This window comes from Nostoc sp. C117, from assembly GCF_043099735.1.
Taxonomy (GTDB): domain Bacteria; phylum Cyanobacteriota; class Cyanobacteriia; order Cyanobacteriales; family Nostocaceae; genus Nostoc.
Window position 1 is genome coordinate 57,672 of record NZ_CP170989.1, and the last position, 57,058, is coordinate 114,729.

At 41.3% G+C, this 57,058-nt stretch carries 59 protein-coding genes and 3 pseudogenes (2 of these 62 only partly in view); 18 read left to right on the forward strand and 44 right to left on the reverse strand.

The genetic code is table 11. The annotated features are described in order from the left end of the window. The 6 genes from ACFG4S_RS00295 to ACFG4S_RS00320 all read left to right on the forward strand — a co-directional run. Positions 1-966, forward strand: partial view of a helix-turn-helix domain-containing protein gene (locus ACFG4S_RS00295; protein WP_392530070.1) — the 3' portion only. Its footprint begins 501 nt before the window's first position; 966 of the gene's 1,467 nt are visible here — the last part of the coding sequence; its start codon lies off the left edge, out of view; the stop codon is at positions 964-966. A 39-nt stretch (positions 967-1,005) separates the two neighbouring features. After that, positions 1,006-1,683, forward strand: a complete 678-nt coding sequence (locus ACFG4S_RS00300) for a DUF4186 family protein (protein WP_392530071.1) — start codon at positions 1,006-1,008, stop codon at positions 1,681-1,683. Continuing rightward, positions 1,673-2,680, forward strand: a complete 1,008-nt coding sequence (locus tag ACFG4S_RS00305; protein WP_392530072.1) for a hypothetical protein — start codon at positions 1,673-1,675, stop codon at positions 2,678-2,680. Before ACFG4S_RS00300 ends, ACFG4S_RS00305 begins: the two co-directional genes overlap by 11 nt. Positions 2,681-2,682: 2 nt before the next feature. Continuing rightward, complete coding sequence (locus ACFG4S_RS00310) at positions 2,683-3,984, forward strand: hypothetical protein (protein ID WP_392530073.1); 1,302 nt, start codon at positions 2,683-2,685, stop codon at positions 3,982-3,984. A gap of 145 nt (positions 3,985-4,129) precedes the next feature. Then, positions 4,130-4,489, forward strand: a complete 360-nt coding sequence (locus ACFG4S_RS00315) for a hypothetical protein (protein ID WP_392530074.1) — start codon at positions 4,130-4,132, stop codon at positions 4,487-4,489. Continuing rightward, positions 4,486-5,040 (forward strand): AAA family ATPase, encoded by a 555-nt coding sequence (locus ACFG4S_RS00320; RefSeq protein ID WP_392530075.1) that lies wholly within the window; start codon positions 4,486-4,488, stop codon positions 5,038-5,040. The genes ACFG4S_RS00315 and ACFG4S_RS00320 overlap by 4 nt, the downstream gene beginning before the upstream one ends. Positions 5,041-5,318: 278 nt before the next feature. Here ACFG4S_RS00320 and ACFG4S_RS00325 read toward each other — a convergent pair whose 3' ends face one another. From ACFG4S_RS00325 to ACFG4S_RS00370, 10 genes and pseudogenes are all read right to left on the reverse strand, one after another. After that, entirely contained in the window at positions 5,319-6,749 is a 1,431-nt protein-coding gene (locus ACFG4S_RS00325) for a deoxyguanosinetriphosphate triphosphohydrolase (RefSeq protein ID WP_392530076.1), read from the reverse strand. An 813-nt stretch (positions 6,750-7,562) separates the two neighbouring features. Next, positions 7,563-7,721 carry a hypothetical protein gene (locus tag ACFG4S_RS00330; protein WP_392530077.1) on the reverse strand — a complete coding sequence of 53 codons (159 nt, stop codon included), beginning with the start codon at positions 7,719-7,721 and terminating at the stop codon, positions 7,563-7,565. A gap of 127 nt (positions 7,722-7,848) precedes the next feature. Next, positions 7,849-8,085, reverse strand: a pseudogene (locus ACFG4S_RS00335) (transposase family protein); the annotation flags it as partial. A 64-nt stretch (positions 8,086-8,149) separates the two neighbouring features. Continuing rightward, entirely contained in the window at positions 8,150-8,743 is a 594-nt protein-coding gene (locus ACFG4S_RS00340) for a transposase family protein (protein ID WP_392530078.1), read from the reverse strand. Between the two features lie 77 nt (positions 8,744-8,820). Continuing rightward, positions 8,821-9,123: pseudogene (locus tag ACFG4S_RS00345) on the reverse strand (ISAs1 family transposase); the annotation flags it as partial. A gap of 155 nt (positions 9,124-9,278) precedes the next feature. Next, a pseudogene (locus ACFG4S_RS00350) lies at positions 9,279-10,451 on the reverse strand (ATP-dependent helicase); the annotation flags it as partial. A 154-nt stretch (positions 10,452-10,605) separates the two neighbouring features. Beyond that, positions 10,606-10,896, reverse strand: a complete 291-nt coding sequence (locus ACFG4S_RS00355) for a hypothetical protein (RefSeq protein WP_392530079.1) — start codon at positions 10,894-10,896, stop codon at positions 10,606-10,608. A 2-nt stretch (positions 10,897-10,898) separates the two neighbouring features. Further along, positions 10,899-11,861, reverse strand: coding sequence for a ParM/StbA family protein (locus tag ACFG4S_RS00360; RefSeq protein WP_392530080.1), 963 nt, complete (start codon positions 11,859-11,861; stop codon positions 10,899-10,901). A 417-nt stretch (positions 11,862-12,278) separates the two neighbouring features. Further along, on the reverse strand, positions 12,279-12,794 hold the full coding sequence (locus tag ACFG4S_RS00365; RefSeq protein ID WP_392530081.1) for a hypothetical protein: 516 nt from the start codon (positions 12,792-12,794) through the stop codon (positions 12,279-12,281). A 51-nt stretch (positions 12,795-12,845) separates the two neighbouring features. Next, positions 12,846-12,980, reverse strand: a complete 135-nt coding sequence (locus tag ACFG4S_RS00370) for a hypothetical protein (RefSeq protein WP_392530082.1) — start codon at positions 12,978-12,980, stop codon at positions 12,846-12,848. A gap of 507 nt (positions 12,981-13,487) precedes the next feature. Here ACFG4S_RS00370 and ACFG4S_RS00375 point away from each other — a divergent pair. The 3 genes from ACFG4S_RS00375 (at position 13,488) to ACFG4S_RS00385 (ending at position 17,780) form a co-directional block, all read left to right on the forward strand. Next, positions 13,488-14,261: a ParA family protein gene (locus ACFG4S_RS00375; protein WP_094333603.1), complete on the forward strand. Its 774-nt coding sequence runs from the start codon at positions 13,488-13,490 to the stop codon at positions 14,259-14,261. Then, a complete protein-coding gene (locus tag ACFG4S_RS00380; protein ID WP_392530083.1) occupies positions 14,258-15,226 on the forward strand; it encodes a ParB/RepB/Spo0J family partition protein in 969 nt (322 codons plus the stop codon). The genes ACFG4S_RS00375 and ACFG4S_RS00380 overlap by 4 nt, the downstream gene beginning before the upstream one ends. 307 nt (positions 15,227-15,533) lie before the next feature. Further along, positions 15,534-17,780, forward strand: coding sequence for an ATP-dependent RecD-like DNA helicase (locus ACFG4S_RS00385; RefSeq protein WP_392530084.1), 2,247 nt, complete (start codon positions 15,534-15,536; stop codon positions 17,778-17,780). Between the two features lie 123 nt (positions 17,781-17,903). On the opposite strand, the gene ACFG4S_RS00390 is transcribed toward ACFG4S_RS00385, so the two are convergent. From ACFG4S_RS00390 to ACFG4S_RS00400, 3 genes are all read right to left on the reverse strand, one after another. Continuing rightward, on the reverse strand, positions 17,904-18,272 hold the full coding sequence (locus ACFG4S_RS00390; protein ID WP_392530085.1) for a VOC family protein: 369 nt from the start codon (positions 18,270-18,272) through the stop codon (positions 17,904-17,906). Between the two features lie 221 nt (positions 18,273-18,493). Continuing rightward, the gene (locus ACFG4S_RS00395) at positions 18,494-22,768 is read right to left on the reverse strand and encodes a strawberry notch-like NTP hydrolase domain-containing protein (RefSeq protein ID WP_392530086.1); all 4,275 of its coding nucleotides are present in this window, start codon (positions 22,766-22,768) and stop codon (positions 18,494-18,496) included. Positions 22,769-22,913: 145 nt separating this feature from the next. Beyond that, positions 22,914-23,354 carry a hypothetical protein gene (locus tag ACFG4S_RS00400; protein ID WP_392530087.1) on the reverse strand — a complete coding sequence of 147 codons (441 nt, stop codon included), beginning with the start codon at positions 23,352-23,354 and terminating at the stop codon, positions 22,914-22,916. Between the two features lie 375 nt (positions 23,355-23,729). Between ACFG4S_RS00400 and ACFG4S_RS00405 the strand changes: the two genes are divergently transcribed. The 3 genes from ACFG4S_RS00405 (at position 23,730) to ACFG4S_RS00415 (ending at position 25,425) form a co-directional block, all read left to right on the forward strand. Then, complete coding sequence (locus ACFG4S_RS00405) at positions 23,730-24,677, forward strand: RpoD/SigA family RNA polymerase sigma factor (RefSeq protein WP_392530088.1); 948 nt, start codon at positions 23,730-23,732, stop codon at positions 24,675-24,677. Between the two features lie 39 nt (positions 24,678-24,716). Next, positions 24,717-24,977, forward strand: coding sequence for an HNH endonuclease (locus ACFG4S_RS00410; RefSeq protein WP_392530089.1), 261 nt, complete (start codon positions 24,717-24,719; stop codon positions 24,975-24,977). A 178-nt stretch (positions 24,978-25,155) separates the two neighbouring features. Continuing rightward, positions 25,156-25,425 (forward strand): WGR domain-containing protein, encoded by a 270-nt coding sequence (locus tag ACFG4S_RS00415; protein ID WP_179076004.1) that lies wholly within the window; start codon positions 25,156-25,158, stop codon positions 25,423-25,425. Here ACFG4S_RS00415 and ACFG4S_RS00420 read toward each other — a convergent pair. The 4 genes from ACFG4S_RS00420 to ACFG4S_RS00435 are packed head-to-tail and all read right to left on the reverse strand — an operon-like array spanning position 25,414 to position 31,348. Further along, positions 25,414-26,352, reverse strand: coding sequence for a DUF6262 family protein (locus ACFG4S_RS00420; RefSeq protein WP_392530090.1), 939 nt, complete (start codon positions 26,350-26,352; stop codon positions 25,414-25,416). The genes ACFG4S_RS00415 and ACFG4S_RS00420 overlap by 12 nt on opposite strands. Beyond that, positions 26,336-28,780, reverse strand: coding sequence for an integrase (locus ACFG4S_RS00425; RefSeq protein WP_392530091.1), 2,445 nt, complete (start codon positions 28,778-28,780; stop codon positions 26,336-26,338). The genes ACFG4S_RS00420 and ACFG4S_RS00425 overlap by 17 nt, the downstream gene beginning before the upstream one ends. Further along, the gene (locus ACFG4S_RS00430) at positions 28,773-30,239 is read right to left on the reverse strand and encodes a tyrosine-type recombinase/integrase (RefSeq protein ID WP_392530092.1); all 1,467 of its coding nucleotides are present in this window, start codon (positions 30,237-30,239) and stop codon (positions 28,773-28,775) included. Before ACFG4S_RS00430 ends, ACFG4S_RS00425 begins: the two co-directional genes overlap by 8 nt. Beyond that, positions 30,239-31,348, reverse strand: a complete 1,110-nt coding sequence (locus ACFG4S_RS00435; RefSeq protein WP_392530093.1) for a tyrosine-type recombinase/integrase — start codon at positions 31,346-31,348, stop codon at positions 30,239-30,241. The genes ACFG4S_RS00430 and ACFG4S_RS00435 overlap by 1 nt, the downstream gene beginning before the upstream one ends. Before the next feature lie 253 nt (positions 31,349-31,601). On the opposite strand from ACFG4S_RS00435, the gene ACFG4S_RS00440 reads away from it, so the two are divergent. From ACFG4S_RS00440 to ACFG4S_RS00450, 3 genes are all read left to right on the forward strand, one after another. After that, positions 31,602-31,853, forward strand: a complete 252-nt coding sequence (locus ACFG4S_RS00440; RefSeq protein WP_265276905.1) for a hypothetical protein — start codon at positions 31,602-31,604, stop codon at positions 31,851-31,853. Positions 31,854-32,092: 239 nt separating this feature from the next. After that, the gene (locus tag ACFG4S_RS00445) at positions 32,093-33,058 is read left to right on the forward strand and encodes a cytosolic protein (protein WP_190965628.1); all 966 of its coding nucleotides are present in this window, start codon (positions 32,093-32,095) and stop codon (positions 33,056-33,058) included. 73 nt (positions 33,059-33,131) lie between these two features. Next, positions 33,132-34,391 carry an AIPR family protein gene (locus ACFG4S_RS00450; RefSeq protein WP_392530094.1) on the forward strand — a complete coding sequence of 420 codons (1,260 nt, stop codon included), beginning with the start codon at positions 33,132-33,134 and terminating at the stop codon, positions 34,389-34,391. A 133-nt stretch (positions 34,392-34,524) separates the two neighbouring features. On the opposite strand, the gene ACFG4S_RS00455 is transcribed toward ACFG4S_RS00450, so the two are convergent. The 20 genes from ACFG4S_RS00455 to ACFG4S_RS00550 form a co-directional block, all read right to left on the reverse strand. Then, positions 34,525-35,403, reverse strand: a complete 879-nt coding sequence (locus ACFG4S_RS00455) for a DUF4351 domain-containing protein (protein ID WP_392530095.1) — start codon at positions 35,401-35,403, stop codon at positions 34,525-34,527. A 268-nt stretch (positions 35,404-35,671) separates the two neighbouring features. Further along, positions 35,672-36,325 carry a hypothetical protein gene (locus ACFG4S_RS00460; protein WP_392530096.1) on the reverse strand — a complete coding sequence of 218 codons (654 nt, stop codon included), beginning with the start codon at positions 36,323-36,325 and terminating at the stop codon, positions 35,672-35,674. A gap of 17 nt (positions 36,326-36,342) precedes the next feature. Further along, positions 36,343-38,166 carry a hypothetical protein gene (locus ACFG4S_RS00465; RefSeq protein WP_392530097.1) on the reverse strand — a complete coding sequence of 608 codons (1,824 nt, stop codon included), beginning with the start codon at positions 38,164-38,166 and terminating at the stop codon, positions 36,343-36,345. A 12-nt stretch (positions 38,167-38,178) separates the two neighbouring features. Next, a complete protein-coding gene (locus tag ACFG4S_RS00470) occupies positions 38,179-38,895 on the reverse strand; it encodes a hypothetical protein (protein ID WP_392530098.1) in 717 nt (238 codons plus the stop codon). A gap of 3 nt (positions 38,896-38,898) precedes the next feature. Then, positions 38,899-39,309, reverse strand: coding sequence for a hypothetical protein (locus ACFG4S_RS00475; protein WP_392530099.1), 411 nt, complete (start codon positions 39,307-39,309; stop codon positions 38,899-38,901). 163 nt (positions 39,310-39,472) lie between these two features. Then, positions 39,473-40,195, reverse strand: coding sequence for a hypothetical protein (locus ACFG4S_RS00480; protein ID WP_392530100.1), 723 nt, complete (start codon positions 40,193-40,195; stop codon positions 39,473-39,475). Then, positions 40,185-40,604: a hypothetical protein gene (locus ACFG4S_RS00485; protein ID WP_392530101.1), complete on the reverse strand. Its 420-nt coding sequence runs from the start codon at positions 40,602-40,604 to the stop codon at positions 40,185-40,187. Before ACFG4S_RS00485 ends, ACFG4S_RS00480 begins: the two co-directional genes overlap by 11 nt. A 217-nt stretch (positions 40,605-40,821) precedes the next feature. After that, on the reverse strand, positions 40,822-41,061 hold the full coding sequence (locus ACFG4S_RS00490; protein WP_152590974.1) for a hypothetical protein: 240 nt from the start codon (positions 41,059-41,061) through the stop codon (positions 40,822-40,824). A 546-nt stretch (positions 41,062-41,607) separates the two neighbouring features. Beyond that, positions 41,608-41,886 (reverse strand): hypothetical protein, encoded by a 279-nt coding sequence (locus tag ACFG4S_RS00495; protein WP_392530102.1) that lies wholly within the window; start codon positions 41,884-41,886, stop codon positions 41,608-41,610. Positions 41,887-41,919: 33 nt separating this feature from the next. Continuing rightward, positions 41,920-42,132 (reverse strand): hypothetical protein, encoded by a 213-nt coding sequence (locus ACFG4S_RS00500; protein ID WP_392530103.1) that lies wholly within the window; start codon positions 42,130-42,132, stop codon positions 41,920-41,922. Between the two features lie 11 nt (positions 42,133-42,143). Next, a complete protein-coding gene (locus ACFG4S_RS00505; RefSeq protein ID WP_392530104.1) occupies positions 42,144-42,467 on the reverse strand; it encodes a hypothetical protein in 324 nt (107 codons plus the stop codon). A gap of 238 nt (positions 42,468-42,705) precedes the next feature. After that, positions 42,706-42,867 carry a hypothetical protein gene (locus ACFG4S_RS00510; RefSeq protein WP_392530105.1) on the reverse strand — a complete coding sequence of 54 codons (162 nt, stop codon included), beginning with the start codon at positions 42,865-42,867 and terminating at the stop codon, positions 42,706-42,708. Between the two features lie 64 nt (positions 42,868-42,931). After that, positions 42,932-44,146, reverse strand: a complete 1,215-nt coding sequence (locus tag ACFG4S_RS00515; RefSeq protein ID WP_392530106.1) for an RNA-guided endonuclease InsQ/TnpB family protein — start codon at positions 44,144-44,146, stop codon at positions 42,932-42,934. Between the two features lie 42 nt (positions 44,147-44,188). Then, the gene (locus tag ACFG4S_RS00520) at positions 44,189-44,329 is read right to left on the reverse strand and encodes a hypothetical protein (protein WP_190901864.1); all 141 of its coding nucleotides are present in this window, start codon (positions 44,327-44,329) and stop codon (positions 44,189-44,191) included. Next, the gene (locus ACFG4S_RS00525; protein WP_392530107.1) at positions 44,326-44,595 is read right to left on the reverse strand and encodes a hypothetical protein; all 270 of its coding nucleotides are present in this window, start codon (positions 44,593-44,595) and stop codon (positions 44,326-44,328) included. The genes ACFG4S_RS00520 and ACFG4S_RS00525 overlap by 4 nt, the downstream gene beginning before the upstream one ends. Before the next feature lie 112 nt (positions 44,596-44,707). Next, positions 44,708-45,466 carry a hypothetical protein gene (locus ACFG4S_RS00530; RefSeq protein WP_392530108.1) on the reverse strand — a complete coding sequence of 253 codons (759 nt, stop codon included), beginning with the start codon at positions 45,464-45,466 and terminating at the stop codon, positions 44,708-44,710. A 170-nt stretch (positions 45,467-45,636) separates the two neighbouring features. Beyond that, positions 45,637-45,882, reverse strand: a complete 246-nt coding sequence (locus tag ACFG4S_RS00535) for a hypothetical protein (RefSeq protein WP_392530109.1) — start codon at positions 45,880-45,882, stop codon at positions 45,637-45,639. Next, the gene (locus tag ACFG4S_RS00540) at positions 45,879-46,094 is read right to left on the reverse strand and encodes a hypothetical protein (protein WP_392530110.1); all 216 of its coding nucleotides are present in this window, start codon (positions 46,092-46,094) and stop codon (positions 45,879-45,881) included. Before ACFG4S_RS00540 ends, ACFG4S_RS00535 begins: the two co-directional genes overlap by 4 nt. 258 nt (positions 46,095-46,352) lie before the next feature. Beyond that, positions 46,353-46,853, reverse strand: a complete 501-nt coding sequence (locus ACFG4S_RS00545; RefSeq protein ID WP_392530111.1) for a hypothetical protein — start codon at positions 46,851-46,853, stop codon at positions 46,353-46,355. 10 nt (positions 46,854-46,863) lie between these two features. Beyond that, on the reverse strand, positions 46,864-47,463 hold the full coding sequence (locus ACFG4S_RS00550; RefSeq protein WP_392530112.1) for a hypothetical protein: 600 nt from the start codon (positions 47,461-47,463) through the stop codon (positions 46,864-46,866). A gap of 252 nt (positions 47,464-47,715) precedes the next feature. On the opposite strand from ACFG4S_RS00550, the gene ACFG4S_RS00555 reads away from it, so the two are divergent. The 3 genes from ACFG4S_RS00555 (at position 47,716) to ACFG4S_RS00565 (ending at position 51,386) form a co-directional block, all read left to right on the forward strand. Continuing rightward, on the forward strand, positions 47,716-47,967 hold the full coding sequence (locus ACFG4S_RS00555; RefSeq protein ID WP_193912988.1) for a hypothetical protein: 252 nt from the start codon (positions 47,716-47,718) through the stop codon (positions 47,965-47,967). Between the two features lie 595 nt (positions 47,968-48,562). Beyond that, positions 48,563-50,167: a hypothetical protein gene (locus ACFG4S_RS00560; protein WP_392530113.1), complete on the forward strand. Its 1,605-nt coding sequence runs from the start codon at positions 48,563-48,565 to the stop codon at positions 50,165-50,167. A gap of 91 nt (positions 50,168-50,258) precedes the next feature. Then, on the forward strand, positions 50,259-51,386 hold the full coding sequence (locus ACFG4S_RS00565) for a hypothetical protein (protein WP_392530114.1): 1,128 nt from the start codon (positions 50,259-50,261) through the stop codon (positions 51,384-51,386). 208 nt (positions 51,387-51,594) lie between these two features. Here ACFG4S_RS00565 and ACFG4S_RS00570 read toward each other — a convergent pair whose 3' ends face one another. The 7 genes from ACFG4S_RS00570 to ACFG4S_RS00600 form a co-directional block, all read right to left on the reverse strand. Continuing rightward, positions 51,595-52,023, reverse strand: coding sequence for a hypothetical protein (locus ACFG4S_RS00570; protein WP_392530115.1), 429 nt, complete (start codon positions 52,021-52,023; stop codon positions 51,595-51,597). Then, positions 52,010-52,231 (reverse strand): hypothetical protein, encoded by a 222-nt coding sequence (locus ACFG4S_RS00575; protein WP_392530116.1) that lies wholly within the window; start codon positions 52,229-52,231, stop codon positions 52,010-52,012. Before ACFG4S_RS00575 ends, ACFG4S_RS00570 begins: the two co-directional genes overlap by 14 nt. Positions 52,232-52,275: 44 nt before the next feature. Continuing rightward, the gene (locus ACFG4S_RS00580; protein WP_392530140.1) at positions 52,276-52,599 is read right to left on the reverse strand and encodes an SUMF1/EgtB/PvdO family nonheme iron enzyme; all 324 of its coding nucleotides are present in this window, start codon (positions 52,597-52,599) and stop codon (positions 52,276-52,278) included. 21 nt (positions 52,600-52,620) lie between these two features. Next, a complete protein-coding gene (locus tag ACFG4S_RS00585) occupies positions 52,621-53,679 on the reverse strand; it encodes a reverse transcriptase domain-containing protein (RefSeq protein ID WP_392530117.1) in 1,059 nt (352 codons plus the stop codon). Further along, a complete protein-coding gene (gene avd, locus ACFG4S_RS00590) occupies positions 53,676-54,023 on the reverse strand; it encodes a diversity-generating retroelement protein Avd (protein ID WP_392530118.1) in 348 nt (115 codons plus the stop codon). Before avd ends, ACFG4S_RS00585 begins: the two co-directional genes overlap by 4 nt. Positions 54,024-54,186: 163 nt before the next feature. Next, positions 54,187-56,343 carry an SUMF1/EgtB/PvdO family nonheme iron enzyme gene (locus ACFG4S_RS00595; protein ID WP_392530119.1) on the reverse strand — a complete coding sequence of 719 codons (2,157 nt, stop codon included), beginning with the start codon at positions 56,341-56,343 and terminating at the stop codon, positions 54,187-54,189. A gap of 5 nt (positions 56,344-56,348) precedes the next feature. Then, positions 56,349-57,058 carry the 3' portion of a VWA containing CoxE family protein gene (locus tag ACFG4S_RS00600; protein WP_392530120.1) on the reverse strand. 346 nt of this gene lie beyond the right edge of the window, so only the last 710 of its 1,056 coding nucleotides appear in the window; its start codon lies off the right edge, out of view; its stop codon occupies positions 56,349-56,351.

Here is a 57,058-nt window from a genome sequence, read left to right on the forward strand (position 1 = left end):
AAAAGACTTCTTCCCCAATCACTTTTGGGAAATTTGCAAGCAGATGATATATCTGAAGACCAAACAGGCAGTATAGCTTTACGAGCATCAGCAATTTTAAACCGAATATTTGGATTGGCACCAGCTGCTATCTTTAGTTCCAGTCCACTTCAATTAAATACAGCAGCCTTAGCAACAGTTCGCTTTAAAGTAAGTAAGGGAACAGATGAGCATCGTTTAAGTGTCTACACTCTTTACGCGCATTTCTTGGCACTTCTTGTACTTGATGCTACATTTAATTTACCTAAGAAACCAATTCCCACAAATCCTAATGAAGTTCGAGAAGCAATTTTGTCTACTTATGGCTCTCTAACTTTTAAACACGCGCTGCATTATTTATGGAGTTTAGGAGTGCCAGTCCTACCCCTGAATGATTCAAGTGCATTTCACGGTGCTTTCTGGCGTGTAGAAGGTCGTAACGTCATAGTTCTTAAGCAGCAAACAAAGTCAGCAGCTCGTTGGCTTTTTGATCTTTTCCACGAACAATGGCACGCAGCTCAAGAGCCAGAACTGGAGGAACGCATAGTAGTTGAAGATAGTGAAACAAATGATGAGCGATGGAAGTCCAAAGAGGAGCTAACAGCAAATCGATTTTCGGGACACATCATACTTGCTGGTCGTGCTGAAGAATTAGTCGAATTATGTCAGAAGGAAGCTAAAGGTAGTATCGAACGGTTAAAAAATATCGTTCCCTTAGTCGCAGCCAGAGAAAATGTGTCAGTTGCTTCACTTGCCAATTACATGGCATTTCGTTTGTCATTGCAGAGCGAAAACTGGTGGGGAGCCGCAACTAACCTGCAAACTGAGGATACTGACTATACAGACCCTTGGCAGACAGCACGGGACTTTCTGTTAGAAAGAGCTAATTTTGGACGTTTGAATGAAGTTGACCGAAATCTTTTGTTACAAGCTCTATCTGATGTTTAAACATTAAACAAGTTTTATTAGTCATAAAATTTGAAATTTATGTCAAAAGATTGGAATGCAGAAGAAGAACTGAAACCCCTAAAGCTTAAATGTACTAAATCAGATTGTAAGAACGAGTTACATTGCTTTTTGCAAAAATCAAGCCGAAAGGTGAAAGCGACTACCAAATTTGGTCAATGCCGTGATTGTGGGGCAGAATTGATTGATTGGGATCGAGTTCACAAACGCGATCTCAGTGAAGTTAAACATACTTTTGTATCTCTCAAATATGAATGGATTCGACATCATTTTTGGCACACCGAGATAGACCAGTATGCAGCCAATCATGCTCTTAGGAAGGGTCGAATTGAAATGCGTAAAGCATCAGAACACAGAATTAGAAAGTATGTTGGCGAAGTGCATGAGATGCCGGACGGACAAATGCGTCCGTATCGAGATGAGCAGCAAACTCCATTTTCTGGTAACAGTATTTTCTATGCTCAACATGCTACAGCTTGTTGCTGCCGTCGGTGTATGGAGTATTGGCATAACATTCCTAAAGATAGAGATTTAACTGAAGAGGAAATTGGATATTTCACAGACTTAGTAATGCTCTACATTGAGGAACGGCTACCAGATTTAACAGAAAAAGGGGAAAAAATACCACCAATAAGAAAGAAAACTCCTAAAAAGTCATCTACAGAAGATAAGGGAGCTAAGAGAAGCAATGGCAATTAACACAGAAGCTTTGTCATCTCGTTATCGGTCTGCATCGGTTGATTTAAAAGGTAAGCGTCTTCTCATCACCAATTTCTTGAACACAGAACAGGAAAAGGATTTGAGTGAACCTCCTAACTGTGGTGGTGTCGGGCGCATCCGACACTTTCGGCGCATTCTTGGCAGCACTTGTTGGCCACCAAATCCTTTACCCATTGACCCAGCCTGCAAGGTGCTTGGTTTGCCATCAATGGATATGATTCGGGCGCAGGTTTTCCAAAACGCGGCCTGCAACTGGCGTTGTTGGTATTGCTATGTTCCCTTTGACTTGCTTTCTGCTAATCCCAATTACTCAGACTGGTTAACTCCTACCGCTTTAATTGATCGCTATCTCAACCAGGCTAACCCACCGCCCATGATAGACCTCACTGGTGGTCAGCCGGATCTTGTTCCTGAATGGGTGCCTTGGATGATGACTGAACTCAGAAATCGTGGGCTGGAACACCGGGTCTATCTTTGGTCTGATGACAATCTCAGTAATGACTATTTCTGGCAATTTCTCTGTGACGCAGACATTGAACTCATCGCTACATACCCCAATTACGGTCGCGTTTGTTGCTTCAAGGGTTTCAATGCTGAATCATTCGCGTTTAACACTCGTGCGGAACCCGCGCTGTTTGACCAGCAATTTGAGTTGATGAAACGGCTTTTGACGCTAGGCATCGACTTATATGCCTACACTACATTCACAGCCCCATCAGCAATTGGCATAGCAGAAGATATGCATCGCTTTGTTGATCGTCTCCAAATGCTTGATGAAAATTTGCCACTGCGAACAGTACCGCTCCAGATTCAGGAGTTTACCTCAGTCAAACAGCGTTTTAACCAGGATACTTCTTATGCTATACAGAATCAGCAAATTGCAATTGAAGCTTGGCTGCAAGAATTAGAAAGTAGATATTCCAGTGAAGAAAGAGCTTGCAACATCACCGATATACCTCTTCGTGGAGGCAGGTAAGCATGACAGTTACTAAAACTGAAACACAGATTTTTGAAGAAGCTGTTGATGGTTGGGTGCTTGAGGCAATTGCTCGTGGAGCAAAAACATTTAACCAATTGGTAGCATTACTGCCTGGAGTATATCCATCCATTGCCCTCATATCTCTTCAACGCCTTGCCTCCACCCAAAAAATCTCCGCTCAGGTTCTAGCAGATTTCACCGAATTAGATAGACTTAGCCTGAATAGGCAAAATTACTCACCTCACCAAATTGCTTTACCTGTTCCACATCCCCTTGACTATGATTGGCGATTTAGTGATGCAACAGTTCAGTGCTTGTTAGATAAATGTGCAGAACTCACACATTCTGGTGAGACTATTGCATTACTGGGAACTCCTAGTTTGCTGCGTATGGGGATTGAAAAGTCCTACTCACGACAACTGATATTGCTTGAGGCAAGTCGCACCATAACGGATAGCTTTGCTCCAGTAGCACAAAAAAACCAGGTACTCCAATGTGATTTGATTAAAGATCCGCTACCGAATTTTTTGGCAGCAACAGCAGTCCTTGACCCACCCTGGTATCCAAAGCATATTCAATCTTTTCTTTGGGCCGCTTGTCAACTCTGCAAAATTGGCGGATATATTTTTATCAGTATGCCTCCCGTTGGCACTCGCCCCGGCATTGAGCAAGAATGGGCAAATATTTTGGACTGGGCAGAACAGATTGGTCTAACTCTCGTCAAATTAGAGCTAGCGGCTCTGTCCTACATGACCTCTCCTTTTGAGTTTAATGTTCTCAAAACGGAAGGACTGCACACAGGTTTAAGTGAATGGCGGCATGGTAATCTAGCAGTATTCTTGCGTAACCATCAAACAGAAAGCCCACGCCCAACAGTTTGGCCACAAGAAGATGAATGGATTGAACAAGTGCTGCTTGGTGTAAGAATACGTGTTCGGCAGCCAAATTTATCAAGTTTTACCAATCCATCACTGATATCAATTGTACCTGGAGATGTGCTTCAATCAGTGAGTCGGAGAGATTCGCGTCGCCAGTTAGCTGATGTTTGGACTTCTGGAAACCGGATCTTTGCTTGTCAAGGACGAGGTATGCTATTGCGTATTTTACAAGCCTTAGCATTTGAGCGATCGCCTAATGAAATTTTAGCTGCAACTCTAAAACGTCCGTTAAATTTAAATGAAGCTGAACTTGTATCTCACACTGCTAATCAGATTATAGATATTGTAACCATAGAGCAAAAGGAGAATTTATTTTTTGAAAAACAGCGGAACGATACAAAATTCTTTAAACCCGCTGGTTGATCAACTAAGGTCAGCAGTACAGGGTGATTCTTTTTGGGAAAGTTATTTAGAGGAATTGAATTCGCTTGAAGCAATACCCTTTACACTTCACTTAGCCATTTTTGTCGAGCCCTATCTCCAATTTATTTTGGATGGAAAGAAAACTGTGGAGTCAAGGTTTTCAACGCGTAAATTTGCTCCATATAACCGCGTAGATAAAGGTGACGTTGTGTTATTAAAGCAATCTAGCGGTCCAATTGTCGGATTATGTCAAGTTAATTATGTTTGGTTTTATCAGTTAGATCCTGCATCATGGCAAACTATCAAAGAAGATTTTGCAACAGCTATATGTGCCCAAGATCCCGATTTTTGGAAAGAGCGTGAGGCAGCAACATTTGCGACTTTAATGCGAATTCAACACGTTAAGCCTATAGAACCAATCAAATTCGTTAAGCGAGATCGCCGTGGTTGGGTAGTGCTGCACGAAAGCTCTAGTCAACTACAACTCGATTTAGGAATTTTATGAAACCGGTTGTTCTTGGCTTCGCTGGGAGTATTGCTAGTGGTAAGTCAACACTTTCAAACGAGGTAGCTTTATCCCTTGGATGGCAACGTGTCAGTTTTGGCGACTATGTTCGGACTGTAGCACAGCACCAAGGTTTAGGAGAATCACGAGAAGTATTGCAGACTGTTGGTGCCTCTCTAGTTAACCGGGGAATAGAACAGTTTTGTAGCTCAGTTTTAGGACAAGCTAATTGGCGACCGGGACGACCATTAATTATTGATGGCATCCGTCATGTTGAAGCTGTTTCTGTGCTGCGTAAGCTTGTTCTTCCCTCACCATTGCTAGTTGTTTTTATAGCGGTAAACGATAAAACACGCGAAACTCGCTTAATTGAGAAAGGGTTAACTCAATATGAAGAATTACAACAAATTGATGCACATTCTACGGAGGTACAAGTGCAAACATTATTGCGAGATATGGCTGATTTGATAGTAGATAGTAGCCGAAAAATAGAGCAGCTTGCTGAAGAAATAGTGATTTGGCTTGACCAACAAGACTTTCAGAAGTTTTAAAGTAATAAAGATATAGCAATTCTATTTGATTTGTAAAAATGTTGCTTGCTCATACCATTTCACGAAAAATCTAATACAGATGTAAATTCTGAAAGCTTTGCTAATCCTCATTTTTAATTCCGAACTGTAAATTGGTATCAGACTCCCCGATCTCTTAGAAAAGTCTGGAGTTTTGTTATTTACAAATAATTTAGGAGTTCTATACTGATTATTGAATTCTATTTAAAGCTAAATTAATTTATAACTTAACTTCTAAATTCACTAATGTTTACATATATTTAACCAAGAGAAATACCTTTAATTTTTTTGAATAATGAAACCGCATAAGAATCTGTCATTCCTGATATATAATCTGTTACCCTTAAAATATTTAAATAGTTTTTACTTCCTTGCTGTCCGTTAAACATTGTTTGACGAGGGATCATTTCTTTAATTTTCTCACTTTTTTTATTTTTCTTATTAATGTAAACTATAGATTGTTCTTCATTTACAGCAATAATAAATTCATTTAATAAGCCTGATACAACATCATATCCTGCTACTTCTATACTAAGAACTTCTTGACATTTATATACTTTGTTTTTAATCTCATTTTTAATATTTTGTATTTTCTGATTGATGTTCTGAGTATTAGTATGTAATAACGGTCTATCAAAACTGCCGGTAAGTAATTCATCTTCATGATTTTTAAATGCTTCAACAACAACTTCTATCAGCTTATTTATTGCTTTACCACGTAAATACCTGATATTTTCTCTTCTAACAGATTTATCACTTGCTTTTTGTAAAAAATCTAAATGTTCTTTTCCTGCAATATCACTTAGTAAATCTATAGTAGTACTATAATCTATATATCCTGTGTTAAACCCATCTTCAAAATCCATAATTAAATAGCATATATCATCAGCAGATTCTACAAGAAAAGCTAATGGATGCCTACACCACCATGCTAAATTATCATCAATTCGTATTAAACCAACTTTCTCTGCAATCTCTTTAAATATTTCCTTCTCTGATTGAAAGAAGCCATATTTTTTAGCGCTAGTTCTGCTTTGGTGTTCCTGTGTTAAAACTATATTATCATCTCTAATCTCAAGTAATGATTCTCTAGGATATTTACTGAAAGTAGCCAAAATAGCATACGTTAGCTGCATACCCATACGCCCAGTTTGTCCTTCCACTCTTGTAATAATCCTAAATCCTTGAGCATTACCTTCAAATAATTCTAAATCTTCTCTTTCCTGAAGAGTTAATTCTTCTAGATGCTTTTTTCCTATCTCTGAATAAAACCAAGCTTGTATAGCATTTTCACCAGAATGGCCAAATGGAGGATTACCTATATCGTGAGCTAGGCAAGCAGCTTGTACTATAGCACCAAAACTAGCTTCAGTCAGACCTTCTTTACTAACTAATTCACCTAAAGATTCTTTATGCTTTTCAAGTATGTGTACGCCTATAATCCGACCTAATGATCTTCCTATACATGATACTTCCAAACTGTGAGTTAATCTATTGTGAACATGATCGTTATCATTGATTGGAAAAACTTGTGTTTTATCTTTTAATCTTCTGAAAGACTCTGAAAATATAATTCTATCGTAGTCTCTCTCAAAGGGATTTCTATTATGAGGATCTTCATTAGGATGTCTTTCGTATCCTTGACGTTCACTACATAGTAATTTGTTCCATTGCATTTTTTTTAAACTCATATTGGCTTACGCTCCTTTTAATAAATTAATACAGTATTTAAAATAAAACATAAGCATTATCCGTATACTACCGTGAATTCCACATAAAGTAATTATTAAAATAATAAAATAGTTGAGAATTTAAGTATTTTTACAGTAAAGTAAACACACTCAATTTTAAGTATTAAAAGCTTTAAGCAAATACTAAGTAGCAATTTAATTTGGTTAAGCAGTATATATTTAAGTAATTCACAATTTAACCCTTAACTGAAAATTACCAGTACCGTGAACCTCAAGCTGTTCATTTGTCAGTTAGTTGGTTTGGATAGAAATGCAGGGAAACAAGCATTTGGAAAATATTTAGAAGTTAGCAGTTTCAATACCACTTAAATTCACTTTGTGAAAACTATCATTGATTACCTGACTCAAAACGAGGTCATGTGTGACTTGAAGAATATTTTGGACAAGTTGTTCAAGTTTACCTGACAAAAACATCCAAAAAATCACATAAAGGAAAGCTAAACTGCTCAAACTATCTCCCTGTATGCAAGATGAAGGTTTTGCCAATAGCAATGCCAAGGTTAGCAAGCGTTCGCAACGCTAGTAAGAAATCTCACGAGTTAGGAAAAAGTAGGTATCTGAGTAGTATTTATATGGACTTGCGTCCATTTTCTTCTTCCATTTTTGTTATTATATGTCCATTTTCTTTATCCAAAGTTGCGTAGCTTGCCGCCGAAGGCATCGCTTGATTAATGTCTTAACGAAGTTATAAGTATTTCAGCTTGCAACTTGTCCAACTTCTCCTTCCAAACCTTGTCTAAAATCTTCTTCAAGTCACAAGTTCTCTATGGATGAGGTGATTTTGGTAAAGAAAGCTGATTTTGCGTAGCCACTACCTGCGTAGGCGATCGCATTTTGCGTTTCATGAAAGATAAATTTGAGCGATCGCTTGCCAATAGACTTGTCCGAAAACTCCAAAGCCAGACTGTTCAAAGCTTTGAGAGCAAGCTTTGATATCTTTGTGAAAACGTAATCATAAGGTTTTGAGATAGTTACTGATAGTTTAGAGCCATAAATAATACTTCCTAATTATCTAAATTAGCATTACTATTAATAGTAATTAATTTGGTAAAACTAAACTACCAATTCTTAGCCTAACTAAGCCACAAACTGTTAAGATAATCTGTTCGTAAGTATCACTTCTTAAGCGAAATCTTTGTGAGGCTATGCGAAATATTTTCAGCAACCGAATCAAATGCTCAATAAATATACGATTACTAGATAAAGCCTTATTTTCATCTTTCTGTTGCTGGGTTAATTCTTGTTTAGGTTTTCTTTTATGAGGGGTAGTAATATTTTCACCACCTTGGTATGCCTTATCCCCTGAAAATGGTTGAGACTTATCAAATTTTTCCTGAGACTTACGGAACTTTCCTTATATCTGCTGTTGGCCCACGAGAGCCTACATCTACCTCGACAATATCTTTAGCTGATGGCAACCCAATTACTTGATTTTTTAAAGTATGTTGCCTCTTCTTTCCTGAAAAATATTTTTGTTGTTCTTTATCGTCAGAAGGTCTATTTATCGGCTGTTCCATGCTATCGACTAATAATCTGAAGTTTGTTAAGACTTCTTGAACAAACAGTAAATCGCTTTCATTATTTGAGACTTGTTCTAATAAACTAGATGGTAAGATGTCACGAAGAATGGGTATCCAATCATGGAATGTATCATTAGCTTCTGTTTTAGAAACACCAAACAACATTCCTAATACTTGAAATGTTGGCATTTGTCTTAAATAAAATAAGCATAAACATATCTGCTCTTGGATTAATAATTTTTCTGGACGACCTCCACCAGGCGCATTGATTCTAATTTTTTGGCTTTCTTGTTTAGTTTTTATTTCCTTGTAACGATTTATGGCACAATTTAACAGTGATTGCAACTGTTCATAACTAATCCCTAGAATTTGTTTCGTTCGGTGTGGATACTTCTGGATATAATCAAAAACCATAACTAATACAGAAAAATGGTAGACACTTACTTAAACGTTTTACCATTTTTCTTTTCCTAAGTTAATATTTCGGACAAGTCTATTGATTTCATCCAGTTTAGAAAACATGACTGAAATTGTTGAGGATTCAACTGTGCAAAGACTCTTGCAAACGTGTCGTGGGATGGTATCCCATTTGGTAGCTCTAAAAACGTTTTTAACCACTCAGACTTTGCACATCCGTATGTTTCAATTGCCACCCAACTATCTGCCCCACATATTACTGCACAAATGGCAATAGTCAAAATATCGATTAGCTTATGACGTTTTGTACGATCTATTCGTGGATCTGACATCTGTGCAAAGTGGTCAGCAATTGTAATTTTGGGCTTGAGTTTCACGCCTTCCTTCGGCAATATTGTTACTTTTACAATGACTTTACCATCAATGCCCTATTGCTTATCCTTCATACCACACGCGTAGGCGAAGCCCGCCGTAGGCATCGCTGCCTTTATCCTTTATTTAGTATTTATGTACTATATTTAGATGCGTTTGCCCTGGGATACATCCTGGCTGCATAACCCAGATTCAGAAGCAAATTTGTTTCAAAATCTTTACCAAAATCTTTATGTACGCCAGTTTTAGTAGATTGATTCATTGTCCAGTAGTCTGCTAAGGCCAACTTCAAAGAGGGGTCTTGTTTACTGGCTACTAGAAATTGAATTTGCCAATTGTCTATTTGTTCATTATCAGGAGAATGTAACTGGAAGCATAGATGAAAAGGTGAATCAGCTTGAGTGCGGGTAATTTTGGTTTTCCACACCAACCATTGCTGATATTCCTTGAGGGCAGTATTTGTTGTTAGTGGATTATGCTGACTAGGATAAAAGCAAGATTCAATTAGAGAATCAGCAATTTGTTTGTCAAAAGCAGCTGTTGATGGGGTGTGAGTCACTAAATCATCAAGTACATATTCGGAAAAGTGACGCAATAGTGTTTCTCGATCAAAAAACTCAATAGGATAACTAACTGTTGCTTTACCTGCCACACATATTAGTGGCATATAGTCAATATATTTCAGAATATTTGCTTCATATTGTTCGGAAATAATTTCCCAGGTGGCATAAATTTCAAATGCTGCTTTATCAGTCTTGCTTTTGCCTTTTTTCTTCGGATTTTTCGATGATAACTGTCGATATTTTAGGGCGGGAATAAATTGGTCTTTGAGGATTACTTGTTTAAAACTCTGAGTGTAATGATACCAAAATAATAAATCTGAACCAATTTGAAACTTCTCGGCATTATATATTGCTAAAAAATGGATATCTTTAAGTAGTTTGATAATATTAAGTGCTGTGACGTTTTTGGTAGACACTACTGTTTCATAACAATCTACCTGCCAGTATTGGAATTCTTCATAACTATCAGTCAACTCAATTTCTAAATACTTGGTTAATTCTGGTGAGGGTAGGGGCTGATTATTGGTTGTTGGTAAGGCAAAGTATTTAGGAGATATGCGTTGGGAAAATTCAGTATTGTCTTCTTTAATTCCCAATTCTTGTACCAAAAAGGCGATTAATTCGGATTTAACCAAATGTCCAGGATGAATTTGTTGACTATTGGTGTGATTTTTTTTGAATGATTGAGTTTCTACCCACAAGTAAAATGACCCTGACTGAATAAAGTCAGTTTCCTCGTTTGGTATCCAGGTGCCATGAAGTATTCTCATTGTTGTGATGCCTCTGGATTGTTTGGAAATTCACGCGCCTTAGAATTACTTTAGCAAACAGAGGTGCTAGAATTATTTTCTTTATGCAAAAGAAAGCGATGACGCTATAGTGCGATCGCTTGTTCATAAATCAGACATAAATCCTACATTTTGGCTACAAATCAAAATCAAGGCTGAATGTTTCTCCATCAGAATCTTCTTCTTCCTCCTTTGTAAATGAAGTTGAACTCCAAGAGGTGACTTTGTTATTTTCTGTATTAGTCGGCGTGAAAGCTACTTGTTGTGTGGGAAATGCACCCTTCCTAAAAGCAAAATAGCAATCAATGATAAAGTAGAGCGTCTCTAGGTAACTTTTACCTAATTGCTGTGATTCGGCAAATATCCGCTCTCGGTAGCTATCTTTGATCCGAACTTTTTCTGGGGTTAAGTCAAGTTTGTCTGCCATTGTTATAACTTAAGAGATGTAGATGCTGGATTTTTACTGCTGATGGTCTTTGCCATCTCTAAAAGCCCAAAGACATTGGCTTCTACCGGATTGTCGAGAATCTTGAAACCGTTCTTCTCTAACAATTTTTTAAATCCTGGTAAAAGGCAGCCTCCACCAATCGCCCAGATTTCATCCCCCTGGTGCTTGGCATCAAGTGTCAGATTCACCACTTTCTTCAAGTATTTTTCATACCAATCTTTTAAAGAAGCGCTGTATATATCTTTGATATCGATGTCACGGCTGTATCTGGTATGCCCCATTTCCAAACAAAATCGGATTTTGGATGGGTCTCCGATTTTTCCGCCATTTAAATGTTTCATTTTTTGGGAAATATCATCGATGAGAACTTCTACACCAATGGGGTAAGCGGTGTGAACTTCTCGTTGACCCCGGTTGTAACGAGAATACAGGGTTGTTCCATTGCCAAAGTCTAAAATGGTTAATTTTTTTGGTAGTGGATGCCCAAACAATGCACCCATACCCTCTAGTACAACTTTTAGCACTTCTACTTTCACGTCTGATTGTTTGCCAGCAAGTATTGGCTGATATTCTCCATTGAGTACTTTTTGTAATTCGTCAGCCAGAGCAACGTCATGTAAGCTGACAACTAATTTTAAGTGCCAAGCCCTACGGTGTGGGAGATGTGCCAATGCACCCAATAAAGTCAGTAATGCGTTGTTGACTTTGTTTTCATTATTGTCTGTGTTGCGGTCAAAATAATTCCCTGTCCGGTAAGCTGACTCTCCAACTGTGTAAGCAGTACCGTTAAAAACTACACGCCCTGGCACATCTTCCATCTCGGCATTTGTTATATAGCTGGGGACACGAACTACTTCAAAGCCTTCAACTAAAAGTTTGAGACTTCCGTAACCGTTATCGAAACCCGCCGGAAAAATTTTTTGTAAGGTGTGAATGTTTGACATAAAGACAAAGGTAATACACTTTGAGAAAGTGAAAATTATCTGTTCAGGTAATTTTAGGGAGTAGGGGAGAGAAGAATAAAATAACTACCTCTTTTTTTCCTAATCTCAAGAGCTTATCATAACCCCTTGGGGGCTAAATGGGGTACAAAATCTCAATTAGTCAAATGTACCCCATATAGCACCTATATATCACCTATATAGGGGTCAAAATCTTACCAAAGTCTTGAGCTATTGTTGGGGTATATATAGCCCCTATATAGCCCCCATCAGAATTTTTTGAAATCTTTTTATCAATGCAGCAGAAATTAATTTAGATCATCGTTGACTCTTTGATTTATACTTTAATATCAATTTTTTGTTGAAAAGCAATTCAGTTTTGATCTTTAACTTCTTGCTGACTACGTAACGAGTGGGTTATTACTTGCTTACAGGTTCAGCTTTCTCTACTGAATTATCATTTACACCCAAAGTCAATTCCAAAGGAGTTTTTTGGGGGTAAGCTTTTACTACTTGCCGATAAACATCATAATTAGTAGGTAGTGTTTGCTGAGTATTACCCACCCCATAAGTCAGTTTGTACTTTACATCTTTCACTAATTCAGGTTTGCCTGCCTCTTCTGGAGATTTTTTGCGTTGTTCAACTTCATCAACACTTGGCCTCGGCGGTAAAGTAGGCCACCATAGCCCTCGATCATCTGGGCCAATTACTTCTCCCGATGGTTTTACTCCATTTCGATTCAGCACCGAAGTAGTAGCAAAGGTTTCAATGCGGGGTCGTGGTTCACTAGTTAGATTATTCGCATACTTAACTTGCCAGGTGTAACTGGTGAGTGCGGTAGCTTCATACTGTTCAGCAGTAGTAGTGCTGCAACTAGTTAGTGTCAGTGCCGTTAGTGCAGTTATTATTAAGGGTAAAATTTTCAACTTTTGCATTATCAATCGTAAATATCTCTTACTAATCACTCTTGAGGAGGGAGTGTGCCATCATTGCTGCCAAGGAGAAGGAATCGCTGTTGTCGAAAGTACTTCTCCTGTTTTTAATCTGATACCAGTCTGCTCACAGTTGGGGTATTGGACTTTCACTTTAATCAGTGCAGGATGTTCTTTATATTCTCCCATTACTAGCTCTTTTGTAAACTCGCACTTTTATTCCCTGTTGGTAGTACCAAAAAAGCGTTTATCTTAGATATATTTCATCAGATATCGGCTAGAAATATTTGTTGTACTGTTGTATTTTCAAGCAAGATTACCCATGCAATTTCTCGTGTGTCAGCAATGCTAATCATTGGCGATGCTGGAAATAAAAAGTGCAATACTGGTAGCGTGCATAAGTTATCAGAATCAGATTCGGATTTTTTTAACACTGGCAGAAGTTAGTCGCCTTTTGTTCGTGTATCTGCATCTAAGACAATTGCTTATAGTTCATTTACTCTCTCTGCTCCCACCAAATACAATTCGCGTTCGCGGTATTCAAATGACAACTTGTATACTCTTGCTACAAGCAACTTCTAGGCAGTATGGAATGGAAAGTAATCTTGCAACCTCTAAGAGTTGTATTCCCCCTAATCAAGCGCTACAATCTGCCTGTATTAGAAGTACTTTTTGCGATAACTGCAATTTATTAAAGTGAGCCAAACCCGGATTATTGCACTATTTAACCAAAGTGGTGGAGTTGCCAAGACAACACTTACTCAAAATCTGGGCTACCACCTTGCACTTAAAAAACGTCGTGTTTTGCTTGTGGATATGGACCCGCAGGCATCTCTCACTACATTTATGGGACTCGAACCAGACGAATTGAGTATCAGTATTCAACAAACAATAGTTGATAACAGACCATTACCTATCTATCCCCAGCCGATTCATAGTATGGCACTTGTCCCTGCTGACATTAATCTTGCCGCTAGTGAAATGCAACTTAGTAGTGCGATCGCTAGAGAATATCGCCTAAAAAATGGGCTTTTGGCTGTGCAAGATAATTACGACTTCATTCTCATTGACTGTCCACCTTCTTTGGGGTTACTCAGTATCATCAGCCTCACTGCTGCTACTCACATTCTCGTTCCTATCCAATGTCAATTTAAGTCATTTAAGGGAACTGAACTTTTACTCAATACGATCACCCAAGTCCGCAGTCATACCAACCCCAGATTGCAATTTGCTGGATTTGTTCCTACAATGTTCGATGGTCGGACTGCCCAGGAATCGCGTACACTTAAAGCTGTACAAGAACAACTATCAGAGATAGCTCCTGTATATCCACCAATTCCAAAAACTATTGCCTTTGCCGATGCTTCTGAGCGCCGAGTCCCACTAGCATTATTTGATAAAAACCATCCAGCCGTGGGTGTACTCAAAAAAATTGCTGATAGCATAGATAAACTTGAATTAAAACTGTGAGTAGCAAACGTAACGAACCTTACGCTGCAATCAAAAAACCTGTCGATCTGCTGTTTGGCACTGTAACTGGGTCACAATCTGAGGATCAAGCCAGCGCTACTAACACAATTGCAATTGCCAAAATTAAGCTACCTTCCTCACAGCCAAGGCGCTATTTCGATGAGCAGAAGCTTGAAGAACTATCACATTCAATCAAAGAATTGGGTATTCTCGAACCTCTGTTAGTGCGTCCGCTCTCTGAGGGCGATTATGAATTAGTAGCCGGAGAAAGACGCTACAAAGCGGCATTGATGGCTCTTTTAACTGAGGTTCCTGTAGTAGTCCGCATAATGGATGATGCGACTACGTACCAAGTGCGCCTTGTTGAAAACCTGCAACGCGAAGACCTCAATCCACTAGAAGAGACTGAAGGTATCCTTGAACTATTGGCATTTCGGTTGTCAATCAGTACGTCAGAAACCGTCAAACTGCTTCAAAAAATGGAAAACGAAGCTAAAGGAAAAATTACCCGTAACGTTACGGGTAATTCTCAAACTCTACTTGTTGAGGAAATATTTACAGTTTTAGGAGGCATGAAGTGGGATTCATTTGTTCGCAATCGCTTGCCTTTACTCAATCTCCCTCAAGATGTGCTTTCAGTATTGCGTTCAGGAAAAATTGAGTACACCAAAGCACGGGCAATCGCTAAGGTGAAAAATGAAAAAACAAGAATTCAACTACTAGAAGACGCGCTCGCCTACAATCTCTCATTGAGCGAAATTAAGCGAAAGATTTCAGAAATTCAGCAGAAGCCGGAATCAGAGTCTCGCACTCAAACAGAGTCAACATCTCTTAAAGACCGCGTTGAGGACACACTTCGCCGTTTTAAGCAGTCCAAGGTATGGGATGATCCGAAAAAAAAAGCAAAGCTAGAGAAGCTCTTGGCTCAGTTGGATGTATTGATGAAAAATGACTTCATAAATTGATAAAAATAAATTAGCTAAAACTGAAAAAAAATTTGATTTTATACCACTAATATTTCGGGGATTGAGTGTGACCTTATCTCAAGTAGTTTAGTAAGATGTTGCAGTACGAGCGGTAGTTGTTAAATCTCAACAATCTGCCTTATTGAGAATAGACTAAAATAGAGGTTCAGATCGAACAATCATAAATCAAAAGTTTCGAGGATATCTTATCCCGAACTCCTAATACCGGGCATCTTGCTTAGTATTTATGTACTATAATTAGCTGACTTCCAATATTATAATAATGTGCGGCATCTGATCATAAGCAATGTCCACTCCCCCTAATCTTTCCCCTCAACAAGTAAGCGCCTTTCCTCAACACGAAACAATCACCGGAGTCGTAGAACGCCTAACTTTTTACTCTGCTGAATCGGGTTACACTGTGGCAAGGCTGACCCGTCCCCGTAGCACCGAACTGACAACAATTGTCGGCAGCTTTGCTAATATTCAGCCAGGTCAAACTCTACAGCTAACTGGTTTCTGGCGTGACCATCCACAATTTGGCCCCCAGTTCCAAGTAGTCAACTACAAAGAAAGCAAACCAGCCACTCTCACCGGAATTGAGAAATATTTGGGCAGTGGACTGATCAAAGGTGTTGGGCCAGTCACAGCAAGACGCATTGTTGCCCACTTTGGTTTAGAAACCCTGGACATTATCGAAAACCAAATTGACCGGCTCATCGAAGTTCAAGGCATTGCCAAAAAGCGGATTAAGTTAATTAAAAACGCTTGGTCAACTCAGAAAGCCATAAAAGAAGTGATGGTGTTTCTCCAAGGGCATGGCGTTTCTACCACTTATGCTGTGAAGATTTACAAGCAATATAAGGATGAAGCAATTGCCACTGTTACCAATAACCCTTATCAGCTAGCAGCCGACATTTACGGGATTGGTTTTCTAACTGCTGACAAGATTGCACGGAATATCGGAATTGCCCCTGACTCAGAATTTCGTTACCGTGCAGGAATTATCCACTGTTTAAGTGAAGCTGCCGAAGATGGCCACTGTTACCTGCCACAAAGCGAATTGATTGAGTTGGTAATAAAACTACTGACAACCGAATCTCATCAGCCCACAGAAGAAGCAATCGCACAAATCATCAAAGACATGGCTCTAACAGATGAACTGATTAGAGAGTGGGATGAGGATAAAACCCTACTTTGCTACAAACCGACTTACTTCCATACTGAACAGAATTTAGCTCAACTGATCCGCCAACGCTTAGAAAAGCCTGTTGATACTGACATTGAGCGCGTGCGTGATTGGATAGACCGCTTCACCGCTAGCCGTAAAATTCAGCTTTCAGAACAGCAACGCCAAGCTGTAGAAACAGCAGCTTATTCCAAAATCATGATCCTTACTGGTGGCCCTGGCGTTGGAAAAACTTTCACCACCCACACCATTGTCTCACTTTGGAAAGCAATGGGTAAATCTATTGCCCTGGCAGCACCAACTGGACGGGCTGCTCAACGCTTAGGTGAAATGACTGGGCTGGAAGCCAAGACTATTCATCGCTTGTTGGAATTTGACCCCCGCTCAAGGGGTTTCAAGCGCGATAGTGAAAATCCTTTACCCCACACGGCAATTATCGCTGACGAAGCTTCGATGCTTGATTTGTTTCTGGCTTACTCCTTAATTAAAGCAGTACTAACTGGCGCTTTACTGTTGTTGGTGGGTGACATTGACCAGTTACCATCTGTGGGCCCAGGTCAAATACTTGCTGATTTGATTAATTCTGGTCGTGTGCCAGTAGTGCGGTTAACTCAGGTATTCCGCCAAGCTCAAACAAGTGCTATTATCACTGCTGCTCACCAAATTAATCGAGGAATTTATCCCACAATCGAGCCAATCTCTGATAATCCTGTGTCTGATTGTCTGTGGCATGGCGGCGGTCATCAGCCTGAACATGGAGTGCAAGCAATCTGCGAATTGATTACCGATTTGATTCCTCGCTTAGGTTTTAATCCTGCTACTGATGTGCAAGTACTTTGTCCAATGTCGCGGGGCTTGGTAGGGACTCGCAACCTTAATACTGTGTTGCAGCAGTTAATCAACCCACCCAGTCCTGACAAGGTTGAGATTAACAGAGGTGGGATGATACTGCGAGTTGGCGATCGCGTCATTCAACAAATGAATGATTACCAGCGTGAAGTCTTCAATGGAGATTTGGGAATTATCACTGACATTGATACTGTTGAACAAGAAGTAATTGTGCAGTATGGAGAGCGTACTGTGATTTACGACTATGCTGACCTGAATGAAATTACTTTAGCCTGGAGCGTTAATATACATAAAAGCCAAGGCTCAGAATATCCGGTGATAGTTCTGCCAATATATATGCAGCACTATATGATGTTGACCCGGAACCTGTTTTACACCGGGCTGACCCGTGCCAAAAAGTTAGCGATCGTGGTTGGAGCAAAAAAAGCGATATCTCTGGCGGTGCGCTCTACTGATGACCAACGGCGGTACACAAGGTTACAGCAGAGGTTACTTCAGGCAGAACTGAATTGGTGAGATGTAATCTATTGGTGATGAATTTTGACTATTAAAAATAAAAAAGTTTCTTGAATTATTTGATTTATACTTTAAAATCCCCCGATTTAAAAAAAGCATTTTTGTTAAGTTCTTTCACCTGCCTTAGACCCAGGTTTTACCCTGCATACCAAAAAGATTTCCAAATGGGTCCCACATTTGACAAATTGCTTGCTGCCCCTCAATTACCAAAGGGCCTCGATAAAGCCTTGCACCATGCTTTTGGACATAATCTAATGCTTGCTCAAAGTTGTCTACACGCCAATACGCTACTTGACCTGCGTTGCCCGGACGCATTTTTTCATCTGCCAGATGGAAAAACATTTCAACGCCGCCAACATCAATCAATGCTCCTCGTATTTCATTTTCTACATAAAAGTAATTCATTGGTATATTTAAAAGCTCGCCATACCATTGAGCAGCTGCAACAACATCATCTACGAAAAAAAATATAGCTTGAACGCCCTTAAACATATACTGCTCAGTTTCTCCTTATCTGGTGAAGCACCCCAAATCTATCCTACTTGCCAAATCATACGCTCGTCACTGCTATTGTGACTCTTGATTTTTCTACATTCTAGGTATTCCACGTCAGAGCTATTACGTATAATTACCTTCATTTTGTACAATAAAAACACACTATTGTTTGAGCGAAAAATAAGCTGATGTATTTATTAGATACATCAGCTATTGACTTACCCCAAGATTTCAATCACAGCCGCTAGAATAGCTGGCGCTTTGTCTGAAACCGGAATGAACACCCGCTTTTTCCAGTTGATGATCTCAGTGAAGCAACCCACAGCTAAGAGTCGCTCTGCCAGTGAGATAGCATTAACCAGTTCTATGCGAGGTTCTGTGGCAATATAAGAACGCCGTAAAGTAACGCCACCTGGTAACTGCTGAGAATAGCCTTCGTTTAGCACTAAAGAGACTAACTCCTGTGGGCTTAACAGCTTATCCTTCAGTCCGAGTTGTTCAGCCACAGACTTAATATCTACTGCACTGACCACCCGACCCAGAATTTTCTCGCCATCGCTGGTCTGCAACCGATATACTCGATTGTTCTTCTGGGGTAGCATTTTCCAGATTGGCAGCAATATCCCAGTCACAAGGTGAATATAATCAGTAGTGAATCTGGGCAATTGGTCAACTTCCTTCGACCAAGCTGCAACAAAGGCATCAGCCGAAACCTGCTTCCAAGTGGAGGATTCCAACTTATCGACAGGGACACGCGTTTCTTTCTGTGGACGAATGAGTAGAACTCTTGGAATCACCCCGCCTTGGTCATCAAAGAAGCTGTGCGTAGGAATGCTCACAGCCGCATTACCGGATTTCTCATTGCTCATGAGTTGCCCTTGATACTTAACAACAAACTCAAGCATTTCCTCAGCCGTTTTGATGTTGTTCTTTTGGACACGCTCAATCTTTAAGTAATTGGTCACGCTACCAGTTTGAGGATGAGTATAAACGGATTCACAGCTTTTGATACTAAATCTATCAGCCCGAAGTGTTTCTACTCCAACTTCAAACACACCATTAGCGATCGCAGTCTCGATTTGTTGACTTAATAGCAACTCGAAACGCTCGAAAATCGTATTTTGCATCCCGATTGTCAAAGCCAGCAGGCGATTGAGGAACTGTCGCAAGGGTGGGAGGTCTATCTTCATTCCACCTTCAGTGGAAGTGAGCGAGAGTCCTGTCATCTGTTCAAACTTCCCCAGAGGAACTTGATAAAATCGACCTTGAAAAATCTGCTTAAACAACTCGTATAAAGCATATTCAGCATAGTTCGATTCTAGATTGTCTTTGGCATCAAACATACCGTTACCGCCAGTTTGCCTCTGACCACGGGTGAGTGCGCCCAAGCTGTCCAGCCGTCTAGCAATCGTGCTGATGAATCGGCGTTCACCGCGCACGTTAGTAGTCACAGGACGGAAGACTGGTGCAGAAGCTTGGTTGGTACGGTGAGTGCGCCCTAATCCCTGAATTGCGTTGTCTGCTCTCCAGCCGGCTTCAAGCAGGTAGTGCGATCGCCTTCTACGATTTACAGCATTTAAGTCAGCATGATAACTTCTGCCTGTACCACCTGCATCGCTGAAGATGAGTATTTGCTTATCTCCCGCCATGAATGCGTTAGTCTCAGCAATATTGGCACCACTACCCCGTGAATCCACAAACAAGCGTCCGGCTTCGTCTTTCAATACTCGTTTGCTGCGTCCAGTCACTTCAGCTACTTGCTTGTTACCGAAATGCCACAGCAGTTGTTCTAATGCACCAGGAATTGGTGAAAGGCTGGCGAGTTTGTCTACTAAGGCATCTCTCAAAGCCACAGCTTCAGATGAAACAATCGGTGAACCATCGGCATCAAAGGCTGGTTCGGAGCGTTCGTCTCCATCAACGCCAGAGTGAATGGAATGCAGATGTACGGGAAAGGCACTTACTAAGTAGTCAAGAACATACTCCCTTGGTGTTAAATCCAGGTTTAAATCCTTCCATTCCTCTGCGGGAACTTCATTTAGTCGGCGTTTAAGTAACTCCTCGTTAGTCGATACGATTTGAATCACAACGGCATTACCCGCAGTTAAATCTTGCTCAATCGCTTTGATTAGCATGGGACACTTCATACCCGTGAGCAAATGGTTAAAGAACCTTTGCTTGTGCGATTCAAATTGAGACATCGCAGACATTTTAGCTGCTCGGTTATATGTTTTAGCACCAGTGATGTTACAGGCTTCTAATGCTTTGTGGAGGTTATTATGAATAATTTGAAAGGCATCGGCGTAATTATCGTAAATCCTTTCCTGAGTAGGAGTAAGTTCGATTTCTAACATCTCATACTCCACACCATCGAAGGAAAGCGATCGCGCCAAATACAGACCCAATGCTTTCAAATCCCTAGCAACAACCTCCATCGCTGCAATACCACCGCCCTCAATGGATTCTACAAAATCCTCACGGGAGGTAAACGGGAAATCCCCAGTCTGCCAAAGTCCCAGGCGATTGGCGTATGAGAGATTTGAGACAATAGTAGCACCAGTCGCAGAAACGTAGACAACCCGTGCCTGCGGTAATGCGTTTTGCAACCTCAGCCCAACAATACCTTGCTGGGATGCTGCAACCATACCGAGTTTACCCTCCTGGGCCATCGCATTGCCCATACTGTGGCACTCGTCATAAGCGATTGCTCCCTCAAAGTCTGCTCCTGCCCATTCAACAATTTGCTTAAGCCGACTTTTACCGTTCTTTTGAGAACGTAGAGTTGAGTATGTGCAGAACAGAATGCCTTGGGTGAAGGGAATTGGATCGCCAAGCTTAATGTTGCTCAGGTCAATGATATCTTTCTCACTACCTCCGAGCGCACACCAGTCTCTACGGGCATCTTCAATTAAGGCAGAACTTTTGGATACCCAGATTGCTTTTCTTCGTTCCTGACACCAGTTGTCGAGGATGATTCCTGCACATTGTCTACCCTTACCAGCACCCGTCCCATCGCCTAAGAACCAGCCACGACGAAATTTTACGGCATTTTCTTCGCTAGTTGCCGCTACAGTCACATTATCCCATGAATCATCCACAATATAAGACCCAGACAGAAATTCACAGTGCGCCTGACCTGCGTAAATAACGCTTTCAAGTTGTGCCTCTGACAACAAGCCTTGTGTGAGAATGTTGCTAGGAAGATGCGGTTTGTAATTTGGTGCTGGTGGCGAGACAAGTGCTAGGGCTGCACTCTCACAAAGCAGTGAGGGATGAGGTAAAGCATCTTTAATTCTGATTCGTTGTGGGCGATAGGTTTCGTATAGGGTGTCTTTCAAACCCTCACTAGCCGTCCACTCGATAACCTCATATTCCAGCACTATTACGTCGTCTGGAAGAGAGGAAACTGTTTCTGGTTGTGCAACTGTAGTACGTTTTGGCAATTGAACAACAATTGCCTTGGCAGCAGCTTTGACTTTTTCTGAGCGTTCCCACGAAGATCGCTGTGGCAACTGCTCAATCAACGCCAGCAGTTCGGGCAAGTCCAAGGTTTCGGGAATACAGGGGATTTGCCTGTAATTATCAGCCGGAACCTTATCAATTACTGTGATTCTGGTGTCGATTTGTGTACCATGCTTTGAGTACACCTTGCCGTTAACCCCGACTGACATTAAAACTCGTGCCTTCTCTTGCCACTTAAGGAAAGTCTCTCGCCAGCTTGGGTTAGCTGGAGAAAACCAGTTGGCTGTTATTGTTACCAGCCGCCCACCGTCAGCCAGTCTTTGCAATGCTGAGTTGATGTGGCGAGGGGTGGCATCAGGGTTGCGACTGCTGATTTTGGGAGATGCGGAGAAAGGCGGATTCATCAGAACAACTGAGGGCTGAGTCTTGCCAACCAGATAGTCGTTAATCTGTTCCGCGTTTACTGAGAATAGTGGAGTGCCAGGGAATAGCCGTCGCAGAATCTTACTTCTATCGGGTGCAAGCTCGTTGAGCATCAGACTTGCGCCTTGTAGTTTAGCCATTTGTGCTAACAAACCAGTCCCGGCTGATGGCTCCAGCACCAAATCAGTAGCTTGTATAAATCCTGCTTTGGCTACCAGAAATGATAGCGGCAGAGGGGTGGAGAATTGGTGAAGCTGTACCGACTCTTCACTGCGCCGTGTTTGGGTTGGGCATAAGGCTACTAACTTCTCCAATTCCAATAATACTGTTAGCGGCGACTCTAATAAAAGCTTGTAACCTTTTTGGCGCAGATATAATATTTGTGCTACTTCCACAGCTTCGTAAGCATCTTTCCACTGCCATGTACCCTCTGCCGCAGTACCGTGAAAGTGGCGATTCATTTGGGCTTGAACAGTTTTCGTGTTCAGGAGGCGATTTTCAAGTAGTGGTTTCAAAAGCTCTTGAGCGACACTTAATATTGATTGCCCATAATCTAATATTGTTTGGAAGTCGAACAGAAAACCTTGGGTGAAAAGTTGCTGTACCATTGTATTACTCACAACATTATTTTTTCACTATTGCTATGGCGAAGCCCTTCTCTTATTAATAAATGAGGCAATTACTTGCCTCATTTAAACTTTTAAATCTTCAGATATTTATTTTTCGGTGATCAGCCGAGAGTTAAAAAGCGAATTAGCCAGCTTTACGCGGTCTGCCTGACTTGCGCTTCCCTGAAGAATTTACATCAGCCTTTTTAGTTCTCGGTGACTTGTTGGCAGTATTGTTAGCTTTATTTGAACGAGTAGTACGTTTTGGTTGTGGTGAAATTTCTTCAACTGGAGGCAGCAATCTCAATGTAGGGAATGAGAGAATAACTGCTTCGTTACTGGTACAATGAATGACTTCATCCTCTAACATCCAAGGATCTGGCAATCTTTCAAAAGTCCGAGCTTGTGGTGTGATTACTTCTGAAACTGATGGGATTATAGAAGTGACTATATTTAGATTACTAACCGAAACAAAATTACTAGTGTAAGCATCCGATACAAATAGTCCGTTAATGAACTGGAATATAACGAGAGTAACGAATGCCCAAAAGATGACTTCGATTGTCAAAGTGAGTAGAGATTGCATATCCATGATTATTTCTCAACTAAGTATTTGTAATTTTCAATTAATTTACGCAAAGCGGATTTGAGCCTTGTCCAAATATGAAGCGAATTTGAACATATCCTCTCTTCAAGAGACGACTTCACTCTAAAATTAGCGTAGCGTCTCTCTAATTTAATTTAGCCAAATTTCTTTGTTTTTTTAAAGCTTAATATCAAATAAAACAGCTTTTATTATTTACCTATTTTTAGATTTCAAGTATTATAGTTATAGCCTTGCTCTTCAAAGATAAATATTAGGTTAAATCTATAGTTAAGATTTGATTTGCTAGTTAATTCTTGAGATAAAACATTCTATTCAAACGAAAAATAAAAGTAGTCGTCACAATTAATTGAAAATATGCCCAGCCCAACTACCGACTCAGTTCGCTCCTACCTAAAAGAAATCGGTCGCTATCCTCTGCTGGCTCCTGAGCAGGAGATTACATTGGCCAGGCTTGTACAGCAGATGATGGCGGTTGAGCAGCAACGGCAAGCTCTTGCACTCCAACTTAACCGACAACCAAGTGATTTGGAATTAGCTACATCGCTTGGGCAAAACGTAGCTGAACTACAATCAGTCGTTCAACAAGGCCAAAAGGCCAAACAGAAAATGGTGACAGCTAACCTGCGGCTGGTGGTTTCTGTTGCCAAGAAATACCAGAACCACAATTTAGAATTTCTCGATTTAATTCAGGAGGGTACACTCGGTTTGTACAAAGGGGTAGAGAAATTCGACCCTAACCGAGGCTATAAACTATCGACTTATGCTTACTGGTGGATTCGTCAGGAAATCACACGCGCAATTGGAGAAAAATCTCGTACTATTCGATTGCCAATTCATCTAACCGAAATACTTAATAAAATCAAGAAAGTACAGCGAGAAAGCTTTCAAAAACTTGGTCGTCATGCTACTGTCACCGAAATTGCTGAAGAATTAAATTTAAAGCCTAACCAGGTTCGAGAATATTTCAGTGTCTCGAAACAGCCAGTTTCTCTGGATTTGCGTGTGGGAGACAACCAAGACACTGAGCTATTGGATATCTTACCTGATGAGAGCATGTCCTCAGACGAACGGCTCACTAAGGAACTGTTGCACCTCGATTTAAATAATCTGCTGGCATCCCTGCCCCCTATACAACGCGAAATACTAATTCTACGTTTTGGGCTAGAGAATGATCATCAACTGAGTTTGACTGAAGTCGGCTTACGCTTAAACTTGAGCCGAGAACGAATCCGTCAGCTTGAGCATAAAGCTTTAGCAATTCTCCGTCGTGAACAAAGTGGCATTAAGGAGTATCTTAATTAATTAGAATTAACTCGCGCTGAAGTTGTCGAATAGGAGAGTATGAGCAAAACCCGCTACTCCAAAGACTGGAAACAGATCGCCACAGCTGTAAAAGATGCCTCCAATTGGCGCTGTACTAAGTGCGATCGCCTCTGCTTGCGCCCTGGCGAGAAACCATCAGAGCTAACTTTATCCCAACGTCGGGTTCATAACCTTCAGGTTCATCATTACAACTTCGACCCATCTGATAACCGAAAAGAAAACTTAGGCTGTCTTTGCAGTGCTTTATGTAGAATCCACGTCGTAGAAGCCTTGATGTGACTGAGTTTTGTTAAATTCTTCTACAACGTAACCTCTGATAACTCCCTTTTAACAAAGCAGAAAAATTTACAAAATGTAACTAGTATTTTTGACTCATTACCGTACTTTTCAGTGCCTAATTATTAAAATCATTGTGTTGATACATTCTTGCTCCCGGCGAAGCAAAAACGTGGTTGAGATGACTGTAAAAATTGCCTACCAACTTGACAAATGGCTTCAATCAAAGTGGCAAAGAGATACGCGATTCTACACCTTAACCCTTTGTCAAAACCTATTTGGAGAATGGACGATCACCAAAACTTGGGGCAGTGCCATCTATCGGGGGTTTGGCAAGTCAAAAGATTTAGATTGCCCTGATTACCAAGCCGCGTTAATAACTTACTACAAACTGCAAGAGCGAAGGGAAAAGCGAGGGTATAAAAGAGTTGACCCTGAGTCAAGATATTGATGAATCTTCATCTAATTCCATTTTCGCTTTAGCTATTTGCCAAGATAGTAGTTCATAACCTGATGAAAATTTATCATTGTTTACTCTAACCTGAATTTCTCCTTGCTGTATGGGTAAATATTTTTTTGGAACATCTTGACAGAAACCACTTTCAATAGCCTGACAATACCAACGTTCAAACTCATCCTCAAGAGGAGTCATCGCTTTGAGAGGAACATTAGGTTCAGCTTCATCACGAATCATTGCCAGCAAGCAAGCACCAGGATTCTCAATGCTATTATGGCTTCGGTATTGCTCAAAGGCGGATATTGCCAACTTCACTCTCTCTGGCTCGTGTTTGGCTATTTCCTGTTTTAATCTAACACCGATTTTGATGCCCATTTCGGTAATTAAATGAGTAATTTCTTGAGATAGATTCTTGAGTTCGCCATTATCAGACTTCTTAGAAACCGAGTTCAGAGAAACAACTTTTGGAGATGACTCAGGTGTGGTCAACTGCTTAATTTGTGTTCGCAGTCGTTCACATTCGGACTTCAACTCGAAAATTTCAGCCACATGACCCCTCAAGTTCTGATTCTGTCGCTTTAATTCTCTATTTTCATCTGACAGTTCTCGAATCCGTTGCTTGAATACTTCGCTTAGAGTTTTGAGGCTATGAGGTCTAGGTTGTTTCTCCTCTAATGAATTTAGTTGTTGTGTTTTTTGCGACTGTAAATCATGAATGTATTCAGTTAATTCAGTCCATTTATAGAGGTAGGAAATGGAACAGCCAGCGACTTGAGCAATGTTAGGGAAGGTCAAGGGTTTACCGCTTTTTTTAATCTCTTCAATAGCGCGAAACACTTGTTCACGTTTCTGCTCTTTTCGCTTTTGTTGGGCTGACCGAAGGACAGCAGTCTGTTTTTCTCGATTAAGTTGCTTCGCCATTAGCAACTTTCCTCAAATCTGATAGCCATTTATCCATTGCTTCTAGGGTAGCCTTGGATTCTTCATAGGCCAGGGCTGCCCCAGCTTGTTTAGCTGACTCCATGCGTTTGTGTTCTCCAGCATATTGCCGTTCATAAAGGGGTAATTTGCTCGTACTGGGGCGGAAACTACTACAGCCGTAACATTTGGGATAGAGGTTGTAGATACAGTTTGTTTTGGGGTCAAGGGTGCAGTGACCATAAACCACCAGACGAGGTGAAATTTCCAGGTCGAGTTCGTGAGATGAAGGGTTTTTGAGGAGGCTTTCAGGTAGGCTTTGCCAGGGGAGGAAGCGGTTTTGCGAATTCAGCAGCAGCTCCTGAAAAGGTAAATCTACTACTGCTACTTGCTCCTTAGTGGGAGGTGCATAGTGCTGAAATGTCGTTTCACTACTGAGGTGGTCAGCATAGAGTTGAGCTGCTTCCATTCCATGTTTAGCCCTCACTTCTTGCAGGCGACTAGCGCGGGTAATCTTACCTGTAAAGCAGGGTTTTTGACCATTGCTATCACGAATGTCTTCTTGCTCTATCAACAGACGAATAAGACGAACCATTGGATTTCCACTTGCTGTTACTTGAGGGGGATTGGGCAATGGTTTGAGACTAGAAAACGAGGGGTAAGAACTCTGTTTAATACTTCTAAAATGACAAAACAGATAGGAGTAATCAGAGTCAAAGGTTTTTCTAATCCATTGCTGTTGTTGTTCAATGACTTGTCTAATTTCACGAGGGGCAGGTAGTCTGTGCCATCGTTCTACCTTATGCTGATAAAACTTGATATACCATTGACCATTTTCTTCAACTAAACAATCAAAAGCCATCTGACAAATATCTGCTGGACGAGCAGCCGTATATTCTTGCACTAAGTAGTGACGAGCAACAGGAGCAGGGATTTTATCAAGATGCTGTTTAATTCCTTGACGAGTGATTTCATCCAACCAATCCACGTCCTGAATTGTCTGTTTAGGAATATCTCGATGACGAACTAAGCTTAGAGATTCTAATCCGAAAAAATCAAAAAAATCTTTGAGGTTATATAGCTTTTCTCGAATGGTTCGACTACAGTTACTTTGGTTGAGGTCGAGAAAGCTTAAAATTAGTTCCCGGCTAATCTCAGAGAGATGCTGGATGTTATTTTGCTTCAAAATTTGACTAAACTGACGCAAAGCCACAAGAGAATTCATCGGTTTTGCACTAGCAGAAAACCTACCTGATTTGAGTAAAGAATATAGATATTGCTTGACTAGGACGCGAAACCACTCAGGTTTAATTGACTTAAAGTTAAGGATTCTTACGGGTGAGTTTTTGATAAAATGGCGAAAATCCCAAACATCATCATCAAAACAGAAATTCAATAAAGTTTCTTGTTGTTGATACCCAACCCAACTGCCATAACTTGTGGCGTTAGGGTGAAAATTTATGTGGCAGAAGTAACAGCGACAATTACTCTGGCTGCTAGTTGTTTGAAATGTCTCGTAAATCCACCCTTTCTGTCCATCAGGGCCAATTTGATGGCACAGGGGATTAGGGCAAACTAAATGTTGGCGATAACCGTGAAACTGAGGTGGAACTTGACAACAAAGCAGGGTTTTAAGGGAGCAAGAATTACATCCTAGTTTGAGTTGATGACTTTGCCCATCAGCATAATGAAATTTGCTGATTTGTCCCTGATTACACTGAGGACAGATAAATTCTCCAGAATACTTTTCTGCCCAATTGACTGACAGAGTTCCTTGAAGAGTTTGATGAATGGAAATTGGTAAATGTTTAAATTTACCAGTCAGGTATGTTACTTGATGACAAAAATCACATCCCAATCTCAGTTTGCAAACAGATCCTTTCGAGTAAGAAAATCTGTTGAGTTGTCCCTGATTGCACTGAGGACAGATAAACTCACCAGCATAATCTGCCTTCCAATTGACTTGTAAAGTACCGTTAAGGGTTTGGTGAATTGAGATAGGTGGGTGTTGAGGAACTTCACAAGTTAAGTTGGTTATCTGAAAGCATGAATCACATTCGAGTCTAAGTTTACAAATTGGTTTTTGAGAGTGATGAAAATTGTTAATTTTTCCCTGATTGCAGTTGGGACAAATAAACTCGCCAGCATAATCTGTCTTCCAATTGACTGACAAAGTACCGTCAAGCATTTGATGAATTGAGATGGGTGGTGATTTTCTCAGTTGGCAAGAGAGGGGAGTGGATTTGTGGCAAGCTTCACAGCTTAATTGAATTTGACACAGTGTTGTCTTGTCGTAATAAAAATGGCTCAATCGTCCGCGATTACAAAGGGGACAAACGAATCCGTGATTATAGTTATCTGACCAATTTACTGGTAAAGTCCCGTTAAGAGTCTGGTGAATTGAAATCGGTGGATGCTTGCGTTTACCCATTAGTTTTATGTTCTTGAAGATTTTGCAATTCTGATAAGCCATCAAAACGATTTTTGATTAAAGCTAATAAGTTAGCAATCTCAGTCACTCGTCTTTCTTGTCCGTTTTTTTGAGCTTGAATTAGGTCTTGCTGTAAGCAGTTCACGTCAGCTTCTAACTGGGATTTATCTTCGGGCGTTATCCGATGATGAGGACAACTTAAACAGGCATAGCGATGTTGACAATCTCCTAACATGGTTGGACGATGACATTCTCCCAGAGGTGTACTAACTTTGAGGAGATTAGCTAATTTTTCATACCTAGTTTTTCTCGGTTTAAAAGAAGTAACTCGACCATACATATCCACATAACCTTTGAGATTAGCTTCTTTTTCTAACCTGATAAGCGAACGCTGACGATAATGAGGTAGCATATCTAAGGAACCGTGACCTAGTACGGCGGCGATATATTCATCCTCTACTTCACAATGAGCCATAATGCTGGCTTTGGTGCGGCGAAACATGTGGCTAGTTAGTTTAAATCTGTTGCCATGTTTGTCTTTTAAGTCTGCTACTTCTCGAAAATTAATTAGCCAGTTACTAATTCTCAATCTGGTAATTGTTTGGGGTTTATAGAACAGTGTTGTGTCTAGTTCTCTATCAGCCCAAGGAATACTTTGATGATGAGTATAAACGGTACAAAATAGTTTATCGAATTCAGAATCTCTCCCAAATTGAGCATCAAGAAATCTCTGCTGTTCTTGGATTAATTCAGCTACTAAAGGATGAATTTGAACAAACCTCCAGTGTTTGCGTTTTTCAACCCAACGTAGTAAGAACCATTTGTCACCTTCTTGTTTCAGGCTATGCCGTGGCATAGTGAGAATTTCTCCAATGCGGCAGCCTAACACCAATTGCAAGCGAAAAAGTCTTTCAAGTGTCGGGGGGAATAAATCAAATTTCTCGTAGATTTGGTAAAGTACTTCCTCTGGAATTGTTTCAATTTTAGGAGATTTTTTTTTGAGTTTAATGGGGGTAAAGGCAATTGAGAGCCACTGTTCTTCTTTCCAAAGATTGAGGGCGTAAGCAATCGCATTCTGACGATTACAGCTATTAATTTCGCTAATAAATTGATGGAGGAGTGCTTCTGTCAAAGATTGGGGTTGTGTATATCCATAATTACACAAAAAACGATCTAAATGGTTTAAACAGCCAACTCGATGAATAATCCGACCGAGCGAATATCGCTCTCGAACGCTGGCTTTAATGGTTAGTTGAGTCAGCCGTTTTAACCAAGGCAGTGAAAACTTGTGAAAGTAAAGATTATAATGTCCATTAATTCGGCATTCTTCTTGGCTATAACCCAATTCTAACAGTGACCAAACATCTTGATTCATCAAAGGATCATTAATCCACTGTTTCCCTAACTCAGAGAGTGTGATTCGTTCCTGTAATGCTTGCAGTGCAAATGCTTCTGCCATTAATTTTCTTCTTCTCTTAAGTATTGGTCTAGGGTCATTTCATCGAGAACATGACTGTAAATGTCTTTCGTTGTGGCAATTGAACGATGTCCTAAAAGCTGTTGTACATATTGGTCAAGGTAATTATCTTGCAGCATTCTAGTAGCGAAGGTATGGCGAAATAAGTGGGGATGTGCTTTAATTCCTGTTCGTTTGTGGAGTTGGTCAAATAATTTATTTAAGCGAACTAAGGACATCGCTTGCCCTACCCATTTACTTGATAAATTGACGAATAACATCCCGCCTCCCAAAGTTTCGGCTCTTAGCGGATATTCTTCTAGTAAGTAGGCATGAAAGGTCTCTTGAATAGCTGAACGATGGTAAATAATGGGGATTTCTCGTTCTCTTCCTTTAGCCATTGCGCGATTAGGATTGTCTTCTCTGCGTACAATCCGAATGCGTCCGCTGAAATCTAAGTCTTTGACATCTTCCAAATGTAATCCTAACAGTTCTCCGCGCCGCACTCCTGTTGAGCGCAGCAGCATGACAATTAACCTGTCTCGATAAGTTGTACAGGCGTTGGCTAAGGCTGCGACTTCTTCATCTAGTAGACAACCACTGAAGAGTTTTGGTTCTTTTATTTTGATGCGTTTGCGTTTATCAGGATTGCTTTTAGCGATTCCTCTAAGAAAGCCTCCTCGTTTTCCCCAACCATGCGCTAGTAGAGTGAAATGTTTTTCTTCAATCCTGCCTTCAATTGTGTGATAGGTATAAAATTCTTGGATGGCGGTGACTGCTTGATTGACAGTGCGAGGACTCCTTTTGGCAACAATTTCTCTCACATTTTCACCAGATTCTTCAACTTCACCACCTAGCAAGTACCAATTCACAAAGTCTGCTAATTCATTTAACCCAACGTCATACCAGTTGAGAGATTTGGATTCTAACCAGCGCCAAAAGTCTACCAGTCGATAAGCGTATGTAGTTACTGTATTCGGTGCTAATTGTCGCTTTCTACAGTAGTTCAAAAATCTTTGGATTGGCTCTATGGGTAAGCAGGTTTTAGGGTCGAAGACACAGCTAAATCGTAACTCTGTGTGGGGGGATATCGCCCATTCTACCTTGGTCATTTTCTACGTTGTGGAAATTAATTTGTTTCTACCCTAACGTAAAAATTAGGGCTGTTGTTGTTGTTCTTTCCACGTTGTAGAATTGGTTGTTGTTGTCTATATAAAGTGGCTGCCATCTCTACTATCACCGATTTAGGCGAGGCAATATTTCACCTGGGCAATTGTCACTGTTTTAGTATTTGAATGCACGGATATTGTAGAACTTGAATGAAAAACTATTATTAAGTAAGAAGTAAGGATACTTTACTAATCAATGCCCAGCAAAACTATTGAAGTCCGAGAGTACACTGTCAGAGCGCACAAGCGGGAAATTCACACTCGCGTTTTCAACTTCGTATGTAAGCAGTGTGAGCAACCCACACAAAGAGAAACTTTTGGAGTTAGACCTCTATATTGCGAGAAATGCCGCCCTCCTCAACCTCCCAAGCAATCGAAAATAGTCCCTATAGGCAAGAGGAAACCCAGAGCGATGAACTATAAGAGTGGTAAAGACATAGCTGGATGATTTGTTGTCTCTTGGGTGAGTGAAGCAGTGCGCTCATTCGCCCAACCTAATTCAAACTGGTAAAAGGTAACTCTAATGAATTCACATTAAACATATTTTCTTCTTCGATTTATCTTTGGGATTAAGAAAACTTTCCAGATTAAGATTAATTGGTAAGCAACTTCAACACAATTCTCAAATCATACACTGGCTCACAAGTAGTAATAAAATCAGGGGCGTGAGTTCGTTCTGGAACGAGTATGACCAATACCAACCCTCAAACCGAATATGATTCGCCGTGGAAACAGATACTACAACTTTATTTTGAAGATTTTATGCTGTTTTTCTTCCCCCAAGCACATGGGGAAATAGATTGGACACGACAGCCTGAGTTTTTGGACAAAGAATTAGAGCAGGTAGTGCGTGATGCCGAACTAGGGAAAAGACTGGCGGATAAGCTGGTAAAAATATACCGCATTGGTGGTGAAGAAACTTGGATACTGATACACTTAGAAATCCAATCCCAGTCAGAGTCAGACTTTAGCGAAAGGATGTTTACCTATAACTACCGCATCTACGATAGATATAAGCGATCGGTGGCATCCTTGGCAATTTTAGGTGATGAGCAGGTAAACTGGCGACCAAATCGGTTTGGTTACGAGTTGTTTGGCACTAAAGTAGAGTTTCAGTTTCCAATTGTCAAATTGTTAGACTATCAACAACGTCAGTCTGAATTGGAAGCCAGCCGTAACCCTTTGGCGACTGTGGTGATGGCACATTTAGCAGCAGTACAAACTAAGAGCGACAGGTTACAACGTAAGCAGCAGAAACTAAGTTTAGTGCGGAGACTGTACCAGCAGGGGTTTGAACGTGAGGATGTTCTAAACTTGTTGGCTTTTGTAGACTGGGTGTTGACACTCCCCCAAGATTTAGAGCGAGAGTTTCTTTTTGAAGTAGAACAATTGGAGGCAGAGCAACGTATGCAGTATGTTACTTCTTTTGAACGCAGTGGCATTGAAAAAGGTAAGCTTGAAGCTTTGTTGAAAGGTATAGCCTTGGGATTAAAGCTCAAATTTGGAGAAACTGGTCAAAATTTATTACCTGAAATCGAATCTATCCAAGATGTAAATCTGCTAGAAGCCATCTTGTCAGGGATAGATACGGCTAGTACTGTTTCACAATTGCGTCAAATTTACCAGTCGTCCACAACAGACACTCAGCAATGAGATTGAGCATCGCCCAATAGACCTATCCTCTCCTTTCTCCATAAGTCCAAAACGAATTTAACGAAAACAAACTATGCCCAAGACTTGGAATATTAAGATAGATAACTATATTCAAGCCAACCCCAATTGCATCATTGCCACCGCCCATGTAGACTCGTTCCCCACAGACCTACCCCTAGAACCCAACATCAGGGAGCCAAACCGCAAAAGCGCGACCTACAGACAAATGTTCGATTCACTGACAACCGAACCCGAAAAATTCTTCTCCCGCCACAGTGGAATCGTTCTGTCAGCTAATATTGTTAAGCCTATCAAGAACAAAACTGAACTAGAGCTAGAAGTCTTAGAAGCTAACGAGGGGGGTAGTGATGGCATTATCAACGGAGGGCACACAGTTTTAGCATTTGAGCAAGCGAAAAATTACAAATATGACCTAACCGAAGCCAGAGTAAAAGTTACGATCCACATTGGATTGAGTGAAGAATCAGCCAAAGATATAGCCCTAGCTTCAAATACTACAACGCCAGTAGATTCTCGCTCCAAAGTCAACGCTAGGGGTGATTACAAATTCATCAAGCAGTATTTAGCCCAGTTAGAACAGAAAGAAGATAGGAAATTCCGCATCGCCTATTACCAAAACCAAAGCGGCGCTCCCAGAAATGCCCAGTGCAATGTTACCCATTTGCTCAAGCTGCTTTACTGCCTCGACAGAAATAAATACAACCCCGACGGCAATAAACGAACCAAACACCCAGTAGGAATGAGTCTTCCAAGTAACATCACAGACACAGAAAGAGAAAAATTAACCGCTTTACTGCCTCTCTTGACTCATGCCCTGTGGATAGAGCAAAGACTCTACGAAATAATCCAAGAATATATCAGCAACCCCAGAAGAAAGGGTGCCAACGATTTAGCATCAATAGATATACGTAAAACGACGTTGTTGCCTGACAGCAAGTATTCTTTCGGGTTTGGTGCGCCAACTGACCTGGCATTACCAATAATTGCGTCCTATCGGGTATTTTTGGACAAGGACTATAAATGGATTCTGCCGTTTAACGAATTTGCTGAAGATTTTTTGCAACACTTGTGGAATAACTACTTCCGCAAATATTTGGTGTCGGAGAAAACAGCAGGTAATACAGTCGGAACTAAAATCAGCCGCAATCAAGAGATTTGGGAAAGTTTGTACATTTCGGCGCAGAGTTATCTAAATCAGCACTTGGTGAAAATGGTCAACTCTAGTAAGCAAGAAGAAGAATTAAAGGTGACACAAGGTGCAAACAAGAGCGGAAAAAGGAAAAATGATGGCGCAACTACTGTTATCAAATAGCTTTTTATTGTTCGACTGACTCATTGTAAACTTTGTCCTAAAGCTTTCGGCATAGCTACGCTTAGGGCGCAGCTTAAGAAGAGAAGTAGCGCTCACGGCGAAGCCTTTTTCTGTTGCTCTAAATCTTCTTGATTTAGAGATTTTGGTCTAACCAAGTTTCTAAATCAGTGAGAGATGAAAAATCTAAAAAGGCTTCTCCTAAAGTCTCCAATTGGTCAGTAGATAAACCTCGAATTCGCTCAATTACTGAAGAGTCAATCTCACCAAAGCGATGATTTAGTTGACGTATAATTAAACGTTGTTCTCCTTCCAGTACAGCTTGTTCTTTATCTTGCTGATAAAGTGGTGCTAATCGCATAATCAACTCCCTATCATCTGATTCTTCAATTTGAGACATTACCAAGTTCTGCTGTAAATTGTACAGTAATTCTAGCGTGGCTCTCCGAAACGGGTGATTAGATGATAGCGCTTCTAATTCATCAATAGCCTGCCTTTGTACTTTCCCTCGACCGAGAATTCTTAGCCATAAAGTTTCTTGAGTACGTGGCAGTTTATGAATTACAACGATAGCTGTTCGCAAATACTCCCCCATTAAGTATACTCCAGACACCCAATTAGATGCTTGAATTGCACTAAAACCTGAAAGTATTCTTACAGATACGGTTGGAGAAAGTATCCACAATTTCGGAATTCCTAATTCTTTAATAGAGATTTTATTGCGGTTAGCTTCACGTTGTAAAGCACCTCTTACTTCCAATAATTTCAACAAACAATCACAGATTTCTTCCTCAGAGGCAGGATTGCGAAATGGTTCAAAAATAGCAGGTGTAGCTGCAAATCTCCCCAGAATTCCTAGCATCTCTAAATTATTAGCTTGTTGGGCAGGAGAAAATAAAACATCAATTTCTCTAATCTCACCAGCTACACGGCTAGAAGCTTTTACTTCCCCATAAGGTTTTAGTAACTCTTCCAAATAGTCTTTAGCAAATTGGTCATGAATAAATCGAGTCATTTAAGTTACTATGAAAGTTATTTATTCTAATTAATATTTTATCTCTTTTAAGAGCAAACTTTAAAAATGCAAGCGCTCCAATTGCTTACATTTTCCCTATTTAATACTGAAAATATCAACAATACCTATTATAAAGGCTTATCAGCTGAGAAAGTCTTTTTTTAGGCTGATTAAATTAGCATTAATGTTATATTTTTGAGTAGTAGATAATGATTTACTCCGTATTATTTTACTTAAGCTCCGGCGATTGTTGCCAGAGCTAGAAGATTCATTTTAGCTTTTGATAGTCTTGAAAAAAACGATTCAAATCACTTAAAACTTGACAATACAAGCTATTGTTTTCATAAGTGCCAGTAGCATTTTCCCAAGAATCGCAAATTCTTGGGCTAGTAATCGGCAAAATCAAAACAAATAGAGGCATAATTAATATAAGGTTTCGGACATCAGTAATTAAATCACCAACTTCGCTCAGAATAGGTAACTCATATTGATGACGATGTGTAATTAGTACATCTTTGGTTTTCTGAGGTCGAGTTTTTTGCTCCTTTTCTAAATTGAGATTGGGCTGGATATCTATCTCAAGAATGTTCTTCCTGACTACTTCAATTGCCGTTACCAAATCATCTATAGGTTGTCCATTTTTAGCACGAGTGACAAGTATTGCTTCAAGAATTATTAATCTTGACTTGGAAGTTAATAGTATAGGCATCTGTTGATTAGCTTCATTGATGAAATCCTGTTGTTCTTTGAGAAGCTGACTAGTTTGCATATTATGTAGCCATTGTTTTTGAACTAGTAGTTCGCGTTCTGAAAGTTTAAAGCTTTGAGAAAGGCTGTTAATAAAATTAACAACACTCGTTGTTAACTTTTCTAAAGGGCTTGAGGCTGCTGATAGGGAAGTCTTTTGATTATCGTCTTGCATAGGTTATTCAACAAATTTTAATTTTGATTACTATTCCAGCCGTCAAACTTATATTTAAGATGTGAATTCTGAAGCAATCTTTCGATTCCCAAACGCATTAAATCTGGTGGAACTCCATCCAATTTCAATTCGTTTTGAATAAACTCATCAATTGAGTTAGCTGTTGTTTTTTCTAAAAGCGCCAACATCTGTTGAGCTTGGGTTATTGGTGTGCTTGATAAATTAGTTTCAGCTTGAGAGGTTTGCTTATTACTTGGTGCAGAGTCAATAAAGTTTTTGGTATCCCGGTCATAACCAGAGAAATTCTTTAACAGAGGCATTGGTATCCATTCATTGATGCCGCCGTAATAAACTGCTCGACCAACTGGTGATTGTGCAGCAATCTCCATTACTTGGGTTGAGGTAATCTTGCGATCGCTGGGGATGAGTTGGGTGGCAATCATGGCATTGTAAGCTGGGACGTTATCAGGATGAACCAACGCCACAGACGTTAACTGCGATCGCAGTCCGCCAGAAATGCCCAAGTCATCTGTATGAGGGTTTTGTACGACAATCCAGAAATGCCAACCGGAACTATCACCGCAAGAGCAGTAAGAGATGATTTTGTCTTTGAGCCAGCCGATTTCACCCTTGGTATTTTTAAATTTGGAACAAACAGCCGTACCTTCATCTAAAATAATCAGCTTGGAGCCAGAGATATTTTGAAATTCGGTAAAGCATTCTTTGACCCATTTAACGGCCTCGACCGGGGACATTTCTAGGATTTTAGCCCGTTTAAAAGTATCAACACGACCTTTGAAATAACCGGTTTCTTTCTCGTCACCTTTGGGGTCAATATAAAAGATGTGTATGCCAGGATGCAGTCGCTTAATAGCATCGATTGCATTGCTAATGGTGATACCCTTGCCAGAACCAGGGACACCAACCCAAAGCATATTGGTAACTTTTTTAGCAATGTGAGCGATTAGGTCATACTGCACTTGGGGTTTAGTGGTGTAGGTAGAGATTTCGGTATTGACTGAAGGGGAAGAAGCAGGAGGCATGGGAGCAGGGGGCATGGAAGAAATTTCCCCGAAGCTCCCAGCTTCTTGCCCCGTTTCCTCTTCAAATCTTGCTCCCACACCAGGAATCGGTAATTGAGCAAATCGAGCTTGTGGGATACCAAGATTTTGCGGTTGTATCGCCTCTTGAATAACTGTTACTTGTTGGTAGTTAACTCGCGGGTCAATTGTCACTTGCGCTAAATGCCCAGACAATTGCTCACGGGTGGGAAACTGCCCACGTAGCTGAATAAACCAATCAAGTAACCAACGGTAAGCGTAAAATCTTTTTCCTGGCTCAACAGCGCTCAAGTATTCACACACCACATGAGATGATTGCTTGAGCATGGCAAACTCATACTTAGACATTGGCTCCAGATGCAGCATCAAGTCAGCCAGTTCATTGAAGTTCGCAAAGTATTCGTCCCTGGCAACACTATCTCCCATTGCCGAAAGGAAACTGAAGAAGTCGCCACGGATAAAGGGAATCGGTGCAAATTGATGAGTATCGTTTAAGTCCTGAACAATTGACCATAAATAACCAACACCAGCTACGACTGCGCCGATGGGAGCAAGTGGGGAAGTGGCATAACAAACAGCACCAGCCGCCGCCGTCGCTAAAGTAATGAACTTAGCAAGATTCATACCGTTACGTTCGTCCCTGGCGCGGACTAATAACTGATCTTGACGCTCTTGTAACCAAGAGGCGGTATTCCCAGCTTCCAAATACTCAATGCTGGGGTAATCGTCACGTAAAAGTGCCGTTTCTTTGGTTCCTAGCATTGGCATTTGTTGCTGCATCTTTGTTCTCTCTTACTTAGTTAATTTCCAAATGTTGTAACCAATCTCGCCTGCCATCATTGAGGCTACGTTGTAAGCAAAGCAAGCCAAAATTAAACCTGGGTTAGTGTAACGGAAAGGATTACGACCAACGAATGTGGTGGTGATGTCTAGTACCCAGAAAAATAGTGCGATCGCTCCACCTGTATGACGTTCTTTCATGCCAGCAGCTTTGTAATCACCCCACAATGCCACTGTCAGGTCGATATTGCCATTTGGTTTACTGCCGAGTGTGTATTGTTTTGATTCCTCAAACTCGTTCTTGGCCTGTTGTGGGTCTTTACCACGCAATGTCCTAGCTTCCATCACTTGGACAAGTGCAGAGATACCGAAGCTAATCCAAAACAAGGGATTAACTAGGAGTTGTAACCAACCGAACCAACCAATCCATTCAGTTTCAAACCACGGCAGGAGGGGTTTTCCCTGGAATAAAACCTGCCAAATACTATCAGTAGAAAGAAGTGTACCAATCCAGAAACCAATTGCACCAACAAGCTTGTATCCGGGTGTGCCTGGGGTAACGAATTGGGCAATGATATGTGAAATAAAGATGACTGGCAGTGAGATTAATGCCACAATCCACCGAGCTAATAATTCTAAGTAGTCACTCCCTCCTTTTTTCGGCTCTTTTTGTGGTGATGATTCTGGTTTTGGTTGTGAATTAGATTTGTTTGGAGTGAGATATTTCATAAATCAATTACGGGAATCTTGGTACAGGGGCGAATTCTTACAAGCGTTTTTGAATCGATATTTCCATTTCCATTGCCTCTGTTCAATTCGCCCAATACATAAACCAGTTGAGTCATACACAAAAACTGTTTCATCTTCTAAATAACCTGTAGTGTCGGGTCTAGGGTTACGTTTTTTTGAGTCTAGATAGTTCCTGATTCGTAACTTACTGAATGAGGGCGTAACTCCAAGAGAGTTAATTTTGTCGGCGGTAGCTGCCCTTTGCTCGGCTTTAATGCGTTCTAGTTCTTCAGACTCTCGAATCGTAATGCCACTGTTGTAAGTCTTAAATTGGGCTGGCAGTTGTGATAACCAAGGACTTGCGATTAACCCCATGCCCAATAATCCCAACATCGCTTGCTTTTGGTATTTCATAAGCACTCACCCGGAATATTTTACGGTTGTTGCCCGTCGATAGTTTGCGTTGTCTGGGGTGGCGGTGCATTAATAACACGAACATAAACAGACAGCCCAATGCAAACTAGAAAAAAAATGACTGACAATCCGAAAAGATTCTCCTTGAAGAACTTGCGCCATTTTAAGCTGGAGATTGGAATTTCTCGCTCAACAAAGAGCGTGTCAAATTTTTCAGATCCTGAATTGTCGCAGGTCGTTTCGACTTTTTTTCTGATGTCGGCACTCCTAATTCGTCTAAAAATGCTTTCGGGTCAAAACCAACAGTTGCACCAGTTGTGAGGGTTTGAACTTGTTGTTTTACCTCATCCCCAGTCTTTAACCCGTACTCTTGGGTAATTTGTTGCCTGATTTCGGGATTCTTAGCCAACTGATAAATAAATGCTATTTCATCAAAACCTTGCTCTGTACGTCGCTGTAATGAACGAGCATCAAGTTCACTCGTGATTTCATCGAACAATCCTTGCTCAAACTCATGAACTGCCAGCGCTTGAGCAACAGTCTTGCCTGCCACGATATCCAAGAATGCTTTAAAAGTTTCCCGACTGACTCCAGCAAGATGTAATTGTTCAGTGGCCATGTCCATGTCCATGTCCATAGCTCCCGTCTGTATATTCGCTAAATTGCCGCTACCTCCTAACAGCTTCGATTTGTCGAGGGTTGCTTGCGCTAGATTGAACAACTTTTCTAAGTGATCGCTAATATCCACAGGAAATTCTTGGGCGTTTGGATCAACAGCTGGATCTGACTGAGCCAGTTGTTCTAACCCAGCAATGATTTGCTCTGGCTTGTAGTTAGCACTCAATAATTCAAATAATTCTGCACGAGTAAATATGCTATCCGACATGATGTGTTTCTCCTAAACTGTGTGATGTAAATCCTAATTGCTCTTGTTCAAACTGGGCACGGGTGTACTGGACTTTATTTGCTTCAACAATTGCTTCGACGAGAGCTTTTTTGTCAATCCCTTGAGTGATATCTCCAAACAATTCACCAATCTTTCCTACCACCCACACTTGATAAGATGTGATCGGTGCAGCACGGAGATTTTTCTCTTGAGCTAATGCCTGCATCCTCATAAGTATTAATCTATACTCTGGAATCAAAGAAGCGACTTTTGCCCATCGTTCCAATGTCCGGGGACAAATACCTAAAATTTTTACCGCTTTCGCTTTTGACATTGGTAAAACTAAGGGATTTACCCCTGATTGGCTTTGTTTTTGATTAAAAAGTTGTTTTCTCCATCCTGATTCCATGAACTTAGTCAAATCCGTATCAATAGCCTCAAAAAGATAGTCAATATCCGTAGCATCTAAGTGTCAATATGGATATCAATATGGATGTCCATGTGGATATCAATGACCAGTGTCTATTGACTGTCTATTGACATTCTTCTTTTAGAATAAAAAACCGCACGAAGCGGTTCAAGGTACTGAGTTGTCAACTTTGTTGTCAACTTTGTTGATTGAATGCTTAGAAATTTTTAATAGGATGCTTACCTTCTTTCAACCATCTATTGTGATGTATTGCAGCTAACGCTTTTACTCTTGAAGATGCTTGACGATGAGTTTTAGAAGATTTTTTGCAAGCATAAGCTGTCATTGTTCTGGCTCTAATATTTAGATATTCTGATGCCTGTTCGTAACTTAATCCCCAAATCTCACAAAAAACTAATGGGTCAAGTTCTCTGATTTCTTCAGTTTGTGCGATCATATTTCTAGCTCCAAAGTTAGGTTTTGGGGTCACTGCCATCTATGGCAGGAGCGATCGCATCCCTTCCCTGGTGGCGATCGCTTTAAATTATGCTTCATATGTTTATTAGATTTCTAAAGCATAATACTCACTATATCCTGACACATTTATTTGCTGAAAAACTCCCAATAGTGGAGTTATTCAAATATTAAAATTCTTCGGTTACACCTTCCATTTCCCTACAAACATCAGCAGTAAAGGAATGCTCATTAAAGCATTCCCTTACTGTTATAGATTTTTTTTAACTTCCTCCAAACAGAGATTTTTTAGCTAAAACAGTTGTGGTAATGAAAGTCTTGCTTTACTATTGCTCCTAATGTAACAACGGCAAGATACTTGAGCTTGACCATAGCTCCATTACTCCTCAGTGCTATTCAATAATTTACTTACTTACTTGCTTACCGAAAAACTGAGTGCATATTTAATTTATCCTTGGCTCATGTGAATTTGAGATGCTCCCGCTACATTGCTTGCAATTAGCGGTGAGAGTTGTCACTTGTCCTACAATCATTTTGAAGCTTGACTCTGTTTGACTAGCACCGAACGCAAGTACTGCCGACAAGCTGCTTCTCCCCGATAGATCAGAATTCGCAGCGCTTGTACTTCCTGTATCGGAGAAATACAAATCTCAGCAATCGCAGCAATCAGATTTTGTTGCTTCTGCACGTAATCTTGATGCTGCTGCTCTAACTCTTGAATCTTTGAGTTTAGCTGTTGTATCTGCCGTAATGCTTGCGTCAAGGACGATTCTTTGTTTTGAGAGCGATTATTCAGAGTTAACGTCATTTTCTTACTCCTTTAAATTGAGATTTTTCCTGTTTACTGTTGAGTGGCTTGCTCCACCTGCTCAATTGCGTCTACAACTTCTCCCAAAATATTAAAAGCATCGTTTAGTACAACATCATTTGATGTAGAAAAGTGTTCTGACGATTGAATTTTACGATAATCTCGACTACTCCCCACAAGCCGCAAGGTATATTGACAGCCTTGCAAGATGGTTCGGATTTCTTGTGTAGTTAATTTAATTTCCATCGTTGCTCCTCCTAAAATTTGTCCTGTTGAATACTGAAACTTGCTCCAATCAAAGCACTACCCAAAAAGCCTGAAAAACAAACTAACATCATCCCCAAGCAGGTCTTTTTCTGATGCTGCCAATGTTGAGAACTCGTAGCAATCTCTATTCCCCAGCAACCTGTTGCTCCAACTCCGGCAAATCCGGTAAAAAGTAAAGATACAATTGCAGTTGTTTCTATGATGCGCTCAATGAAAATCCTGGGATTGAATCTTCTCCTAGTACGGCAGCGAAGAACCAATTTACTCTTGTGGTCTAATTGGGATTGGTAAATAGCTTGTTTGTGGTTAGTCATTTAGATTCCTCCAATTGAACATAGAAACCCGCACCTATATTAGTAATCTTCACCAACTTTTGATTGACCAGTGTTTGAATCAGGCTAAGACTAAAGTTTATACTGCACAATCGAGCGCTACCTCCACAGCGCCGGAGATACTGTAGGCATAGTGAGGACTGGTCAATAGGGGTGGGATGAGTAGATTTTCTCGGCATGATATTTTTCCTTTTTGGTGTTATGAGAAGATATGATTGATTCAATTAAGTTCTGGCAATTGTGCCAGCGCTCCTTCCATCCATACTTGAATTGCTTCCATCTCAGAAACACCTCGCAATACAGCATCAATTACGTGTTTCTGATAAGAGTTAACAGCATGATTCAAATGTCCAAACTTATTACCAGCCCAAGCCAAACACATAGTCTTCACTAGTTCGTCAATCTGAACAGAATCAAGCTCACTCGGACTCTTGACACTCCCCGAATTAGAAATTCGAGAATTCTTGCTTCATAGGGATTCCAGTGAATTTACCCTCAGCAAGCATCTTGACCGTATGCCCTACGGCTGCAAGCCCTCTTTGGAGAACTACTTGTGCGGCTGCGACATCTCTATCAGTGATATAGCCGCAATTTGAACAAACATGAGTACGAACAGAAAGCTCTTTTTTGCCTGTTTCAACTCCGCAACTAGGACAAATCTGGCTGGTTTTACGGCTGTCTACTTTCTGGAAATAGACACCACGCTTAAAACAAGTCTGCTGTAGTATGTTGAAGAATTGTCCAAACCCAGCATCTAAGCAATGCTTACCTAGCATTCCACGGGATAAACCAATTAGATTCAAATCTTCAACAAATACCATCCCGGCATTATTACAGATTTGATGAGACAGCTTTCTATGCCAATCTTTACGACAATTGACGATGTACTCATACAATAACGCAACCTTCTTTTGTGCTTTATGCCAATTATTCGAGCCTATATGTTTTCTAGAAACGCGCTGTTGCAGCAATTTCAGCTTGCACTCGGCATCTACAAAAAACCTCGGTCGTTTGACAGTTAGCCCCTTAGAAGTTGCGATAAAACTTGTTAAGCCTACATCAATCCCTATTGCTTCACCGTGCGGAATTAATTGTGGTAGAGATACATTCCATTGCAAGATGAGCAACACATACCAACCAGAGGCACGTTTAACAATATGAGCTTGTTTTACGATATCGCTATCAGGTATTTCTCGTGATTGATGGAATTTAACCCACCCAATCTTCGGCAGTTTTATCTTTCCTTTTTGGATTGGATTAACCCCTAATTGTGGAAACAAAAAACTACGCATTCTCCCAGGTTTTTTGAATCTGGGAAATCCGTGTTTCCTCTCCCACATTGCAACAAAGGCTTGTTCAAGTCGTTTTAAAGTTTGTTGCAAAACGTGTACTGCAACTGCCTTTAGTTCTGGGTATTTTGCTCTAGCTTGGGTTAATGGTTTGCATTGATTGAAGTAGTTTGGTCGTTGTGTCTCAACAGGAATGATGTACTCAGAGCGTAGTGAACAAGCATTAATCTGACAAGAACGAGATTTAATCCAATCTTTACGCTCTGCCAAACCATAATTATAAACACGGCGACATTGTTCTAACCAGTCTTCAAACATTGCAATTTGGGCGCGAGTAGGTTTAAGTTTAAATTCGTAGGTCAGATTAAACACTTGAACTATCTCCTAATCCTTTTTGATTACCCTACCAAATACCTAATGATCTGCGGATCTATGGCAGCAATCCGCTTTTTCTTTTTGGAGCCATTCAATTGTTTCAAGCAGTTCTTTTTTGCTCCAAGCCGCAGTAGATGGTGGTAGTAGAGCGATGGGCATAGAACCTGTTAGTTGTTTCATAAATCCTCTAATTCCCCAACACCTGAATCAGTTGCCACCTTCTTTTGGGATTTCGCTTTACTTATTTGAAATTCGTTTGCTTTAATCACAGGCATAGCAGCTTCTTTGACTGCTGCTTTCGCTTGATGATACAGGAATTGAACCACACCGTCCGCATCTTCTTCATCTTCCACTTGCGCCCATAAAGAACAACCTAATTCGATTGATTCATAATTGCCCAAGTTAAACTTTCTCGAATAACTAACTGAGACAGTACCGATTTTCATTTACTTGTTTGAACCGCTAAATTATGTAGTGGCGACTCATACCAATTCGCAATTCGCAATTAAGAAATTTAGTGAATTGGTTTCAAAGGTGAATCGCCGTTGTAGTGTTTAATTACCGCTTATTAACTTGCGGCATAACAGTCTGATTTTGTCCTTGCAGAGATGCCCTCGCCTCAGTCTCCGAAACTGCTGGTAATGCTGGTGCAGTGACAGCATTACTAGCCCATCGCTCGTAAGTTTCGTTTGTTACCCAATGGAGTGTTGCCCCAGATTCCGCACCACTACGAATCATCTCTGCTGCCTCTAGCGCATCCTTCTCAAAATCAGATTGAGGATTGCGATAGCTCCACTGAATAAACCAGTATGTTCCTAATGTCCCTTCCACTTTCTGAAACTCCGCACAGAAAATGTAATTTTTCAGTACCGAAGCGATCGCCTGATAACAGAACTCTTTGGGATCTCCCGGCATCCCTTCCTCACACCACTGCTGGAAAGCACGATGGGCGAAGTGGTTGTACAGTCCAGCGAAATTATCTTTACTGCGGCGGTGGATTAAGAAACTAAGCAGCATCGAAGCTGGCCCTTTAAACTGGTCTTTGAGTCCTCCTGCCACTGGAATTACCCACAGTTCAGTAAACGGCTCGTTGGTGAAGTTCTCGTTGATGGTCAAGGCACGGTCAGGGCGAGAAATAGCGATTGCAAAGTCAGCCTTGTTACCTTTGAGATATCCTCCTGCTTGTGCTTCTAGAATTGTCAATTTTGGGGGACAATCGAGAAGAAATTGCCCGTACTCTTTAGCGCAATTCGCTTGTAGTTTCGGTTGGCTGGGTGGGATGAGAAAGACGCTGTTGTTGATTTTGATGGTTTCCATAATTGCGTTGTTGTTGCTAAAAATTGCGTTGATACTGGATAGTGTTCGACTTAGCTATTTATGACAATTTCAGGAATTGTTTTTAATTCGTATTTCAGCACTTCGATTTGATATAGCCGCTTTTTAATCTCTGCTTCTAGAAGTGTTTTTAATTTCTGCGGCTTGAGCAATTAAATCTCATTCTCTAAGTGATTTTCTTCGTTACTATCAATCATCTCAATGCTAAGTCTTGTACATAAATCGCTAGCTTTTACACCAATAACTCCTGGCTCTATTTCAGTAGATAATTCCTCAATTATTGAATGAAAACCAGGGTCTTCATCATTGATTTCAACCTCCATCAAACCTGCATCATTCGATATAACAGTTGCCCAGCTTGGCAAAACTTGAGGAACACTAGTTGCGTAGAGTTTCATACTTCTATATCCTGATTAAACTTGACTTCAACGACTTCTTCTACACACCCCATCGCCTGATCCAAGTAGTGCAGAACATCCCCCAAGTGAGTTGCTGCTTCTGGGTCAATCTTTTGATCAGCAATCAACAAAAGCCAGTTTTCGTTTTGGGCGATCGCCTGAATCTTTACGTAGCAAGAGTTAAATTCTTGTAGTATTTCTATGGGTGACATTGGTTTATTCGATGAATTGTGGTGTTACATTCGGATAAACTAATAATTTAGTTTTGCTCCTCGCCATACAGGTGGGTCTACCAAACAATTTGCAATTCGCAATTCGCAATTCGCAATTGCGGATAAAATTGTGAATTGATTCTTTTAGGGTTACAAGCCCCTCAATATTCAGAGCAAGCGCCTTCAGGGGTGAGTTAATAATTGCGAATTGCGAATGGGAAAAAGCGAATTGAGATAGCTGCCCACCCGTTTCCTTACTCACGCTGCAACTAAATCTCTAGTTTCTGGCACGTATCTCTTTAACCTTTCCCACTCCTCAAAAGTTAGCGAATCGAATTCAATATCTAGCAACTCTTCTTCTGTGGGCAATTGTTCTGTAGTCGCTTTTGATACCCCTGCCACCTTCATGAAGTTGTCTAGTCCAACTGCTGCATCAACCGGCTCGGCATATCGAATCTTATCTACAGCATTCGACCAGTGGGTGATGTGTTGAAATATCACTCCAATCATGAAATCATCTGTGTAGACTCGATAAGTTCTGGGGCAAGCTCCACCAACGTAAACCAGCTTGTAGCCAAGAATCTCTTGCACCTCTGCATTGGGGTCGGTTGGAGGTAGGAGGATTTTGTCAACAGATTCTTCAAACTGGGCTTCTTGAAGAGAAAATGTGGTAATCATAGTCTGTGTGTCATGATTTGGATCATAAATTCTGTTGCAGAGGCGATCGCAGTTGTCTTGGTGTGTGATCGCCTTTCTCACTTGCAGCAACTTACGCCGCTACTGCCGCTCGGACTCCCAGCAGCGCAATCACATCTTTGGCACTGCCAGCCACACGATTTACCCCGTACTGTCTTGGTCGAGTGTACCAGCTTTGTTGATTGCACCCGACGAAGCCGACAAAATAACCGTCTTGGTAGAGTTTGGTGCTGAATGAGAGCCAGTCGATTTCGCCGTGATACAGACCAAAAACAGCGCAGGCTTTCTCCAATTCATCGCTTAGGCGTTCATTGCGCTCCAATGGAGTTTCGGGAAATGTCGCTTTAACCTCTGCAACTCTTTTTGCGAACCAGTCTCGGTCAAAAGGCAAGCAGCTACCGTTTATGAACCGCACCCATACCGTAATCCCGCCTTCAATCCAGATGGTGCGAACGGATTCGGGTTGGACTTCGATAATCTCGCCAATGATGCGGCGATCTCTTCTGGTGAGAGGGTCTTGGGTTGGGGCTACAGCTTCGGCTTGGGATTCGAGGTGGCTGTACAGTTCTGCTTGAGCTATTGCTTGCTCGTCTTTGAAGAGAGTATTTGCAATTATTGTTTGATTGAGTTTGAAGCTTGAAGGTGCTTGTTGTGTGTAAACAGATTGCGTCATAATGAGGATCTCCTGCCTCTATATGGGGTTAGGTTTTTCACAAAGGGCGATCGCGTAAGTTTCTCAGGCTAGAGCGGTCGTCTTTTGTTTTGCTATCTTTAGTATAGGCTAAAAGATTTCCTTTGTCAAGCCAAAGTATAGGCTAAAGTATAGGCTAAGTGAGTGAAAGTCCTATTTTATAGGCAAGAACTAGGCTTGTGAGTAGAATTAGGTATAGGCTAAAAGCTATGATTGAGCAGAAAAGGACATACTATGCCAAGAAATCTTGCGGAAGGGGAAACCCAGATGAACTTTCGCATCCCAGAAGAAAAGAAAATTGCTTTCTTAAAAAAGGCCAAAGCGAGTGGGACTTCTGCTAGCAGGCTTCTACTAGAGTTCATCGACAGTTATTTAGGAATATCACCAAGAAGTGACGATGAAATTGACAACATCAAGAAGAAAGTTGCAGAGCTTGAGGAGTTTAAGGAACGTGCTGAGAAAATCCTGGGGGAATTAGCAGCCTGAGAAGCGCCTCGGAGCAACTCAGGCTATCACGTGAACGGATTCGCCAGTTTTTAGAAATTGAAGATGAAGAAAAACCCCCTGAAACATAGCTTCGGGGGTTTTGCAGTTAATGAGATCCCTGCCAAATAAAGGCAGGATTTATCACTAGAGGCTAGCCTAGCAACTAGCCTATAAAAATTATATACTAATTAGAGGTTTAATGATTTCCTTTGTATAGGCTAGAATAAAACTATCTTTAAAAGCTAGGCAAAAAATGAAATGAGAAACTTAAAAACGGATGTTACTCAATTACAAAATTTCAATGAACAAGTAGTGCTGCGCTTGACCGTATAGTCCAGTCTTCGATTGCCTTGTGAGACAGTCTGATCATAGAGCAGGAAACAATCAACCTGAATAATTATTACCCTTGCTGCTTAGTAAAAGCGATCGCCGCCGACCAAAGCAATGCGATCGCCCGTTCAAATCATTCACCACAAAGTGAACTAACTATAATGCTGACACATTTTTGGAAAAATCCATCTTACAGCTACCCTGTTCACTTTGGTTAAACTGCAACACCTCAACTTTCAAGCATTTACCATAGTGAGCAAGAAATATGCTGACACTAGAAAGAGAAGAAACATCAGCACTCGATTACAACAATCTCAACACCAGCATCCAGGAAACCTTCACCGCCATTGATAGGTTCGAGTGGCAAGCGGTAGATGAAATTCTTCAGATGAGAGAACAGCAGCTTTACCTACAAGCTGGTTATAAAAACTTTGAAGAATATTGCCAGCGTGAATTATACGCCTGGGGTGGATACCGACGAATCAACCAACTGATAGGAGCCAAAAAGGTCATAGATGCGGTTGGCGAGTTGGGCGGACACATCAAAAATGAGCGTCAAGCCCGTCCACTGCTGCGGCTAGTCAAGGAACCAGAGAAACTAAAACAAGCTGTAGCGATCGCTCTCAAAGATAACCCGTCCCCTGGTGAATCAGACTTTGCAGCTGCTGCCCAAAAAGTGGTTCCTCAACTTCCACGCAAAAAGGAGTCTATTCAGGAACCAATGGTTCCCAAAATTCAACAACCAATGGTTCCTCAAAAAGCTATTGTCACAGTTTCACAACAGTCACACTCAAGGTATGGAGAAGAAGGAACCATTGAGGCAGACGCACCAAATCACTGGCAACAGATTGTCACCTTTGCTGATGGCGAGAAGTTGTTGATCAACAATGCTGATTTGGATGCCCCAAGCGTTCCCTTCCCCAGAGAGCGCACTTACCCCACAGAATATGCCGAAGCGATCGCTGCTATTGAAGAACGCCATAAACAAGAGTTAGAGCGCCTAGAGGAAGAACTGAGGATTGGCTTGCAAACAGAGGCCGCAGCCAAAGCTGAAGAACAGGTACAAGAGCGAATCCAATCCTTGCAACAACTGTACAAGCAGCAGAAGGAGCAAAATATCCAGTTGCAGCAACGCCTAGACGAGATGGAATCCCTACGACAGTTGGAGACTGAAAATCAGCGACTCCAGCAGCGCATTCAGGAATTAGAACACGCCGTAGAAGAGCGTCCTGTCCAACAGTGGGGAAATACCATGACGCAACAGGCAACCAAAGCGTTGAACAAACAGGTGAAACTTGCACTGGAGAAAACTATTGATCTGCGATCGCTAGCCCAAGAACCGCCCAAAGAGAATGCCCAAGAATGTCTCCGGTTGATGGGTATGGCGTTGAAGAATCTCGCCAGTGCCATGAACAACACCCAAGCGCTCGAAGCTGCGGCGCTAATTTTGGGGAGTGAGCCGACACCAACTGCGATCGCCTACCGTGCCGAGCAACTGGAAATGTTGCCCCAAGCGGTTAGCGATATTCGACGGGTGCTTGCACAGCCTGGGTGTACGTGGCAGGACTATTCGGCAGTGGCGCAAGAGTACGAAGTTATTAAACAGGACTATTGGGCAGAATTGACCAGTGAAGAGACTGATTTAATTACCGCACTCCAGAACGCATCTTCTCAACCGCGCACTATTGGCGTTGGTTCTATTGTTGCCCACGCCGATCCATATCGTACTTTGTATGTCGCCAGAGGTGAAGTGATTCAGGATTTAGGAGATGAGGTAATCGTTGCATGGGATCACTGGAAGGAGCAATCGAAAAAGACTGACAGATACTTTCGAGACGAGTTGCGGTTCTGGAAGGGCGAGAAGCAGTAGATAAAAACTCGCTTTGAGAATAGCTAAAAAACTTAAACGCGGCATTGCAACCATGTCGCTCACATTGTCATGCAAATTTAGGAGATAATTTATGACTACAGCGTTAAAAGCAATTAACGGTGGCAGCAAACAGCGTAATGACCGCAAACAGACGGATGCAGACAAATCAATTAGACCACATTGCAAAGTATCGATTGAGGATATCAACTGGGTTCGTCAACAGCCTCCATCAGTGCAGCAGCTTTGGTTAGATAGCGTAGCAGCTGAACAATTCGGAGGTTCTGCCCATAAACTCGATACTAACCTCACCTACAAATCTCTGCAAAAAGCAGGTGCGGCGTTGACTGCCCAAGGACTGTTTCAGTTTGAGGAAGTGTTTGGCCGCTTACCCTCTGGTAGACCAGGATTGATTAGCTACCGTGTCCGTAACTTGCACGGTTATTACAATCGGTTTTACTGGGAATCGTCCACGTCTGCGGAAACCAATTCTTGTGACGAGAAAGCTGTCCACGTCGGGGAGAAAGTAAACCACCCCGGACGGAATGAAAATCACCCTGGCGTGGAACAGATTCAGTCTGATTTGGAATCATTCCAAAAGAATGGTCAAAAAAGTGAACAATTGCAAGGGTTTCAAAATCCTAACAACGTTTTTAACTACCCGTTAACTACCTACCAACAACCAACTAAGGTTGTTGGTATGGTAGTTGGTTCTGACGCGCTTGCTCGAAATCCGCGTGTTGAAGAAACGGCTCATGCGCCCTTGAGGGGCGCGTCGCCTTCACGTACTGAAAGCGCGTCAGAACTTGAAGAATTGCCTGTGGCAATGGACTGCACGACGCTGACGCTTGTGGATGCTGCACCGAGTCAACCTGTTCCGTTACTGGCTGAAAAGCAGGACTGTGGTGTTGAGGCGATATTCCCTCATAAAGAGACTTGTTCCGCCGCGCCCGTTGCACAAAATGAAGAATATTTAAGTTCAGCGATCGCTAATCAAACTCAGGGGCAGGTAGAACAGGGTCAATTTGCTTTCTTGCCGGAAGAAAACCAAGTTTCAGGTGTAGAAGCCAAAACAGTTTATGAGGGTGAAAGTTCCACCGCACCTGTTACCAGTGCTGAAAAATGGTCGCAGGAGGCCATTGTTGCGAAGTCAAATCTGCGACCGGAGCGTATGCAAAAACTCAAATTAGCAAGCAATTCGGGGCAGAATCCGGGGTTTTGATTTCTTGCAATAGTGCTGGAGGGATGATCCGGCTTTGCAGATTGCGATCAAGAAATTGTTGGCGAAGTTTCCGCAGTGGGGGATTGCGATCGTGGATGGGGTGTTGGTTGATTGGGAGAGGTAGCGCGATCACTATTCATGGTGACTGCAACTTGATGGGAGCTTGTGAGAGCAATTCATCCCCAGATTCAGCAACACCAAATAATAGTTATTTTGGAAGTTTGTTCTTCGGACTTACTACAAAATATAGCTGTGAGCGATAGAAACAAACATCAAACTCCATAAAAAAATTTACTTGTCCTAAAATTAGAGGAACTTGTACAGCTTTTGTCCAAGCAAATACAAGTTGGACAGGTTCAATCTGACCCACTGTTGCTTGAATGACCACAACACGAGCCTCAAATTGAGCCAGATTTCCTGTTAGGTTTAAGGTTGCTGTTTGACGTTCCCAAATATACCCTAAATCTAGACCTATGGGATAGGGCAACACGTTGACTGTCGCTCCTGTATCTAACAGAGTAGATGTGATGGTAGAATGTTGGGGACTTGTAAGTGTAATTGGCATTTGAGGGCGAAAACCAGCCTCCCCCAATTTTGTTTCAGCGTTGACAAAAGGAAATTGTTCAACATTCGGCATTGTTTTGATTTTGTGTTGCTTGCAAAACTTCTAGCATCGTGTTTGCTGCTTCAAAAGCATTATATGGCGACCAGACAGGATAAGATTGCTCTGGTTTAATTAAGTCTGCCTCCTGTTGGGCTAATCCTGAAATCAAAACTTGCACAACATAAAGTTTTTCAGCACGGCTAAGTCCTTGCAGTATGTTCAGTAATTCTGATGAAACCATGTCTGATAATCCTGTCAGTTAAATAGCGTAACTCCATCATGGGATTACATCTGCCCAAGAGTGATCCCATTCCCTAAGGACAGGAATATGCTGTTGTAGGGTTGAGCAACTGTTCGGTTTGCACCTACCAAGCTACCCAACCCAGTTTTATATTTGGATATCGTCACCGACATCACAGGTGCAGGTCTGGACTCTTTAAGGCACGCTCGACGTATTCCCATACGCCGACTCTGGCACAAAAGAGCGCTCGCCGCGGAAACTACAACCCGAAAACCGATGTTGTTGTTCCTATTGTCCGGGTCGTTGTTGTTACGATACGCAGAACGGCAATTCCTCGGATTGTTGTTCCAGGAACCACCGCGCAGCAGCCGGAAGTGCCTACCCCCTCTTCACCCTCTTGTGAACACAAGAGATGCGAATATCTTGTGACGTAATCGCCAAGTGTCACCGTATGCGATATGAGCTACCCAACTCTGAATTGAGTTATGCACGTCTTTAAATTCAATCTTAGCTTGCCCATAGTCCCTTTGCAGCTGCTTTAATCTTCGCTGTCCTCTTCGCAAATTCTCACTTCGGACTCGGATTGTCTCAGGTAAAACACGAAAACCTAGAAAACTTGCCCCAATTCTGGTTTCAAATAATTGGCTTTTCACCGGATGAAGCTTGAGTCGGAGACTATTCAAGTGTTCTTCTATAGCCAATCGTGCTTCTGCTAAGAATCCATAGTCATCTGAAAACAATGCAAAATCATCAACATAGCGAAGATAGTTTTTTGCCTTGACTTGTTCTTTCACAAAATGGTCTAAACTGTCAAGATAAACATTGGCAAAGAATTGACTACTAAGGTTGCCAATCGGTAATCCTCTTCGGCGTTGTAATGGCGAAAGTAAATCATCACCAGGAAAATAGTCAATCACAGATTCTTGAGGATTGCTGCTATCTATAATTGTGTCTGTCAACCACAGAGTATCGTGACATTTTAGTTTCCGACGTAGGAGAGATTTAAGAATTTCGTGGTCAATGCTGGGAAAATATTTTTTAATATCGCACTGTAAAACATATCGGTTAGAACGAGCAAATGTGGTGAAACGATGTAAAGCACGGTGCGTACCAAATCCTAAACGGTTGGCATAAGAATCAGCAATAAAAGTTCTCTCAAAAATTGGTACTATGATATTGCACAAGGCATGATGCACTACCCTATCTCGGTAAGGTGCAGCAGATATTAAACGGTGTTTGGGTTCACAAATCTCGAAAGTTTTGTAGCGTCCTGGCTGATAGGTTTTTGACTCTAACTGAGTCTTGATTTTTGCGAGTTCCGCTTCCAGATTGTAGTTGAATTTTAAAATATTCTCTCGAAAACGCTTTCCTTTTTGTGCCTGATGTGCAGCTAACACTAAATTAGCAAAATCTGTAATTTGAGGATAAAGATTACCGTATCGTCTCATCCCTTCCCCTTTTGTCGCTGTTGTTTAATCCAGCCACCTAGCTCATTCCCAATTTCATTTATGAGTTGACCAGCATATTCATATCGTCGCTCATCGAATTGCTCAAAATCAAACAATAATCGGGTTTGATGACGCAGGATGTCTAACTTAGCATTTAATAATTCGAGTTGAGCCAACTTTTCTTGAGCGTATCGTGCTAAAATTAAGCCTTCTAGCAAGTCGTAAAGTCCCGCTATCATCCTGTCCCCTAAACCAAATTTATGTTTTCTGGGCAGACGATTTAAAATCGGTACGTACCATTTAATCAGATCATAAGTTTTTTGGATAATCGGTAAATTTTGCATTCGGTCAAGAACAAATTTTTATTTCGGACAATCCACTTGACAAATCTAACAGTTATTGTCTACTGTATTAATACAGTCGTGCTAAATATAAACAAAATATCGACCGCCTTCGGCGGAGGTAAGGGAAGAAGCACAGAGGGCTAAAGCGCAAGAGTGTAAAAAATTAAGTCCTCGCGGGGGAAACAGCAACACGGAAGCCCCCGTCGTAGCTCCTGCTGACCGGGTCGTGGCCGATACGAGACGCAGAACGGCAATACCACGGAGTCAAGTCCCAGGAACCACCGCGCAGCAGCCGTCTTTGATTATCATTTTTATCCTGTTTTTTAATATCCATCCAAGCGCTGCCATCTATTGGAGCGCCTTGATAGTTCTCATGCCAGTGGTCATAGCACCATTCCCAAACATTACCGTGCATATCATACAAACCAAAGGAATTTGGCACGAATGTACCTACTGGAGTTGTTTGATTTGCAGATTTACCTTTAGCCTCATCACCATAGGTAACTTCAGCATTGTAACTTGCTAAATCCGATGTGATAGTTTCGCCAAAGTGGAATGGAGTTGTCGTGCCTGCTCTACAAGCGTATTCCCATTCGGCTTCACTGGGCAATCGGTAGTTTCTTTGGGTCTGCTTTGATAGTCTATCACAAAACTCTACCGCTTCATCCCAAGAAATTTGCTCTACTGGTAAATCATCACCTTTAAAGTTCGAGGGGTCGGGTTTTAGTTCCCGGTTTACTTGTTTTAAAGCTGCCACAGCCCGCCACTGCGCTTGGGTGACGGGGTACTTGCCCATGAAGAAAGAGGGAACCGTGACTTCATGCTGGGGGCTTTCATCGTCGTAGCGTTGGGCTTCATCTGGCGGCGAACCCATCATGAATGTGCCACCGGGGATAGACACCATTTCTAGGGTGACGTTGTTGCTGAGGGTTTCGGTGAAGTATTGGGCGGTTTTGGTTACTTGTTGGATGATTTCACCGCGACTGTTGACTGTGGGCGTTTGATACTCAAACCCTATGAGGGAAAAGATAGGTTCTAGTAAGTTTTTTGCAGCTTGATTAATAATTTCAATTGTACTTCGTTCTTGATCAACTATAGTTATTTCTACTGTAAAATTAGATGATAACTCTGACAATAATTGAGTCAATTTTGACAGCATGACTTGAGCAACTTCATGATTAGATAGCCGATTATTTCCAGTCCCTAATAAGGAAAAAACAATCCTCTGTAACTGTCGTTCTAAGCTCAAGGCAATCACGGACTCAACTGCGACGGACACATTTTCTATACTTGCTTTTGGTGATTCTACTGTTGCATAGATCAGAAAATGTTCCTGTTCACTTTCCGCAGGCTGTAGCAGGCGGTTTATCTGAATGGGTAAAGGTATAATTAAGGGTAAATGTGGCGTAATTTCATTTCTTTTCTGTTCTGCTAAAACTAACTTAATTACCCTTCGTAGTTCATCATCATTGTCTTCACCAATATATTCGGTCAATGACCGAGATAAGGAACCTGAAAGCCCAATTTTTGGGCTACAAGAAATCACGAAAGCATCAAATTGTAAATTCCAAGGCTCGTCAGTACAACAACTATAAATTCGGGTATTGCCATTTTCAAAGAGTAAATAATGCTCTTGTGGAAGTTGCAGTGTAATATCAGGAAAATTGTAGGATTGACTAGTATTAGAAGGAATTTGACCTTTGAGCAAGATGCCAACTTCTTCAGCAAGTTCTCTTAATCTGTCATACTGACTTAACTGCGGTCTAAATTCTGCAATGATACGCTTTAACTGAGCTAATTCTGCTTGTCCATTTTTTCCCCTATTAACTAATGCTTGTAGCGCAGTAACAATTTCCTCTTCGGCTTGAGTGCGGTGTTCATCTAAATAAACCATTGCAGCCCATTGTTGCGCCTGTAATTTATCTGGCTTATGGGGGCGAGTTCGCATTAAATAAGTTACATAGTCCATCAATAATTGGGCTACGGACTTGAGGCGATTTGTACCAAATTTCTGCTGAAAAGCTGGTTCTTGAAATTTTGCCAATAAATTTGACCGTACAACCGGAGTCATGGCGTACAATTCATAGCCGATTGGACGACACAAATTGGACAACAGCAAATCTGCTTCTGCAATCCAAGGGACTTCCTCGTTGAGTAAAAATTGCACTCGGATATAATTGACCAATTCGGGAGTCAAAACCAAGGGTAAGGCACAGTGACAAGCTAAATATTCATAGGATGGCTCAAACCGTCCCACAAAGCGGTTAATTTGCTGTTGGGCTAATTCTTGGGTTAATTCATCAGATAAGGGACTGTTCATAAATTTTACCGAATATCTGCGATCGCCTGATTTAAGCCATGAGGATCGAGGGGATACATTGGTAATAAATGGGCGATAAATTGGGCTGTAGTCCCTCGCCAGCGTTCAGGGGGTATGGGATTCAACCAAGCGATTAACTTGGTATGTTGTTTAATTTGCCACAAAACTTCGGCCGTGGCTGAAAATCTTTCGGAACGGCGATCGCCCCTTGCTGCTCCCCCATCACTGACTATTAATATACTGGTATTGCCGTCGCCTGCTGCTAAAATTGACTCCAATAAAATTTTTTCGGTTAAATAAGAGTCTCGATAGATATATTCTGCCGGTACGTTGTGAAAATAGCCTACTCGTACCTGCTGGATGTTACTTTCGTATTGAGCCGTTTCGACCAAATCCCGTGTAAAGTGGTGAAAGGGAGTCATAGAGCCTTCTTGATCTATCAACAGCAGCAAATCGGCGTGATTTCGTTCTCTGCGGCAATATTTTGGTTCTAAGAAAAATCCCTGTTCGCAGAATTTGGCGATCGTTGCGGCGACATCTAAAACATCCTCTCTACCATCCGCAACCATTCGGCGTAAATACCGCCAGCTATAGACCATATACCTGCGAGAAATGGGAGCATAAGTTTGGAAATCCCGATCTTCTGTCTGCTGTTCTAATAAGTGGATGGGAGATTTTACGGGAAGTAAGGAAAACTCAGGTGTGGGAGTCGAAA

Bases quoted from the DNA above. Each gene is read 5' to 3' on its own strand.
- ACFG4S_RS00420 (WP_392530090.1), bottom strand. From the start codon at position 26,352: ATGGCGAAGCAACTTAATCGAGAAAAACAGACTGCTGTCCTTCGGTCA.
- ACFG4S_RS00530 (WP_392530108.1), bottom strand. From the start codon at position 45,466: ATGGAAACCATCAAAATCAACAACAGCGTCTTTCTCATCCCACCCAGC.
- ACFG4S_RS00365 (WP_392530081.1), bottom strand. From the start codon at position 12,794: ATGCAAAAGTTGAAAATTTTACCCTTAATAATAACTGCACTAACGGCA.
- ACFG4S_RS00385 (WP_392530084.1), top strand. From the start codon at position 15,534: ATGTCCACTCCCCCTAATCTTTCCCCTCAACAAGTAAGCGCCTTTCCT.
- ACFG4S_RS00480 (WP_392530100.1), bottom strand. From the start codon at position 40,195: ATGTCGGATAGCATATTTACTCGTGCAGAATTATTTGAATTATTGAGT.
- ACFG4S_RS00305 (WP_392530072.1), top strand. From the start codon at position 1,673: ATGGCAATTAACACAGAAGCTTTGTCATCTCGTTATCGGTCTGCATCG.
- ACFG4S_RS00595 (WP_392530119.1), bottom strand. From the start codon at position 56,343: ATGAACAGTCCCTTATCTGATGAATTAACCCAAGAATTAGCCCAACAG.
- ACFG4S_RS00310 (WP_392530073.1), top strand. From the start codon at position 2,683: ATGACAGTTACTAAAACTGAAACACAGATTTTTGAAGAAGCTGTTGAT.
- ACFG4S_RS00400 (WP_392530087.1), bottom strand. From the start codon at position 23,354: ATGCAATCTCTACTCACTTTGACAATCGAAGTCATCTTTTGGGCATTC.
- ACFG4S_RS00390 (WP_392530085.1), bottom strand. From the start codon at position 18,272: ATGTTTAAGGGCGTTCAAGCTATATTTTTTTTCGTAGATGATGTTGTT.
- ACFG4S_RS00340 (WP_392530078.1), bottom strand. From the start codon at position 8,743: ATGGTTTTTGATTATATCCAGAAGTATCCACACCGAACGAAACAAATT.
- ACFG4S_RS00505 (WP_392530104.1), bottom strand. From the start codon at position 42,467: ATGACTAACCACAAACAAGCTATTTACCAATCCCAATTAGACCACAAG.
- ACFG4S_RS00300 (WP_392530071.1), top strand. From the start codon at position 1,006: ATGTCAAAAGATTGGAATGCAGAAGAAGAACTGAAACCCCTAAAGCTT.
- ACFG4S_RS00535 (WP_392530109.1), bottom strand. From the start codon at position 45,882: ATGAAACTCTACGCAACTAGTGTTCCTCAAGTTTTGCCAAGCTGGGCA.
- ACFG4S_RS00525 (WP_392530107.1), bottom strand. From the start codon at position 44,595: ATGAAAATCGGTACTGTCTCAGTTAGTTATTCGAGAAAGTTTAACTTG.
- ACFG4S_RS00445 (WP_190965628.1), top strand. From the start codon at position 32,093: ATGACCAATACCAACCCTCAAACCGAATATGATTCGCCGTGGAAACAG.
- ACFG4S_RS00425 (WP_392530091.1), bottom strand. From the start codon at position 28,780: ATGGGTAAACGCAAGCATCCACCGATTTCAATTCACCAGACTCTTAAC.
- ACFG4S_RS00455 (WP_392530095.1), bottom strand. From the start codon at position 35,403: ATGACTCGATTTATTCATGACCAATTTGCTAAAGACTATTTGGAAGAG.
- ACFG4S_RS00485 (WP_392530101.1), bottom strand. From the start codon at position 40,604: ATGGAATCAGGATGGAGAAAACAACTTTTTAATCAAAAACAAAGCCAA.
- ACFG4S_RS00550 (WP_392530112.1), bottom strand. From the start codon at position 47,463: ATGACGCAATCTGTTTACACACAACAAGCACCTTCAAGCTTCAAACTC.
- ACFG4S_RS00440 (WP_265276905.1), top strand. From the start codon at position 31,602: ATGCCCAGCAAAACTATTGAAGTCCGAGAGTACACTGTCAGAGCGCAC.
- avd (WP_392530118.1), bottom strand. From the start codon at position 54,023: ATGCAAAATTTACCGATTATCCAAAAAACTTATGATCTGATTAAATGG.
- ACFG4S_RS00410 (WP_392530089.1), top strand. From the start codon at position 24,717: ATGAGCAAAACCCGCTACTCCAAAGACTGGAAACAGATCGCCACAGCT.
- ACFG4S_RS00585 (WP_392530117.1), bottom strand. From the start codon at position 53,679: ATGAGACGATACGGTAATCTTTATCCTCAAATTACAGATTTTGCTAAT.
- ACFG4S_RS00475 (WP_392530099.1), bottom strand. From the start codon at position 39,309: ATGAAATACCAAAAGCAAGCGATGTTGGGATTATTGGGCATGGGGTTA.
- ACFG4S_RS00560 (WP_392530113.1), top strand. From the start codon at position 48,563: ATGCTGACACTAGAAAGAGAAGAAACATCAGCACTCGATTACAACAAT.
- ACFG4S_RS00360 (WP_392530080.1), bottom strand. From the start codon at position 11,861: ATGTCAAACATTCACACCTTACAAAAAATTTTTCCGGCGGGTTTCGAT.
- ACFG4S_RS00395 (WP_392530086.1), bottom strand. From the start codon at position 22,768: ATGGTACAGCAACTTTTCACCCAAGGTTTTCTGTTCGACTTCCAAACA.
- ACFG4S_RS00570 (WP_392530115.1), bottom strand. From the start codon at position 52,023: ATGCCGAATGTTGAACAATTTCCTTTTGTCAACGCTGAAACAAAATTG.
- ACFG4S_RS00320 (WP_392530075.1), top strand. From the start codon at position 4,486: ATGAAACCGGTTGTTCTTGGCTTCGCTGGGAGTATTGCTAGTGGTAAG.
- ACFG4S_RS00370 (WP_392530082.1), bottom strand. From the start codon at position 12,980: ATGGGAGAATATAAAGAACATCCTGCACTGATTAAAGTGAAAGTCCAA.
- ACFG4S_RS00435 (WP_392530093.1), bottom strand. From the start codon at position 31,348: ATGACCAAGGTAGAATGGGCGATATCCCCCCACACAGAGTTACGATTT.
- ACFG4S_RS00555 (WP_193912988.1), top strand. From the start codon at position 47,716: ATGCCAAGAAATCTTGCGGAAGGGGAAACCCAGATGAACTTTCGCATC.
- ACFG4S_RS00460 (WP_392530096.1), bottom strand. From the start codon at position 36,325: ATGCAAGACGATAATCAAAAGACTTCCCTATCAGCAGCCTCAAGCCCT.
- ACFG4S_RS00575 (WP_392530116.1), bottom strand. From the start codon at position 52,231: ATGGTTTCATCAGAATTACTGAACATACTGCAAGGACTTAGCCGTGCT.
- ACFG4S_RS00510 (WP_392530105.1), bottom strand. From the start codon at position 42,867: ATGTGTTTGGCTTGGGCTGGTAATAAGTTTGGACATTTGAATCATGCT.
- ACFG4S_RS00430 (WP_392530092.1), bottom strand. From the start codon at position 30,239: ATGGCAGAAGCATTTGCACTGCAAGCATTACAGGAACGAATCACACTC.
- ACFG4S_RS00540 (WP_392530110.1), bottom strand. From the start codon at position 46,094: ATGTCACCCATAGAAATACTACAAGAATTTAACTCTTGCTACGTAAAG.
- ACFG4S_RS00495 (WP_392530102.1), bottom strand. From the start codon at position 41,886: ATGACGTTAACTCTGAATAATCGCTCTCAAAACAAAGAATCGTCCTTG.
- ACFG4S_RS00355 (WP_392530079.1), bottom strand. From the start codon at position 10,896: ATGGCAGACAAACTTGACTTAACCCCAGAAAAAGTTCGGATCAAAGAT.
- ACFG4S_RS00405 (WP_392530088.1), top strand. From the start codon at position 23,730: ATGCCCAGCCCAACTACCGACTCAGTTCGCTCCTACCTAAAAGAAATC.
- ACFG4S_RS00325 (WP_392530076.1), bottom strand. From the start codon at position 6,749: ATGAGTTTAAAAAAAATGCAATGGAACAAATTACTATGTAGTGAACGT.
- ACFG4S_RS00470 (WP_392530098.1), bottom strand. From the start codon at position 38,895: ATGAAATATCTCACTCCAAACAAATCTAATTCACAACCAAAACCAGAA.
- ACFG4S_RS00520 (WP_190901864.1), bottom strand. From the start codon at position 44,329: ATGAAACAACTAACAGGTTCTATGCCCATCGCTCTACTACCACCATCT.
- ACFG4S_RS00415 (WP_179076004.1), top strand. From the start codon at position 25,156: ATGACTGTAAAAATTGCCTACCAACTTGACAAATGGCTTCAATCAAAG.
- ACFG4S_RS00465 (WP_392530097.1), bottom strand. From the start codon at position 38,166: ATGCAGCAACAAATGCCAATGCTAGGAACCAAAGAAACGGCACTTTTA.
- ACFG4S_RS00565 (WP_392530114.1), top strand. From the start codon at position 50,259: ATGACTACAGCGTTAAAAGCAATTAACGGTGGCAGCAAACAGCGTAAT.
- ACFG4S_RS00500 (WP_392530103.1), bottom strand. From the start codon at position 42,132: ATGGAAATTAAATTAACTACACAAGAAATCCGAACCATCTTGCAAGGC.
- ACFG4S_RS00490 (WP_152590974.1), bottom strand. From the start codon at position 41,061: ATGATCGCACAAACTGAAGAAATCAGAGAACTTGACCCATTAGTTTTT.
- ACFG4S_RS00450 (WP_392530094.1), top strand. From the start codon at position 33,132: ATGCCCAAGACTTGGAATATTAAGATAGATAACTATATTCAAGCCAAC.